Source organism: Parasphingorhabdus sp., from assembly GCF_048267785.1.
In the GTDB taxonomy this organism is placed as follows: Bacteria; Pseudomonadota; Alphaproteobacteria; order Sphingomonadales; family Sphingomonadaceae; genus Parasphingorhabdus.
This window is the reverse complement of the sequence record NZ_JBLWWU010000007.1, coordinates 57,672-115,342: the sequence shown is the minus strand read 5'-3', so window position 1 is coordinate 115,342 and position 57,671 is coordinate 57,672. Positions and strand designations below refer to the sequence as shown.

The window sequence follows — 57,671 nt, the reverse complement described above, 5'->3', positions numbered from 1 at the left end:
AATCGATCGGAGTCGACGCCGAAAATGTCGCCTGACTCATGCCAGGGCGGAACTGCGGATTAATGCGGTGCGCGATGCCAACCAGGCAAAACTCCAGCTCCACTACTGTTTTGGAACGCTCCTCGGAAAGAAGCTTCCCCAATACACCGGACTTCTGCGTCGCCTTTGGCGCCTTGCGCTCGCGACGCACCTTTTTCCCGTAATAGGTAGATTTGATTTGCGCCGGAGTATGCTTGCGGTCGGTTCGATTTCCGAATGTCGAATGCACATAGGTAATATGAGCCGTATCCAGCGAATTTTCTTCAAATTTCTGCCAATTGGCGTCAACTTCAAACCACATCCGTGTCGTGCGCCAATTGTCAGTATCGTGATATTCTGGCAATAAATTGGGAATAGGCGGGCGATCTTCTTCTTCCAAATCTCCCAGGAATACCCAGATCCAGCCATAGACTTCCTCGGTTGGATAGCTATCAACCTTTGCCCGCCGCGTCGTAAAATCCTCGCCCATCGAAGGGATTTTTGCGCAATTCCCGTCCGGAGCAAACTCCCAGCCGTGGAATGGGCAGGCAACGTTTTCATCGACACAATTACCCCGTGAGAGCGAAGCGCCCCTATGGACACAGACATCGGACAGGCACACTACGGCACCGCTTTCCAGCCGATACAGGACAAAATCGAATCCGAGCATTTTAACACTGGTTGGCTCACCGACTTTTATATCCGCCGAATCTGCTGCAACGTACCAATTATTAATAAGCATTAATCACTCTCGCATTGTTTGGTAGTTATAATAATATGACAACTTAATCGGTTTTCATGATGTGGTCAAATGCAAAGTCTCAAGAACGTCTCATACTTGCCCCAATGCTGGCAACCGGGGTTGGTCGACAGGAATTGTAACGGTCTTTTCGCTCGTATAAAAGCGGGCGCACGCGTTGCCGCCTTCTGCTCCTATTCCAGAATCACGGACACCACCGAATGGCGCGCGCAGTTCACGTACCATTGACGTATTGATCCAGACAACGCCCGCCTTTATAGCATTTTGCGCACGCATGGCCTGCGTCACGTCCTGGGTCCAGACATAGGATACCAAACCGAAGCGACTGTCATTGGCGATGGCATAAGCTTCAGCCTCAGTATCAAACGCAATAATCGCGGCAAACGGACCGAAAATTTCCTCCTGACAAATCCGATCGCGATTGCTCTTTACCAATACAGCCGTCGGTTTCACATAATAGCCGCGAACATCGGCGACCGCTTCCCCGCCCGTCACCAATGCGCCGCCATCAGCCTCTGCTTCGCTGACAAAGCGCAAAAACCGATCGCGCTGGCCCGACGATACCAGCGGCCCCAATTCGGTGGCCGTGTCACCGGGGTCGCCGATCCGAATTGCCTCTGCCCGATTACGAAAGGCCGCAATAAATTTATCAAGAATGCTTCGCTGAACAAGAATGCGCGACCCGGCCAGACATTGCTGGCCATTGTTCATAAATATGGATGCAAGCGCGCCACTGACGGCTCTGTCAAAATCACATTTTTCGAAAATGATATTGGCTGATTTCCCACCCAGTTCCATTGTCGATGCGACGAGCCGCTTTCCCGCATCCTGCATGATCCGACGTCCGGTCTCGGTTCCGCCGGTAAAGGAAATCAAGTCGACCGAGGGGTGGTTGACCAGAGCCTCACCTGTCGGGTCTCCTGGCCCGTTTACAAGATTAACGACCCCTTTTGGGATGTCCGTCTCGTGGAGAAGTTCGATCATTCGTATAACCCCGAGCGGAGCAATTTCAGAAGGTTTCACAACACAACAATTGCCAAAAGCTGTAGCCGCAGCAATTTTCATGGTCGCCAAAGCCAGCGGCGCATTCCAAGGCGCGATAAGGGCCGCAACACCAATGGGTTCCCGGCGAACCATGGTTAGATAATCGGGGTTTTGTTCATAGATCTGGCCAGATTGCTGGCCGATATATTCCGCAAAAAAGCGAAAATTATAAGCCGCGCGCTCAACTTGGCGAGGCAATTGGGCAATGGGAATACCGGTATTGCGAGATTCCAGACGAACGAGTTCGTCCCGGTTTTTATCAATTATATCCGCGCAGGACCGCAAGATAGTCTGGCGATAGGCGACGCTGGATTCGGCCCAACCACCAGCACCAAAAGCATTGACTGCCGCAACGACAGCGCGATCAACACTGTCGGCATCGGCTATTCCAACAGCGTTTATGACTTCGTCCAAGGACGGGTCGTAAATCTCAAAATTCTGGCCGGAATATTCCGGCTTTCCATTGACAATAGCTGAAGGTTGTTGGTTTTTGGACATTATGACTCGACGCTATATATTATGTGGTTATAACAACATAATGAAATAATCGGGTAGGGCAAGTGAATATCAAACCAATCATCGTCGGGATAACGGGAGCATCGGGAGTCGTATACGGCATAAGATTGCTTGAAACTTTGCGCAATCTTGGGGTGGAGACTCATTTGGTTATGTCAAAGTCAGCACATCTGGCGATTGAGCAGGAACTGGAACTGGACTTGCAAACAGTTCGCGAAAAAGCCGGACGCTACTACCCCATTTCGGATGTTGGCGCCGCTATCGCTAGCGGTTCATTTAGAACCATGGGCATGGTGATTGCGCCTTGCACGGTAAAATCGATGTCGGAAATATCCTGCGGGACAACCGGGAATCTCCTTACCCGGGCCGCCGATGTTACATTGAAAGAGAGACGCAAACTTGTGCTCATGGTGCGCGAGACGCCCCTGCATCTGGGACATTTACGCTCCATGACACAATTGGCCGAGATGGGCGCAATCATCATGCCCCCAGTTCCCGCTTTCTACATGCATCCCCAAACCATCAGTGACATGGTCGACCATACGATCGGCAGAGTACTTGATCTATTTGAAATTGAGCATGATGCGAAGCGTTGGAACGGGCTCTACAAACCCCTCAAAAAACTCGACACGGATTCCCAATAAGCCGCTATTCGGGCTTTTCAGCGATAAAGGCATACCAATGTCCCGGCCCTGAAGTCCGGGCGATCCGCGCTTCACGAACATGTTTTTCGTCGAAACCGCTGCTTCGCAATTCCTGCCCGAAATCGCTGTTGGCATAGGTCAGCCAAAATGGCTCGTTGTTATAATGAAGATCATAGGACGCGACAGCTTCCTCCCATGGAGATTTGTCACGGAACAAGAGGTCGACATCCTGATGAATGCAGATTCCGCCAGGCTTCAATAGTCTTAAGCTTTCATGTGCAATTTCCATACGCTTTTTGGTTGAAATCTCATGGAAGAGATTATGCGAAATAATGAGATCAAAACTCTCATCTTCAAAAGGCGAATGAGCAGCATCGCACTGATAGAAATGCACGGGAACACCGGAGGATTCAGCTCGGGCATGCGCATAGCGCAGCATTGACGCCCCCAAATCACAAGCAGACACCCGCGCATCCGGAAATTTTTCTGCGTACACGGTCGATGCGCCACCAGCAGAACATCCCATGTCGAAAATTGTCTGCGGAACCCATCCCGGACGATTTTCTTCCAACCAGCGCAAAACCGCTCCGGCCTTGGAATCATCCTTTTGCATACCGCGGCCCATCGAGTATAATCGCCCGCCACTTTCATATAATGCGCCAACGGTTACCGACGAACCGTCGTCATCTGGACAATAACCCTCTGGCTGGAGATGGATGTGTACGTCACGATAAACCCGATCCGGTTGAAACAATGGATCTAGGTTGAGTGAACCACCAGCCGCGTTGTCCGACGCCAAACGCACCGCAGCCGCCGTTATGCGATCTGCTTCCCGATAGACCGTTTCGCCTACCGACTGCCACATCATCTCCTGGCTCGTCCGGTTGATCGATTTGGTAAAACGATAGGGCAAGGTCATATCGAGCGCCTGCTCCGCTTCGCTCGCATTTTCAGGTTTGCGGCCGAACTTGTCAACGAAAGCAGGCTCTGCTTCCTTGGCATAGATTTCGCCCGCCTGTCCATACAAGCGTCCCATGACATGCCGCTTCAAAGACAGAACAAAACTCTGCCTCGCGAGCTCATCTGCATTTTGCCGGGGGAGCATTTCATGTGTTGCAGTATATATCATGTGCCTTATCCTTTGATCCAAACCCCAATGTTATTCTTATCAAACAATCATGGAGAAACTGGTTGCGAAACGCGAATGTTGCGTTAATATCATAACATTATAACCTTTTCTACGATTTTCGTTGCTTGCGGGATGGATGATTGAGCAATAGCACTGACAGACACGGTGTATCTTCCGGAATATTGGAGTAAAAATTGGGAAACTACATCTTAAGGCGGCTGCTCATTGCGCTTCCGACAATTTTTATCGTTATTACTCTCTCCTTCTTTCTGATGCGACTCGCACCAGGGGGGCCATTTGATGCTGAACTTGACCTAAATCCGGTCGTTCGGGCAAATCTGGAAGCCAATTACGGACTTAATGACCCCATCATGACGCAATATTTGCGCTTTTGGGAAGGGATTTCCAGAGGAGAATTGGGGCCTTCTACGACCTACCCCGACCGCACGGTTAGCGAACTCATTGCCGATGGCTTGCCGGTCACCTTGAAAATTGGCCTCATTTCCACCTTTTTTGCCGCGATAATTGGTGTGGTCGCGGGCATCTATGCTGCCCAGCGGCGCAACAGCTGGGCTGACTATACGATTATGGGCGTCAGTTCTTTGGGTCTTGCCCTGCCGAATTTTGTTATCGCCCCTTTCCTGACATTTCTGTTTGGAATTGCGCTGGGCGTTTTACCCGTTGCGGGTTGGGGTGATGGTTCGATTCAATATTGGATTTTGCCAGTGACGGCGCTTGCCCTGCCCCAGATTACCGCAATTGCCCGAATCATGCGCGGATCAATGCTGGAAACATTGAGTGCCGATTATGTCCGGACCGCACGCGCCAAGGGGCTGAGCGAAAGCAGGATCGTTTGGCGCCATGTTTTCCGTGCCGCATTGCTGCCGGTGGTCAGCTATCTGGGCCCTGCTCTTGCCGGCGTCATGACCGGTTCGGTCATTATCGAACAGCTATTCAGCCTGCCCGGCGTTGGACGATTTTTCGTTCAAGGTGCCGTCGCCAGAGACTATCAACTCGTACTGGGGGTCGTTATTCTCTATTCCACCACACTGATCATTCTCAATCTTCTGGTAGACCTGATTTATGGCTGGCTCGACCCGCGGGTTAGGGTACGCTGATGATGACCAAAGATCCAAGGACAGAACATGACGCAGAGCCAGAGAGCTTTGGTGGCGCATCAAATATAATGAAAGCCGAGAGCAAGCGGACCGTTTCGATGAGTCCATGGGCTCAGGCGAGACGAAGGTTTTTACGTAATACAGCTGCGATTGTCAGCCTTGCTATTCTTGTCACAATCCTGCTGCTCGCCATCATCATCCCGATTATATGGCCACATAAAATCGAAGATGCATCACTCGATACCATCCTGTTGGCACCGTCTTTTAGTGATTTTCACTGGTTCGGTACAGATGCCAATGGTCGCGACCTTTTTGTTCGCACATTTTATGCAGCGCGCATCTCGCTTGCCGTTGGCCTGACGGCAACCAGCGTGGCCTTGGTTATAGGCACAATATATGGTGCCGTTGCCGGCTATGTTGGCGGCAAAACCGACCAGATCATGATGAGGATCGTAGATGTCCTCTACGCGCTTCCCTTGTTATTCGTGGTCATCATTCTTGTGACGATCCTCGGCAACAATATCATCCTGATATTTTTCGCCATTGGTTGCGTCGAATGGTTGACGACCGCGCGGATTATTCGCGGCCAGACGCTATCGGTAAAATCCCGGGAATATGTCGAATCGGCAAGAGCCATTGCATTACCTTCCCGCCAGATCGTCCAACGTTACATCATACCCAACGCGATAGGCCCTGTAATTGTATATGTGACGCTGCTCATTCCAATCAATATCATCGTGGAAAGCTCGCTAAGCTTTCTGGGACTTGGTGTTCAGGAACCTCTGACGAGCTGGGGCCTGATGATTAGCCAAGGCGTTGATTTGCTGGATGGGGCACCTTGGGTGCTGGGCTTTCCGGCGCTGCTGTTCGCCGTCACCCTCTACTGCTTCAATTTCGTTGGCGATGGCCTGCGTGATGCACTTGACCCCAAGGAACGTTGATTGATGGCATTGCTTGATGTTCATAACCTGGAAGTTGAATTCAAGACCCCTTCGGGTACGGTCAAGGCTGTCAACAATATCAACTTTTCGCTTAATCGAGGACAGTGTCTTGGCATCGTCGGGGAATCAGGCTCAGGCAAGAGCCAGACCTTTCTCGGTATTTTAGGATTGTTGGCGACCAATGGCAAAGCGAGCGGATCTGCCATTTTTGACGGGATGGAATTGATCGGCGCCAGTCGCAATCAACTTAACGCCATTCGCGGCCAGGGAATCGCCCTGATTTTTCAGGACTCCATTACCGGTCTCACGCCCCATATACGCATTGGCGCCCAATTGTCCGAGATGTTGATGGTGCATAAGGGCATGCCCAAGCAACAGGCGAACGAAGAGGTTCTGAAAACCCTGGAAATCGTTCAGATTTCGGATCCGGAAAGTCGCATGCGTTCTTATCCGCATGAATTGTCAGGTGGTATGCGTCAGCGCATCATGATCGCCATGTCACTATTGTGCAAACCGGCCTTGATCGTCGCGGACGAACCCACGACAGCACTAGATGTTACTGTTCAAGCCAGTGTTTTGCGAGCCTTGCGGAAACTCAAAAGACATACCGATACCGCCCTTGTCATGATTACGCATGATTTGGGGGTCGTTGCCGGCATCGCCGACGATATTGCAGTCATGTACGCGGGACGGATAATTGAATATGGACCCACGCGCGCGATTTTTGCCAATCCGCAGCATCCATACACCCAAGGTCTGATCGCCTGTATTCCCAATCCGATGGAAGATGCGAATGACGATGAGGAATTGCAAACGATCTCCGGTCGGCCACCCGATTTGACAGATCTGCCGCCTGGTTGCGCATTTGCGCCACGCTGCGCTTATGCTGAAACGGCATGTAAAGAACAACGGCCGCCCCTCGATATCGGTCAGAATGGAGTCCATGTCGCATGTTTGAGAGCTGGCAAGATATGAATGAAATGCTTTTGAGTGCCGACGGCTTGACGGTTTCGTTCAAAATTGACAGCGGCTTTTTGAAAAAGTCCAGGAAACTACAAGCGGTCAGGCATGTTTCCTTTGAATTGAAGACCGGTGAATGTATCGGAATCGTCGGCGAATCCGGCTGCGGAAAGTCTACGCTCGCGCGCGCTGTTTTGGGCTTCGCCCCCCTCGAAGAAGGGCATCTCATCTGGAAGGGCAGAGATATTGCTGGTTACACAGAACAGCAAATGGCGCCGCTACGCCAGGAAATCCAAATCATCTTCCAAAATCCCTTGTCCAGCCTCAATCCAAGAATGACCGTCGGCGATATCGTCATGGAACCACTGGACGTATTTAGGCCCGAACTGTCAAAAAAGGAAAAGGCACAGCTGGCGATCGAGTGGTTTGAAAAAGTCGGCCTCAATCCCGAAATGATGTCACGTTTTCCAAACGAATTTTCCGGCGGTCAGGCACAAAGAATTGCCATTGCCAGGGCGATGATCAGCAAACCGGAGTTGCTGATTTGTGATGAAGCGGTCGCAGCGCTTGATGTCTCCGTCAAAGCCCAGATCATCAATCTGCTGAAAAAACTACAGCGTGAAACCGGCATCTCACTGATTTTCATTAGCCACGATCTTGCAACAGTTCGCCGCGTATCGGACCGGATATTGGTCATGTATCTGGGTTCAGTGATGGAAATTGCCACAGCTTCCGAGATATTCAGTGACCCTTTGCACCCCTATACCCAAGCCTTGATTTCGGCGCTGCCGGTGCCGGACCCGGAGATCGAGCTGACCCGGGAATCGATCGTCCTCGGGACGGAACTTCCGTCCCCGATGAACCCGCCGTCAGGCTGCGTTTTCAGAACCCGCTGTCCGATTGCAAAGCCCAATTGCATCACGACAAAACCAACGTTGGAAACAAAATCGAGTGAGCGTTCGGTAGCCTGCCATTACAGCGGAAAAAAGATCTCTTCAATCCAGAACCAGACCGCCTGATTGATTGATAACGGTACCGGTCATGGAACGGGCATGTTTTGATAACAGGAAACAAGCCATAGCTGCAATTTCATCGGCATCAGGAATATTGTCCGTCAATAACGCGCTACCCAAAGCATCCATCGTTTTCTGATCGAGCCGATCCAGCATAGGCGTATCGACCGGGCCAGGCGCGATACAATTCACCCTGATCCCGCTGCCTGCCCATTCTTTTGCAAGATAGCGGTTCAAACCGATAATAGCGGCTTTCGAACAGGCATAGGCGGCACCCGACAAGGCTGATCCGCCGTTGCGGCCATTTGTGGAGGAAAACAGAATAAGGTTACCGCGTGCTTCCGCCAGCATCGGAAAAACGGACTTTGCTAGCAGAAAAGCAGAGGTCAGGTTGACATCCATCACCTTTTCCCAAGCTTCAACGGCTGTATCAGCCAGCGTCCCGCTACCAACAATTCCCGCACAATGGACGACGTCATCGATGCGCCCCGAAGGTGCGCGGGCGGATGCTACCAGATGCGCAATATCTGCCGCAGAAGAGACATCACATTTCACCCGCACGATGCGCGAATCATCAGGGATGGCATCAATATTGAGGTCGGCGGCAACGATAGTACCGCCGGCCCGATGATAAGCGTTTAATATGTTGGAGCCGATGCCACCGGCCGCTCCTGTCAGGAGTAAAGTCCGACCGGTGGCATCAAGCAGCTCCGTCATTATGCAGCGTTCTTGACGACGATCGAATTGAGAATATCGGTCAGCATATTGTAACGGATCGCTGCCGACCCACGCACGGCTTCAATTGCCATGATTTGTTTTTCCTCGGTGTCAGCATAACGATAGCAGAGATCAAGCCCGACAGCGGCATGTTCGGTGTCCGCCTCTACATGCACATGGAAGAATTCAAGTTCCTCATCAGTGAAGCCCATTTTTTCCATCGCATTGATATACATTGGATATAATGTTGGCAATTGGCCCTCCAGAGCGACCATAATGCCCGAGCTCGCTTCGGAAATGGGCCGGACTTTTGCCAGTTCCCAAATCCATGCCCGCATCGCTTTCGTACCGGGCAAGATTTCGCCTTTTGCTTCTGCATTCAATACATCGTCGCGAGAGATCCCACAGGCTTCTGAGAAATTGAGCATAAGGTTCGGGTGTGATTTCTCGGGTGTTTCGGGCATGTCTTCGCCGACGAGATTGTCCATAAGCAACAGTCGGCCTTCGGCGTCCGGCATGCGCGAGTATAACGCGGCAAATTGCTGCGGGATGGTTGAAATATAATAATAATGCTGGATCGACCAACGGCCCAGTTGCTGCTTTGACAACTGGCCATCAGCCCAAAGGCGGGTAAATTCATGCTTGCTCGAACCCATAGGTGTCCGGGCAGCTTCCAATGCTTGATAAAAATCTTCGCGGTCAAGTTTTGCCATTATAAATCTCCTGTGTTGATGGCGTTGTCTGTTCGTTGGCTCTTGAAAAATTCGTGGCTGCAGTCGGGGCAATGCATGGTCACCTGATCCTGATTGTAGATTTCCGGGGAAACCGGAAACTGCTCCGAACATTTGGGACATGAAACCCAAATGCAATTTCCGTGCTTCATCAGCGACGGTTCAGCGGCATTGTGGAATTGACTCATGCGACTGGCCATTCGTAACTGTCTAATGAAGCCAGCAGAATATTTGCTCGTTCCATCGCCTCGCTATCACAGGTTGCGACCGGTGAGACCGGGCGAGGCATTTTGTTCGATTGAGGTCTGGGCAAAGTTGCATCTATTCCCAATTTGGATCCCGTCAGCTCACCAGCAGCCAAGGAAGGATCCAGAGTACTGGTCGAGAGACCATCCAGCCGCAGCGTGCCGCGATGCCACTGCACGCGCGTTGCAATCGCCCACAGCACGGCACGTTCGTCAAAAATATCAATGTCATTGTCAAAAACAGCAGCGGTCTTGACGCGGCGATAGGACATAGCGGCCGCAAGCGCATCCCGGGCTTCGCCCGGACCGGGATTATCCAGTTGCAACCATGCATGAAAGCGCCGTCCAGAGCTTGGGACATGCACATTACGCAAGGATGGGGCTACAGACTTGATGATAGAATAGAGCTTGCCTTCCATCGACATATTGTCGGGGATCAGCATATCCGTCAGGCCAGAACCATAATCGTGGTAAATTGCATTTTTGCGGTGTGTAATGGCCACGACATCGACCAGGGGTGCAATAATTTGCGGCCCGGAATATCCTGTATATTCTCCAAACGGACCATCCGCGGTGACATTGCCAGGACGAGCCAAGCCTTCAATAACAATTTCGGCATTAGCCGGGACCTTGATTTCTGATCCGAGGCACAATGACGTCGTCAATGGAATCGAAACGCCAGCCAGTCCGCCTGCCGCTCCCCAATGGCTTTGTGGATATTTAAGCTTCGCCTGAGTTCCGATCACAATCGAAGGATGGTGACCAATCCAGAATGCCACCGGACATGGCTCCCCCCTGTCCCACCATTTGCGAAGATTGGCGGCATTGTGGGAAGACGGATAGGGATACCAACTCATTTGCCGCGGCCCCTTGATCCAGCAACGCTGGATCGCGGTGTTGTCAATCCGCGTTGACGGTTCGTATGTCGTCGCATGAGCCGCGGTAAGATAGGGTCCGGGATCCTTGATATGCTGCGTAGTTGCCGGCAAACGGGTTAAATCAATATCGTCGCCGGTCAGTTCAACCTCGGCGATTGCCGCTTCGGATCGCTTCAACAAGGTAGGCGCGATCCCCTCAGTATTGGCAGCGGCCAACGAAATGGCCGCCTCCCGGTGGTCCGCCAACGACAATACTTTACTCACCAACTCCCGACTTGCGGTCAAATTGCACACCAGCGGAAATGCGCTGATCGTGCCGTCAGGCAGGACCGGCTTCTTGATCAAAATAACCGGATATTTCTCCGACTTGTCCATCTGATGCTGAAACGCCGTAATGTCCTGCTTCGTCGAAACCGGTTGATCAATTTCAAGCAGGGCCGACCCGGATTCCTGGAGAAAGCCCTTTAAATCGAGACCAGATGATTGATGATCGTCAGCAAAATCGACCATCGCTCAAACTGCTATCTTTGGAAGATCGCGATGCGATTCAATCGCATCAGCCTGAGCTTCGAGAAAAGCAGAAATAGGCGTGGGTTGACCCAGTTGACTTATTATAGCTTTCTTGCGCAAAAAACGCCAAATGGAGGCGGGCCCCATCCGTGAACCGCCCATTCCGGAAAATCCGAAAGCGTTTTTTTCGGGCTCATAGGTCATGATAGTCAGACCGCAATCGTTCAGTGAAATGCCGCCTGCGTTGATCTGCTCTGCGATCGATCGCGCCTCGTCTACCGAACCGGCGATCACCGAACCGGACAATCCAAATTTGCTGTCATTCGCAAGTTCGATAGCCTGCTCGATCTTGTCGAAAGACATCACCGGCATGATTGGGCCGAATGTTTCTTCGTGCATCACAAGCATGTCGTGCGTGACATTCGTTAAAATTGTCGGCTGACAATATAGCCCGCCACCCAAATTCTCGATCTTCCCGCCAGCAACCAATTGCGCGCCTTTATCGACAGCATCGGCAATATGCCTGCGAATAACATCAGCTTGACCAGCGAAAATAAGCGGACCGACATGGCCATCTTCGATATCTGGCCAGTTGAGCTTGGCAGCGCACGTCTTCTCCCGAAGCCTCTCGACAAACGCGTCGTGGATCGACGAATCTACATAAACCCGCTCAATGGAAAGGCAAACTTGCCCGCTGTTCAGTACCGAACCGCGCAAAACGGCGTCGGTCGCCCGCTCTATATCGGCAGTCGCCGTCACGATGACGGGGTCCTTGCCTCCCAGTTCGAGAAAAGCGGGAATGAATCGCTGGGCCGCGGCTACGGCAATTTTTTGTCCTGTGGGAACGGACCCCGTGAAACAAATCGCATCCACATTATCAACCAGGGCAGCACCAGTTTCGCCTGCCCCCAATACGAACTGCATCACATTTTGCAATTCCGGGACATCGGCTAATGCCGTTAGAAAAGGCGCGACAAATCGTGATGTCACCTCGGACGGCTTTATAATCACGCTGCATCCCGCCATTAAGGCTGGAACAGCATCGATAAAGGATAATGTAACCGGAAAATTCCAAGGCGATATGAAGCCCACCAACTGGTAAGGCACATATTGATTGGCGTAAGTCAGGCTATCGATAATTTGCGACTTTTGCGTCGGAGTCGCCATTGATTCGCCTAACAACTCGGGGGCGAGATTCGCCCATCGCCGCATATTTGACGCTGCTCCACTGACTTCGCGTTCCGACATTAGCAATCGTCCCGTGTCCTGAAAAAGCGCTTCGGCAATTTTTGGCGCACACCGGTCAACGGCATCGGCAAGCGCCAAGACGGCCTGCTGTCGTTTCGCTATGGAAAGGGACTGCCATTGCTGCTGCGCAGCGCGCGCACGCGCGGCAACTTGGGCGACTTCATCTGCGCTTACCGCAGGAAACTCAAAATCTACTTCACCACTGCGCGGATTGATAGCGCTTATGACATCATTCATGGAATCGACTCTCTATTCATATTATCTTTATAACGTTATAATGATTTGTGCAAGCATCGTGATGAGAATAGAATCAGGAACCTATTATCGGCCCTCGCCGTCACCATCATAATCGACATTCAGTTTTCTCAAAATACGCTCCAGGAATGCGCTATTCCAGTCGGAAAAAGCCGCCAAAGATTGAGTGTCGTGAGCCTTTGCCTCGAGCTCGCATTCCTCCAATAATCCCTTGTCTTTCAGTACTTCAGTCAAAACATGATTGCGCTGGTGCTCGACCGCGACCTCCCCACACAAGCCGAGAATGATGGAAAGCAACATGTCGGTATGTACATCTTCAAAAAACTGTGGTCCCTGGCCAGAGAATTCCTCCAAGGAACGGTGGACGGCTGATAATTTATCCAAAGCGCTGACTCCCTAAATGTTATGACCTTATAACATTATTTATTTTGTGTTCCAACAGTGTATGTAGAGGTCCAAAAAATGGCGGGAGTAGATGTGAAAAAAGAACCATTCAAACTCAACAATGATTCGAGCGACAAGCAATTGTCTCCTCGATATGTTCAAGTTTACGCAGCAGTGAATGACTGGATTTCACGAGGCGTCTATCCGATCGGCGAAAAACTGCCTTCAGAAACAGAATTGTGCCGGCTGTTCGATGTATCCCGAATTACGGTGCGGGCAGCGATTGAAATGCTGGAACGTCAAAATGTTGTGGAACGCATTCAAGGTCGAGGAACATTCGTATTACAATCAGGTGTGAAAAAATCGCCTGATCGTGGAAACTTTGGCGAGCTGATGCAAAATCTGGAACGACTCGCAAAACGGACAACTCTGGAAGATCTCGAGATCGGATCACGTCAGGCGGCGGAACTGGCCAAAGATCTGGATATTGATGCCGAGGATGAAATCATCCATATTTCATACAAGCGCATTCGCGATAGCGAAGCCATTGGCTTTGCGGAAATTTTTATTCCCAAATATCTCGGATTTGATGTTTCATGTGATGATATTAAAGGCACTGCGCTGCCCAGCCTGCTCATTTCCAAAGGCATTCAGTTGCAGGGGGCGCACCAGCTCATTGGTGCAACATTAGCCGACGCACGGATGGCCCAGCTATTGGGTGTAACTGCCGGTGCACCGCTCATTTATCTTCGGCTGCAAATAATCGGCAAAGATTCTCGGCCAGTTGAGTTGCTATCAGCATATTATCGCGGTGACCGTTACGCGCATCACGCCTATCTTGATATGGAAAGCTCACCTAATCTCGAAAGCATCTCATAAGGTCTGCATAGATCCGGTCGGCGATCCCACATTCACCCAATTCACGGTAGGGTGGGTATTCCGCCGACTGGTTCAAAATTCGCATTGCTGGGATCTCGAGATTCAAAGCATTGCAGAACAGCGCCTATTTTAACGAGAGGAAACGAGATTGCACATTCCCGCCGGGAAAGTCAGACCAGCCGACCACTTTGCTCGATACCAAGCGTCTGGCCGTCGAAAAATATATCGGCAGGACGGGATATTCTTTCATCGCGGCATGCTCAGCGCGCGCCAATTGCTCCATTCTTGTTTCAACTTCGACAATGTCATCAGCACTGGCAAGCAGCGCATCATAGGCAGACGAGTTATAGCCGGACAAATTTGTCGCAGAACGCCCTGACAAGAGGCTCAAGAATGTCGAAGGATCATCATAGGGAGCAAACCACTGATAGCGAATGACATCAAAATTACCACTGCGGGAATCGCTGGTAATTCCCCTGAAGTCAGACGCTGAAAGTTCGGCTTCAACTCCGATGGCCTTCCACATTGATGCTATCGCGATGGCAATTTGACGACTTTCTTCCTTGGTATCATAGCGGATATCTACCTGCAGAGGGTTGGTCGCATTGAAGCCGGCTTCCGCTAGGAGCGCTTTTGCTTCTCTTTCCCTGTCCGCCTGGCTCCGTGAAGCGTCGGGCGAGACAATGCGCTTATAATCCGAAATATCGCTGGGCACCATTGTCCAGGCAGGCTCTGCCTCTCCGGACAATATTTTGTCGACAATCCCTTTTCGATCCACAGCAATGGACAAGGCCTTGCGAACCCGGACATCATCAAATGGAGGTTTTTTGTTGTTGAACAGATAATAGTTCAGTCCATAGTTCGTCGTGCTGTGGACTTCTTCACCAAATGACCGTTTCAACAATTCTAGCTGTTCGGGTGGAAAATTGAGGACAATATCGAGTTCACCGGCACGATAGCGCTTCACCAAAGTACCGGTATTGTCTGTCGGAAAATATTCGACACCGGCCAGCTTTACGTTTTCCGCATCATAAAAAAGATCATTTTTTGTCATCAGAATTCGCGTGTTCGGAACCCATTCCTTTAACACAAAGGCACCATTCGACACGATATTACCCGGCTTTGTCCAGTCCCGGCCATATTTGGAAACGACATGCTGCGGCAAGGGCGCAGTGGCATTGCTCAGCAGTATCCGGGGGAAATAAGGTACACGACGCTCCAGTTCGAAGACAACCGTTTGCGGGTCCGGCGCTGTAACACCAAGTGATTCGACTGGCATTTTACCGGTATTGACCAGACGACCGTTCTTCAGGACATAAAGATTGGATGCGTAGCGGGCTCCCGTTTCCGGACTCATCAATCGCTGGAAGGACCAGACGATATCGGATGATGTCAAAGGCTCCCCGTCAGACCATTTAAGGTCTGGATGTAGTTTAAATATATATGATCTCCCATCTTCGGAAATCGAATAGCTTTTTGCGATGCCGCTAACCGTCTTACCGTTGGCATCAGAGGCCATTAAACCGACAAATAGATCGTTGATGATGGCCGATGCCGACTGCCCGTTAGCAATTTGCGGATCCAGAGAGGCAGGCTCGCTGGCAGTACCACGGCGCAGAATATTATCGTCCGCGCCTCCGGAATTGGAACCGCCACATGCCGCAAGGCAAGCGATTAGGGCGGCCGCAAAGATAGACTTAATTCGAAATTGCATGGGTCAGCACCTTACCTTGAAGATCAGATTTTCTTTTGCTTCTTCTGACCAAGCGCAATCGAAATCCGGCTTACTCAGAACATCATATTATCATAATGTTATTGCAAATAATGCAGCAATGCAATAGTCACATTAGAGGCACCGGAAATATGAGACAATCCCAAGCAATAATCTAGAGTGATGGAGAATAATAAATTGTCTAGTGAACCCAGCATCCCGCAGATGGTACGCAACGATGGAACCTATGAAACCGCTGAGTTACGGAGCGACCAGATCTCCGTAGGGATCGTCCAGACGCCCGTTAGAGGCGTTGATGGGGACAATCCCGAACCTGGAATCGCCGCCAATCTGGCCTATTTGCTCAACGCAATCGACAAGGCTCAGAATACCGGGGGACGCTGCGATTTGTTGTGCTTCCATGAATTCCCTCTTCACGGATTTGCGCCTTGGAATTTGCAGCAATATCTGCGTGTTTCCCGACATCCCGACGGACCGGAAATCGAAGCGATCGGCAAAAAGGCAAAGCAATATAATTGTTTTATCGCGTTGGGCTGCCAAATGCTGGATGATGATTGGCCTGGCCACACCATGAACACGCAACTCTTGATTGGCCCGGACGGGAAGCTGATCGCTCGCCATTGGAAACAGCGAAACATGCGCGGCATGTTTCCCGGTGTCGAGCAGTTCACGACTACTATTTACGATGTCTATGATCGCTATGTGGAAATGTATGGCATCGATGCTGTGGTTCCGGTGGAACGGACCAGTATCGGCAATATTTCAATGTCATCGGTGCAATTCGAGCCGGAGCTCTTCCGGTGCATGGCATTGAAGGGGGCCGAACTGATCTTACGGACGGCAACAGGCGGGTGCGAATGGCATGACATGCGCCTTACCGCTTATCATAATGACGTTTTTGTAACGATAGTGAACAATTGCGTCGATGTAATGCAACCAAATGAACATTATTTTGTGGAGCAGGCAGCCAAAAATGACTGGGTTGGCCGGTCGGCAATTTTTGGCCCCCGCGGCGTCGTTATGGCGGAGGCAGGACATCTGGAAACCAAAAGGCGCGCCGTCCTGGATTTGGCTAAACACCGCAAAGGCCATCGGACACCGGACTTCCATCTTCGTCTGTATCAGCCAGTGTTCGATCAATATGTTGAACGCTATGATCCGAATTTATGGCTGGAACACGTTCCCGAAACCAAAGTCGAGGCCGCGAAATATCTGAAAGACAAGATGCGCTGGACCAGCTTCTGGTAAACGGGGACAATTGATTGATTACCGGTTTTCGTAAAACGGGCCTTCGCTTTTCAAAGCCGAGCCTTGTCCTTGCTGCCAAAACGAAAGCTCGGTTCATCGTCATTAAAGCTGGAGTCTATTTTGAGCACCCTTCTAGCCAAATTGTGGGATATGCACATTGTCGCGCCATTAGCGGATGGCGGGGCTTTGCTGGCGATTGACCGGATATTTCTGCATGAACGCACCGGCGCTGCAGCGCTCAACGCCTTATCTCAGGCAGGCCGTTCCGTGAATGACCCTGCACGGATATTTGCGGTAACAGATCATATAGTCGATACGCGACCCGGGCGAACCGATCAGACATTGATGCCCGGTGGCCAGGCTTTTATCACAGAGACTCGCGCGGTCGCCCGCTCGGCGGGGATAAGGTTGTTCGATGTGAATGATCCCGATCAGGGGATTGCACATGTTATCTCGCCTGAACTTGGCATTGTGCTGCCCGGCACCACCCTGATTGCGCCCGATAGCCACACCTGCACTCAGGGCGCCTTTGGTTCGCTCGCCTGGGGAATCGGATCATCCGAGGCAGAACATGCGATGGCAACCGGGACCCTTCGGATGCAAAGACCCAAAGCGATGCGGGTGACCTTTAGCGGATTGGTTGCCCAAGGAGTAACGCCGAAAGACATGATCCTGCATTTGATCGCGCAAAATAGTGCGGCCGGTGGCAAGGGCCATGCGATTGAATTTGCCGGCGATGCCGTCACCGCGCTCGACATGGAAGGGCGCATGACATTGTGCAACATGGCAACCGAATTTTCCGCAATGGCGGGCTTTATCGCACCCGATGACGAGACATTCGCCTATCTGGAAGGACGGCGATATGCCCCCCAGGGGCCCCAATGGGACAGGGCCGTTGCTCATTGGCGGACGCTGCGCAGCGACGATGATGCCCTGTTTGACAGCGAAATCGAAATTGATGCAACCGCCATCGAACCGATGGTCACTTGGGGAACCAGCCCCGAGGCCGCGATAGCTGTCGGCGGGAATATTCCCGATGATGCGGCCGTTGCCCCGCTGACTTACATGGATTTACAGGCTGGAAAATCCATCAAGGGAATAAAAATTGATGCCGCCTTTATCGGCAGCTGCACCAACGCGCGATTATCGGATCTGCGCCGATCCGCAGCATTGCTAAAGGGGCGCCATATCGCAAATCATGTCAAAGCAATCTGCGTGCCCGGCTCATCGGCGGTAAAACGCGCGGCCGAGGCCGAAGGATTGCATCAGATTTTTCTGGATGCCGGCTTTGAGTGGCGGGAATCTGGCTGTTCCATGTGTTTCTTTGCAGGCGGCGAGAGTTTCGAAGCAGGGTCACGGGTCATTTCATCAACCAACCGCAATTTTGAAAGCCGCCAGGGGCCCAATGTCAAAACCCACATTGCCAGTCCCGAGACCGTCGCGGCCAGCGCGCTTGCAGGCGCAATCGCTGATGTGCGGGAGCTGGCATGATGGCTGAACCATTTGTCATATTGACCTCAAAAGCGGTGCCGCTGATCCGCGACAATATTGATACCGATGCGATCATTCCATCCCGCGAGATGAAGAGCACTGGCAAGACCGGTTTTGCCGAAGGTCTGTTTGCGGGCTGGCGCTATACCCAAATTGGCGGGCGCGTGCCGAACCCCGACTTTGTGTTGAACGATCCCGCTTATGATGGTGCATCAATCCTGCTGGGCGGCCGCAATTTCGGTTGCGGGTCCAGCCGCGAACATGCCGTATGGGCGATGGCGGAATATGGCTTCCGCTGCATCATCGCACCAAGCTTTGCTCCTATATTCGCCGGCAATTGCATTCGCAGCGGCATATTGCCCGCAGTCATCGGCGAACAATCGATCGAGGAAATCTGCCAAGCCGATGCGCCGGTTCGGGTCGATCTGCCCAACCAGACAATCAGCGTCGCGGGCAAGCCACCCTGGCACTTCGATCTGGGCGAAGAGTCCAAGACGATGCTTTTGGAAGGGCTTGATTCCATCGACCTGAGTTTGAAATCGGCCGATGCGATCGCGAAATGGCAGGCGAATGACAAGTCGCAACGCCCCTGGATCTATTTAGAAACAATTGAGCGGAGATAGCGCATGAGCAAACGCGTCCAGATTAGCGAAGTCGGCCCGCGCGATGGATTACAAAGTGTCGATCGCATTATGCCCTTGGAAGCAAAGAAGGCATGGATCAGGGCCGAAGCCGAAGCTGGTGTTACCGAGATTGAAGTGGGTAGTTTTGTCCCACCCGGCCTGTTGCCGCAGATGGCCGATACTGCCGAGCTTGTCGAATTTGCAAAAGCCTTGCCGGGATTACGCGTTGTGGCACTCGTCCCAAATTTTAAGGGTGCTGAACGGGCGCTTGCCGCCGGTGTCGATGCAATGTCGATGCCCTTCTCCATGTCGGAAACTCACAGCATCAAGAATGTGCGAAAGGATCATCCAGCCGTGCTGGCAGAAATTCGCAATGTCGTGGCGATGCTGGCCGATATTCCGTTCGAGACCCGTCCAGTCTTTGAAATTGGTCTTGCAACGGCTTTTGGCTGCACCATCGAAGGGCCGGTGAGTGAGAATGTGGTTGTCCGGTCGGCGGTCGCTTGCATGGAGGCCGGTGTCGATGCGGTCGGACTTTCCGACACCACGGGCTATGCCAATCCGGCACAAGTCCGACGGTTGGTTCGCAAGGTCAAGGCTGCGGTTGGAGAAGACACGCTCGATACGCTGCACTTGCACAATACCCGCGGACTCGGGCTCGCCAATGTCGTGGCCGGGCTGGAGGAGGGCATCGGAACGTTTGACGCGTCCCTTGGGGGACTGGGCGGTTGTCCGTTCGCACCCGGCGCTTCGGGCAATATCGTCACCGAAGATCTGGTGTTCATGCTGGAGGCGATGGGCATTGATACGGGCATTGATCTGGCCAAATTGCTGCTCGTCCGGGACAACATAGCGCAGGCGCTCCCCGGAGAACCGCTTTACGGATTTACCCCCGATGCCGGACTGCCATTGGGATTTCAGAGGGCTGCAGCATGACCGATACACAAAATACCGATACCGGTGCCCCGCAACCGTTGGCAGGCCTGAAGGTCGTTGAATTTACGCATATGGTGATGGGCCCTGCGGTGGGAGCGATCCTCGCTTCACTCGGCGCAGAAGTTATTCGCGTTGAACCGATCGGGGGCGATAGAACGCGGCGGTTGATCGGCTCGGGCGCTGGGTATTTCCCGATGTATAACCGGCACAAACAAAGCATCTGTCTGAACCTGAAAGATGAAGACGGGCTTCAAATAGCGAAAAAGCTGGTCGATCAGGCCGATATACTGGTCGAAAATTATCGCCCCGGAGCAATGGATAGATTGGGACTGGACTATGAGACATTATCCGCGACCAATGCCCGCCTGATCTACGCTTCTGAAAAGGGATTCCTGCCGGGACCTTATGAAAATCGTACGGCGCTGGATGAGGTCGCACAAATGATGGGCGGTCTTGCCTATATGACCGGACCACCGGGACAACCGTTGCGTGCGGGCTCGAGCGTCATCGATGTCACCGGCGGGATGTTTGGCGTGATCGCTATCATGGCAGCAGTCGAGGAACGCCATCGCACCGGACGTGGGCAAAAGGTACAGTCATCCTTGTTCGAAACCACCATCTATCTGATTGGCCAGCACATGGCTCAAATGGCGGTCACGGGTCAGGCCGCAGCGCCGATGCCCGCGCGGATATCGGCATGGGCCATCTATGATGTGTTCCAGACCAAAGATGACCCTGTGTTCATCGGTGTGGTCACCGACGCCTTGTGGGAGAAATTTTGTAAGCTGTTTGAGCTTGATGACCTTTGGGCTGACGAAACGTTGCGGGCAAACAATGTCCGGGTGCAGTCGCGCGATCGGATAATGCCGGTTATCCGGGATCTGATATCCAGTTACACGCGCGATGAACTGATCGAAAAACTGGAAGGTACCGGCCTTCCGTTCGCACCCATTTCGCGGCCCGAAGACATGTTTGATGATCCTCATCTCCTGGCCAGCGGCGGCCTGGAACAAGTGGAAATGCTCAACAAGCAAACTGCAATGCTTCCTGTCCTGCCAATCGAAATGGATGGAAAACGGCCTGGCAGTCCATCAAAAATGCCCGAAATCGGAGCACATAGCGATGCGGTGCTGACAAGTTTGGGTTTTGACCAAAGCGAAATCAACAAGCTGAAAGCGGATGGAGCGGTCGCCTGAAATCGCAAGAAGCAGAGTCCAGAAATCATACGGTCCATATTGAATTAAGGAGTACGCAAAAATGACATCAGTCGGCACACACATGGTATCAGATGGACGCACAGCGCGAGAAATATTTGAAGAAGTCATGGCCAATCCGGCACGCAAGAAATTCGGATTTGGCGAGAAGCTGGCCATCGTCAACGTCGATTTCCAGCAGGCCTATACCCGAATTGATCGGTTCAAAACCGCCTATCAAACCGATCCGAAACAGATTGAATATGCCAACATTATCTCACGACTTGCCCGGGAAAAAGGGATGCCGGTGATCTGGAGCCGGGTCGGTTATAAGAATGATGCGGGAGATGCCGGCGTTTGGGGAACACGGACGGACACCGAAGATTCATTGCAGAACATCAAATATGGTAGCGAGCGCCATCAATATGATCCGCGCTGTGAAATTGATGCCGATGATTTGCAATATACCAAAAGAATGCCGTCCGCCTTTTTTGAAACACCGCTCGCCAGCTATTTGAACTTTCACCGGGTCGACACGGTTGTTGTTACCGGCGGCTCTACCTCGGGTTGTGTTCGCGCTACAGCGGTTGATGCGTTGTCTTATGGTTATCGCGCGATCGTGCCAATTGAAACCTGCGCCGACAAACATGAAAGCTACCACTTTGCCAATCTCACCGATTTGCAATTAAAATATGCCGACGTAGAGCCGGTGCAAACCGTCATAGACTGGTTGGAGGCACGATAATGGCTGAGCTACAGAAAGCCGATCCGGACCTTTATGATTATGCTCCCTATCGCAGCCTGGCGCATCCGCGGCCCCGGATAGAATGGCCAGAGGGTAAAAGCTGCGCAGTATGGGTCGCGCCCAATCTGGAATTTTACGAACTCGATCCGCCCGCCAATCCGCACCGCAAAAGCTGGCCCAAGCCACATCCCGACGTCACCGGATATAGCCATCGCGATCATGCAAATCGCGTGTCGCACTGGCGAATGGCAGAAGTTATGAGCAAATATGGCTTCCCCGGATCGGTGAGCCTGTCGGTCGCCTTGTGCGATCACATTCCAGAAGTGGTCGAGGATGCCAACCAGCGCGGATGGGAATTTTTCAGTCACGGGATTTACAATACCCGATATTCTTACGGTATGGATGAAGCACAGGAACGTGCGATTATCGAAGATTCCATCGCAACGGTGGAGCGCGCAACCGGTCAGCGGATCAGGGGTTGGCTGGCTCCCGCCCTGACCCACACTCCGCGCACGTTCGACCTGCTTGCCGAATATGGCCTGGACTATACCTGCGATCTTTATCATGACGACCAGCCAACCGACATCAGGGTCAACAACGGCCAACTTACCGCCATTCCCTACAGTCTGGAGGTCAATGACCATTACGGCTTTTTCATCTATAACATGAGTCCGCGCGAATATGCCGACACGCTCATCCGACAATATGACCGTTTGGCGGCCGAGGGCGAATCCGCCGCTGGAGCAGGCGGGACAGTTATGTGCATTCCGCTGCACAGCTATCTGATCGGCCAGCCCCATCGCATTGGTGCGTTTGAAAATGTCCTCGAACATATTGCTGGTGACGGCCGCGCATGGATCACCAAGGCCGGTGACATCGTCGACAGCTTTCGCGCACAAATGAAGGGAGATGTAGCATGACGCTTGCGCCAGAATATATCCAGTACCCCAAACGCCGTCGCGGCATGGATCATGACTATTACCCTTATAGCAACATTTTTACCCGCAAGCCGATCGCTTGGCCCGATGGAGCGCAGGTAGCAATCTGGCCGGTGATCAGTCTGGAATATTTCCCGATGATACCGACTGACACTCCGTTTCGTGCACTCGGCCATATGCAGACTCCCTATCCCGACTATCGCCACTACACAGCACGCGAATATGGCACGCGGATCGGGATTTACCGACTGATTGACGCCTTTGCCGGCGTCGGAGCAAAAATATCGGTAGCGACCAACAGCGTCATTGCAGAACGCTATCCCGAGCTGATCACGGATATCTTGTCAGCCGGTCACGAGATCATCGCTCATACCACGGATATGAACGGCACGATTTCCAGTGACCTGGCTGAAAATGATGAGCGCGCCTTGATCGCAAATTCCCTCGATACGCTCGAACGTATCACCGGTACCCGTCCGCGCGGATGGTATTCCATTGCCCGCTCGCAAAGTTTTCACACCCCGCGCCTTTTGGCGGAGGCCGGCGCTGAATATATGTGCGATTGGGCCAATGATGAATTGCCCTATCGGTTCCGCTCTGGAGATCAGGAGATTGTCAACATTCCGCTGAACCATGAATTATCCGACCGAGAGATCATCAATGTCCAGCAACAATCGGTGGACAGCTATGCCCAGCAAATCCGCGACGCCTATCAATGGCTCGCAACGGAAGCGCAAAGCTCTGGCGGACGGATGTTACCACTGCATTTAACCCCCTATATCATGGGTCTGCCGTACCGGATCGATGCGTTCGAGGAACTGGTGCAATGGCTGGCCGACCAACCCGGCGCATGGCTCGCACGCGGCGACCAGATTCTCGACAGCTGGAAGACGCAAGAATGAGCCCATTCTTCGTGGACAGGGCTGCCGACAGTTTATCAGGTAAAATGGAGACGGCGGTATTTTCCGCGAAAATATAACAACGGATCTCGACGGGGCTCAAACTTGACGCGCACCACCTCGCCAACCAGGATTATATGATCACCGCCGTCATATTCCGCATATTTTTTGCATTCAAAATTGGCCAGTGCATTTTCTATGATGGGGACGCCAAGGCCCCAGACTTCCCAACCGGTTTCGGAAAACCGGTCCCCACTTTTTGATGCGAACAGATTGGACACCTGTTGCTGACCAATGTGCAGCACATTGACAGCAAAGCTGTCCGATTCCTGAAACACAGGCAAACAATTGAGATTCTTGGCCAGACAAACCAGAAGCAACGGAGGATCAAGCGAAACCGATGTAAAGCTATTCGCGGTCATCCCGACATTGACTCCATCGATGCCAGAAGTTGTGACAACGGTTACTCCCGTTGCAAAACAACCAAGAGCATTACGCAATGTATAGGGATCGGAACCCGCCACAAATTCGGGAGCTTCGCGCGGACTGCGCCGCTCTAGAAAGTCAACGAGCACAGCGTTGAATGTATCGGCCTGATCAACCGCTATGAGATGCCCGGATTCCTTGATTTCAACAGTTTCGGAGCCCTTGATCAGAGCCGCAAGAGTGGCAATCGAATCCGCAGTACTGACCTTGCTGTCGGCACCGCGCACCAACAAACTGGGTTGATTGAGATTGGCCGCCGCGCGCAGGACCCGGCGTTCAACCTCTTGTAGATCGAGACCGTTTACAAATTTGGGATCAAATGGATGCCGCCCGGTATCTTCATTTGCATGGGCTCTCAGTTCATCGCCAACAAGCATTGCATGATCGAGGTCAATTTTTGCCGGTGAATCAACCAGAATAAGCCCGGCAGCCAATTCGGTATTGCTTTCTCCCAAAACAATGGTCGCGATCCAGCCACCCAGCGAGGCTCCAATGATGACGGGCCGCGAAGACAATTGTCTCAATATCTCCTGCAAGTCTCCCACGAAAGCGTCCAGATCATAGCGGCCATCGCTCGCCCATTCACTTTCGCCATGGCCACGTAAATCCAGCGCGATAACATAGCGCCCTGCCTGTGACAGGCTTTTTGCAGTCGCCGTCCAGCTATTGCGGGACTGCCCACCACCATGAAGCATGAGCACCGTTGGCGCTTCCTCTGGACCAAATACATCGGCATGAAGTGTAATTCCGCCAAAACCCTTGAACTTTTTACTAGCCATGACTTTCCCCAATCGAGAAAAAGCGGCGCGACAAATCAGATTTACCCGTCCGCATCTCCTTTTAACTTTGTTTCCTACACTCTACCGAAACAAGTAAACCGGAAGGTGTTACGATGATTAACCGATTGCGCAAAAGCATCGACGAAGAGTCGATAGCGTCCCGTAGGGATGTATCTCCAAAATTTTCTAACTCTTCTGCAGCAATAAGATCGAGCATCAGGGGGCGATAGCGTATAAATATTCTGGATTTCTAACGACCGAACAGAGACTGCAAATCCTCCGAGCTTCCGAGCTTTCAACAAACTTCCATATGCTTCTATACCGTTATCAACACAGCTCACCGCCAACCGACCCTTATATATCATAATGTTATTATATTATGATAACATTATGATATATGTCAAGATAGGTATTGGAGTCCCAGCTTTCTTGGAAAAGAGAGGCGCCAATTTCCCCAATCAGCAAGGTCCCTCCAACTGGCGTTACAGCGCGTAGCCACCGTGGTGCGCCATCTGCCTCGGGAGCGCTTATTTAATGCATTTTCCCTGTAGAATCCCTGTTATACAGGGAATGTGCTATGTGAGACCCGTTCGCTACAGACTGCGTCGCGCGCCACCGAGTTTTCTCTTTAAAAGCATCTCTGCACATATTTCGATATGACGCGATTAATCCGATCTGTCCGTAGCTTACGCGAAGGTTGCTTACCTCCTTGAGTTCCGAGACACTTTGTCGGTGGCAGAATGGAGCCAATATATCCCGCCCGTCTCACAGGCCGATTTTGTGGTTGTCAGACGCAGATTGAGATTTGGGTCGAGCTTTCAGGCGAACCCGAACATTTTCATCTGCCTCGTCCAATCAAGCGGGATAGCATTGGCGCGGTTGAGCTTGCGACCAACGAAACTACCCTTGGGGATCACCAATTTTATGATACCTTCTTTGTGAGGCAACAATTGACAGAAAACCGCTGTAGAGAAACGCATGAAAATGCCATTGATCGGTCGTTAATAGACGGTATAACCACCATCAATAACGATCGAATCCCCGAGATGAAACCCGGAATGATCGCTGGCAAGATATACGGCAATTGCAGAATAATCGTCCGCTTCAGCCCATCGTCCGGCCGGGGCACGACTGATAACATCTGAATTGAATTTACTCCATCCCTGCAATGGTTCGGTAAGATCGGAACGGGTCCAGCCCGGGAGAATGCAATTTGCGCGAACACCGTGCGGGCCCAACTCGACCGCAAGTGCGCGCGTGAGGGATACCACCGCTCCTTTGCTCGCACCATAATGCTCATTCCTGGCGGCCCCATGTATCGCAGAGGTCGACGCTATAGAAACCAGTGAGCCGCCCGTGTTTTCTTTTTCGTTTCGCTTCAGCATGTGGCGAGCGGCTTCTCGCAATGTGAAGAATACGCCGTGGACGTTGACACTTTCTATGCGCTGAAAATCTTCAAGGGTAATTTCAAACATATCTTTGCGGGTTATGCCTATCCCAGCATTTGCGATCGCCTGATCAATGTGGCCAAATTCTTCGATGATCGCAGCGATGCCTGCTTCTATTGCCGACACATCGGCAACATCTACCTGAGCACACCGAACTTCGCCGCCGAACGCTTCCAACTCAGCGACAGCTCGTTCGTTTTTCTCAGGCTTGTTTCCCCATATTATTACTGTCGCGCCATGTTGGGCGAGGCCTTTAGCCATGCCCAAGCCAATACCACCATTGCCCCCGGTAACAAGAGCGACTTTGCCAGAAAGATCAAAAAGTCCTTTATTCATACTATCTCCCAATTTTGCCGATGATATCTCCATTTCCTCCCAGAACCGGAAGAGAAATACCCATCAGTTATGAACCCCTTGAAGGAACAGGCCAGCACCATCACGTCGTCTCGATAAAGTCATGACGATCGCTGATAGGTAACCGACTCTGGTCAAAGACCGGATGGGCATTCTCAAAATTTTGAATCGGATTTCCGCAAATGGTTCGCCCCGACGGTCCGCATTCGTGACGATAATTTCATCGCTCATGCGGCGCGTACCATATCAGCGTCTACGAGCTTGGAGGCCTTGAGAATCATAAATCCGGCAACAAGCACCGGCACACAGCTGAAACTAAGAGCAACTTTCAAGGCATTTTCTCCATATACTGGCGCAAATAAATCGCTGAGCAATCCCGCGCCAACCGGACCCAAAGATCCGCCAATCAGACCGATCCCGGCAATAATGAGGCTGGTCGCCATAGCCTTTCTACCTGCAGGAGCAAGAGCCTGAACAGTTCCAAAAGTCGTTGGCATATGAAGAGTTGCAGTGAAATTGAACATTGAGAGCAATACGAGCGCCAACATATATTCTGTGGTTGCACAGGCTAGCCATATAAGCGGCGCAGACGCCAGAAAGCCGATTGCTGCCCAAAAAAGCGCACGCTGATTGTTTACGCTTGCCAACCACCCGCCGACGATGAGACCAAATATCCCCGAAACACCATTGGCGATCCCCAGACCCAGCCCCGCTTCGCTCATGCTAATGCCATATGAACGCATAAGGAAGGCGGCGGCAAATGAATAAACAGCATATAGCGCAACGCCTTGCATCGACACACCACCAACAATCCAGCCCATCGTTCGCAAACGAAATATTTCGCCGAACATCGCAAAAGTCAGGCGGGAACGTTCGCGATCCTGATCATTCCTTGAGCGAGGGACTATTGCAAATACGCCGAAGGCCAAAAGCAATCCCGGTAACCCTATAATCACCATTGTCATGCGCCAACCAAATGCATCACCCAACCATCCTCCGGCGATCAAGCCCAGCATCCCGCCTATTGGAACGCCAAGTGAGAAAACAGCGATTGCCATTGCGCGCCTGGATGGTGGTACGAAGGACGAAATAAGCGAATGGCTCGTGGGAGTGCATCCAGCCTCACCCGCGGCAACGCCAATCCTCGTGGCTCCGAACTGCCATAGCGAGCGGGTTAGCCCAGATAGAGCCGTTAAACCGCACCAGGTCACGATTGAGATCATCAATACACCCCTTGGTGACCAGCGGTCAGACAGATTTGCAAGAGGAACAGAAGCAATAGAATATACAATCGTGAATGTGAGTCCGCTCACTATTCCAATTTCCGCGTCGCTAAGGAGCAGATCTTGTTTTATTTGCTCAATCAATATGAACGGAATCTGCCGGTCAACATAATTCAACACATTTATAAAGAAGAGAAGGATAACAAGTCTTCTCCACCCTCCGATCATCGTAGTATTGTAGTTTTCCTTGGCAGTACGATTCAAGCTCCGCATCATTTATTCCCTCCGCCCTTTTGAAGGTATTTTACTTTTATATATTTCCAATACCGGGTGAATATGAGGCAATTTTCCTATATTCTCCTTTGAAGAATATCAGAGGACTTGAATCGCGATTTAAGTTTAAAGATAATACTCTACCCAATACCATTAAGTGGTCTCCGGTAATGATTTGATCGTGTATTTTGCACTCTATATAGGCAATGACATCGTCCAATATCGGCAATCCGAAATCACTTATTTGGTGAGCGACCCCTTTTAACTTGTCATTGCTTTTTTGAGCAAAGCGTTTGCAAATTTCCAATTGATCATGAGCCAGGACATTTACGCAAAACGCTCCGCCTTTGCTGATATTTTCCCAACTGGACGATGTCCTGCTGGGAAAGAAAGCGACAAGTGGCGGGGAAAGGGACACTGAAGTAAAACTGCCGATCGCCAAGCCTGAAGGGCGACCGGTCTTGTCGCAACCGGTCACGACGCAAACACCGGTGGGATAGCTCCCCAATGTACGGCGAAAATCGCGCGGATCGATCTCTATGACGCTCGTTTGTTCATTCTGCATAAGAATCACTCAATCCATTTTTAGAACCTATCTTATATTCCTAAACTGTATAATATAATAAAGATAGATTATTCGTTACATATCATATATGATTCGTGTGGTTCAGCAGATCTGGCTGTGGATGCGGGCATTCTCCAGCAGCTTTCCCAAATTCGAAACACGATCAAAGCTCGAATAATTGGCATCGGGGATTGCTCCCGCTGTTGTGCTGGCGGCCAAAACTAATCGTGGCAAAGTAGGAGATATAATCGTGGCTCAAGTAAAAAAAATTCTAGTGGTCGGTGGGAGCGGACCTACCGGGCCGATCATCGTGAACGGCCTGTTGGCCAGGGGCCACAAGGTGGCTGTCATGAATACCGGCCGGCACCCGGTCGAATTTGATCAGCCGGTCGAACAAATTACAGCAGACCCGAATTTCTTGGAACCTGTTCAGGAAGCAGTCGCCGGTCGGTATTTCGATACCGTGGTCGCCTCATACGGGCGTCTGCGTTTGGTCGCTGAAGCCATGACAGGCCATACCGAACATCTTATCGGCGTGTCTTCAACCTTCTATCCCAACTGGATTGACCCACCCGCCACGGTGCGTCCAACTTCTGAAAGCGGTGTTGAACGAGATTGGGCCGTCACATATCTTGATGAAGGAAGGGCAATGCCTCCGAATGTTCCTCTCGACCCGGTCGGAAAGTTCGGAGCTCGGGTGGTTGAAACCGATGCTGCGCTGCAATGGGCGGACCGGCACGGGGACTTCGATGCAACGATTTTGCGCTATCCCCGCGTCTATGGGCCGCGTCAGCCTGGCGCCACAGAATGGAGCATCATTCGCCGGCTGCTCGACGGCAGGACAAAGATTATCGTTCCCGAAGGCGGCTTTTTCCTCAACAGCTCGCTCTACGCAGAAAATGCGGCACGCATAGTGCTTGCTGCGGTTGATGATCGCGAAACATCTGCTGGAAAAATATATAATTGCGCGGACGCGGAACCCCTCACCCATCGAAAATGGATCAGGCTCATCTGCGAGGCGATGGGGAAAACTGTCGAATTCGTATCGGTCCCTGCTGAGCTTTCCCGACCGGCTTGGCCCTATTCCCGCTGGCCGCTTACGGTTGGGCACCACATCCTCGACACTTCTAATCTGGGCGAGCTTGATTACACACCCGTCCCAGTCAGCACAGCGGTTCAACGCACGGTAGACTGGTATATTGAGGATCCAGAAGGCAGAGGCACGGTCGTTGAGCCCCAGTTGCGGGATTCGTTCCGCTACGATCTGGAGGATCTTATTATCGAAGAAATTGATCGCGCGCGCGTCAGGATCGAAGCTCTGAAATTTCCCGACTTCGATATGTCGCATTATTACGCGCATCCAAAAAAGGAGAAATCGAAAAAAGACGATTAGCTTGTTTGAACAGGCGGATAATTGTCTTTTGCGAAACCGGCGATCGATCTCGCGGCATCGCGCGATAAGTCTGGGCAACAGGCTGGAAAGACCTCAATAGCATGCACAGTACCCATGATCTGCTGGCAGGTCGCTTGCACGCCGTTCGCGGCCAGCAAGCGGTAAAAAGCTATGCCTTCGTCACGCAATGGATCGCATTCGTGGACTCGGATCATAGTCTTCGGGAAATTCTCAACATCCTCGCCGGTTGCAAACCTTGGCCAAGCCAAAGGATTGCAGTCACGAAACGCCTCGATGCCATATGCCATCGAGTCCCGGTTATTGTTGAGATTCAACATAATTCCGTCATTCTCTGTCTGGGACGGATATTCCTCCAACGGTCCCTCGCCCGAAATATAGGGGCACATCGCATAGAGCCCGGCAATCTTGTCCACATCATCCTCACGGCACAGTTGCAACGTCGAGGATATGGCAAGATTGCCCCCGCCGCTTTCTCCGGCCACAATCAAGCGTTTCGAATCTATGCGCAGCAATGCAGCATTTTCATGAACCCAGCGAAGGCCCGATATGCAATCGTTGAGACTGGCGGGAAACGCTGCCACATCAACCGATGAAGAGGGACTGAGAGAATTGCGGAAATCAACCATGGCGACCGCAACATTCTGCGCGGCAAGCATCCTTCCCCAGACTCTGTAATTGCCATCGAAACACGAAAATATAGCCATGCCACCCCCGTGAATATAATAAACGCAGGGGAGGACTGCCGAGCCCTCAGGACGGATGAACTGGATAAGTATTTTGTTTTTGTCCGGTGCCGACACGACTTCAAAATTCTGGATAGTCAAACCCGTCGATGGTGCAATATCTTCGGTATCCATGGAATTGAGAAAGGCCCTCATCGCTGCAATCTCAGCGACTCGATCTGGGCTTTCGAACTCGGCGAGCAGCTCGGCCCGGCTTTCGACATTTGGAGCGGGCGGTAACTCGAAACCAGCCAGAGTTCGCTTAATCCGCGGATCGATGCGGAAATCGGTCATCGGCTTGCTGGTCACACACTCTCTCCCGCTTGTCATCCTCACATATTAATCGGCGACCTAGGCAATTGGCGTTTCGCAATCCGTGCCCGCGCACCGGGTTACCGAGATGGGCTCTTATTTCGTACCCATTCCCGCGACCGCCCCATCGGCTTGCAGAGCGGAGATTTCGTCTGCTGTAAAACCGTAATGAGCTAATATCTGTTCCGTATCAGCACCCGGCGGCGATGGACGGTCGCATTCGCCCGTGTCGGTGCGACTGAAGCGCGGGGCTGGGGCGGGCTGGACAAATCCCTCCACGTCAACAAAAGTGCCGCGTTCCATATTGTGAGGGTGTGATGATGCTTCCGTCATTCGAAGAACGGGTGCGAAGCATACATCTGTGTCCTGCAAGGCGTCTGCCCATTCATCTCTGGTTTTGCTCGCAAATTTGTCGGCAAGCATCTCCCGCTGAGCTTGCCACTGATCGCGGTCGTTGCGGTTTCCATAGGTCTGCGGATCAATATCGAGACGACTGAGCAGTTCGTCAAAAAAATGCGGTTCGAGAGCGCCGATCGTCACAAACTCGCCATCTGAACATTCGTAGACGGCATAGAAAGGCGCGCCCCCGTTGAGGATCGTCTCGCCCCTCTTCTCCTGGAACATACCTTGCGCTAGCATGCCGTGGATCCCCGCGGTCAGGAGCGCAGCGCCTTCAACCATGGCCGCATCAACAACCTGGCCCTTCCCTGAATTTTTCGCTTCAAGCAGCGCGCATAGAATCCCGAAAGCTAGCAGCAACCCTCCGCCACCAAAGTCTCCCACGAGATTGAGAGGGGGGACGGGGGGGCGGTCTTTCTCGCCGATGCTGAAAAGCGCTCCGGCCAAGGCGATGTAGTTGATATCATGGCCCGACCGCTGGGCTAATGGGCCATCTTGTCCCCAACCTGTCATTCTGCCGATAACCAGCTTCGGGTTCTGCGACAGAAGCTCGTCAGGGCAAAAACCCAGACGCTCGAGCACTCCTGGCCTGAAGCCTTCAATCATGGCGTCAGCATTTTCCAACAGGCGCATAAGCACCTTTTTTCCTTCGGGATGTTTTAGATCGAGCTGAACATTTTTGCGGTTACGTGCCAATACGTCAAACGAAGGCTTCACCCCAATGCCTGAACCTCCCTCTATTCGGTCGACACGGATAACTGTCGCTCCCATGTCAGCGAGCAACATGGCACCGAAAGGAGCCGGACCCAGTCCTGCCAATTCAATGATCGTGAAACCCGAAAGCGGGCCTTTGCGTAGCTTCATAGCTCGTCCTTCACCGGCGGCGCGCTTTCGCTGGCATCCCACACTTCCTTATCGGAAAGCGCAATCAATTTTTCGTATATCCCCGGTGGATAATTGGTCATATGCGGACCTGGTGCATCTGGCCCCGGTTGATCGACCGGGTGGACGGGCGGCACAAATCGCGGAGGATTGCGATAGCGTACCAACTCGTCTGCGCTGATGCCTGCGCGACCCACGACGTCGGGATCAATCCATTTTTCAGGCTCGATAGGCTTTTCAGAGCAGGAAAGCTCCAACGCCAATCCCTCAGGACCGGCAAAATAGATCGACTGGCAAAAACCGTGGTCAACAGGGCCGAGCACCGGCACACCCTTTGACCGCAGCCTCTGCTGCATCACGGCCAATACATCCATATCCTTGACCTTGAGCGCGATATGCTGGGTGGTACCACCCGCACTGGGCGCTGTGGGGTTACCCGCGTGGGTAGCCCCCATGCTGGCAGGAATCGATGCGATTTTAGGGCTCTGGACAAAGGCGACCGAGCTTTCGTCATTCATCCTCAGGAAGCCGTGCCAAGTCTCCTTGGCGCCGTGCATCCAGTACAGAGCGATCAGTTCCATACCCAGCTTATCGGTAAAAAATTCGATCTGTTTTTTGATGTCTGTTGTGCTGATTGCTAGATGATGAAGCCCTTCCACCCGGTTTTCCATCGCACATCTCCTTCTCAGAATTTCAATTTGACAATTGGGGTTAACGGCCTTGGAAATTTGGACGTCTTTTCTCGAGGAAAGCCTTCGGCCCCTCCTTCGCATCTGCTGTATCATGCACTTTGAGCGAATATTCCGTTTCGATATCAAGTGCTTCACTTTCAGGTCGGCCTTGACAAGCGCGAACCGAATTTCTCACCGCTTGTACCGCGAGCGGGGCGTTAGCTGCAATCTTGCTGGCGATGTCCATCGCCTTATCCATCAGATCTGAAGGCTCAACGATATAGTTGATGAGTCCGAAATCCAGGGCTTGTTGAGCAGTAATTGGATCGCCCGTGAGAAGAATATTCATGGCTTGGGCGAACGAAATCTGCTCTCTGAGGCGTACCGTCGATCCGCCGCCAGGGAAAAGACCGACTTTGACTTCCGGGATGCCGTAGGTTGCGCCGGGAACGGAAACACGAATGTCCGTGTTGAGCACCAGTTCCATGCCACCGGCTACCGCGTGTCCGTTCACGGCAGCGATCATCGGCTTGCCAATATCCGTCTTGAACGGCCCTCCGTCGCCCCTGATCTTTAACCACCGGGTTTCTAACGGATCTGTTGCGGGACGCTCTCCCGTCAGCAAGGGGATGGCTGCGCCAAGGTCGCCACCAGCGCAAAATGCGTTTGTCCCCGCACCTGTGAGTATTGCGACCCGAATATCTGACGATTCTCGAATCTGTTCGAAGCTATCAATAAGACGAACCGCCATTTCAGTATCCATGGCGTTCAGCTTTTCCGGACGGTTTAGCGTGACAACAGCAATGGAATCACGGATTTCCAATTCGACTACGGCCAAGCTTTATCTCCTTCCAATGAGGCAAAATTCTGCAAAAAACCTCACACCAAAATTCCTGGAATTTCTTGACCGAGCAGCTGGGTACCGTGAAGCTCCAAGCGAGCATCAAGATCAAAGACGATATGGGAACCAACTGTATTTATGTCTCGCACAGCACGGCCCATTCGATTTTTTTCGAAGTGACTGGATGCACCGGCAGCTTCACATAAATCACCAATAACCCTTTTGGATTGATCCACTGCATATGCTAGCTGAACTGCCCAGCGGGTCCGATCAGTGCGCGTGGATTTTTCGCGTATTTCCATCACTTCCTTCACCAGATTGCTCAACATACTATATGTCTGTTCAACGCGAACTTCTGCATGCGCGAGCCGCATATAGCTGGCTGACCCGACCCGGCGTGTACCACCATTTTCAAGCCGCTCCTCCAACTTCTCCTTATACATGCGCAGAGCAGCTCTTGCTTGACCAAGAGCAGGCATTGCGGCAGCGAGAGCCAGCATTGGGAGCATTGGGGTTTTGTACAGCGGACCAGGATGCTGTTTGACTCCCGGGGCCTTTCCTTCGACCATATCTTGAAACGGGACAAGCCGCCCATCTGGTACGAACACATCTTCAATGATAACGTCATTGCTACCGGTGCCCCGCATGCCATCGATAAACCAGACATCTTCCACTTCTACCTCAGACCTGGGCAGGGCGAACATCATCGGGATTTTTTTGCCGTCTTCCTGCACGACGATTGCAGAGGGCAAAATCCACTCTGCATGCATGATTCCGGTGCTCCAGGACCACCGACCGTTCAACCGATAGCCGCCGTCTACTCTCGTCACCTTTCCGTTTGGGGACAACATGGACGGCGCCAGGGCATAGCTTCGGTCAGCAAATACCTCGTCCTGGAGTTCCTTCGGGAACAGCGAGAAAATCCAGACATGCTCTATGTAGAAATTCGAAACCCAAGCGAGTGAGGCGTCTCCTTCACTCAAGGCAAGGCCCACTTCGAAAAACGTGTCGAAATCACATTCAAACCCGCCATATACGCGTGGTACGAGTATTTTTAAGAGCTCTGAACTGCAGAGTGCCTCGACAGCGCGATCAGTTGGCCGACGAATATTTTCAGCCTCGTCTGCTTCCTGGGCAAACAGCTTTGCAAGCTCTCGCGCACGCTCAACCAAATCTGATTTGGTGGGGACCGGGGAGATCATATCCCGTTGTTTTGTCATAACGTCGTGTCCTATAATTTTATTCTTGGTTTACAAATGTGTAGCTTGTCGGCTGCCCCCTCGACGTTACCGGAACCGATAACTAACCTGGAGTGCGAATGTCCGAGGAGGATCAACATATTGTTGGTAGTTATTTCCAAGAATATTCGACAGTGGAATATCATCGCCAAAATGTGCCGTGACTTTATCGGTCAGGTTTCGCGCGATGAAGGCAAGAGACCAGTCTTCGTCCGGAGACAGGAAAGTCAGAGTGGCGTTGATTTTCGTGAATGCGCCTTGAGCCACGGCGGGATCGAGATCACCTGCAGTGAAGAAAGACGAGCTGTGAAATAGTTGTCCGTCAAGAATATATGTCCAACCATTTGCGAACTGATCTTCCCAGCGAGCTGACAATGCGCCTGACAAATCGGGCGCATATGGGAGGTTTTTCCCGCTCAGATCACATGTAACGCCCAGGCCAAAAGAACATGGCCCCGCAGTGTAGGAAGAATATTCCGAATCAAGAAAACTTGCTGTAAAGCCAACCGTAAGATTGTTCGTTGCAGCAAACTCTGCCTGGGCCTCAATTCCCATTGATCTTGCGGAGGCGGCGTTGCCGACAATCAAAGAGGCAACTCCATCAAATATGCTGACCTGAAGATTATCATACTCGCTGTAAAACGCAGTCAATTGCGTGCGGAGGCGCCTGTTCAACAATTCCGCCCTCATGCCGACTTCGTAACTGTCTACATTTTCATCATCGAAAATGATTCTGTCCAAATCACCACTGGTATCGCCTTCGTCAAAGCCGCCGGCTTTGAAGCCCTGGGTATAGGAAGCGTAGAACATCATATCGCCTGGCGTGTAGCGGGCGGTAAGCGCTAAAGAATGGTTGTCGGTACTGCGCTCAAGACCGTTGATTGCGTGCGGGATACCCAGCCCGATTGCGGAAAACACTGGATTGCCAGCGTTCGGAACGGTTGAACCCAGATCCGCAAAATTGAAAGTTTTGTCTAATGTTTTGGTCTCGTCAGTATATCGGTACCCAACGATGAAACTCAAATCTTCTGCAATATTGAAGGTGCCTTCGGCAAACACGGACCAGGTTTCAGTCTCCTGCTCATATGTATGGAGCCTGTTTCCACTTCCCAAGAAGGGGGCTGGCGTGGGTGAAAAGTCAATAAAAGCAGTTTTGTAACTATCGAGTTGCTCGTTAGAGAAATACACCCCTGCCTGGTATTCGAAGAAGCCGGGGTTGGTCGAAGCGAAACGAATCTCTTGAGACCATGTTTCATGCTCCTGACGCCAAACCTGATGCAGAAAATCGAGGGGCGTGAAATCGGAATCAAACGCGTAATCGGTGCTGTATCCGGTGAAACCTGTGAGGCTCGAAATCAGCACCGGGCCTGTGTCCCATTCGGCTGAGAGACTGGCATTGTAGGTTCTGCTGTTGTCGAATTCACGATTGAAATTCGGCGAGACGCCGGGACCGGATTTTGTATAGTTGAGCTCGAACTCTGCATTGGGATCAATCGGAGCGATGAGCGCCTGAAGAGTGGGAGACGCTCTGGTTATCTGCGCCCGGCCGCCTTCCATGTCAGACTCGCCATATTCACCTTTCAGCAAAAAGGTTAAATTGTCTGCAGCGTCCCATTCCAAAGTTGCGCGTCCGACCCATTCGTCGCGGGCAGGTTCATCGGTATCGAGAAAGGCATTTCGGATATAGCCGTCCGAAGTATAATGACGGAAAACCACTCTGCCTCTTAGAGTGTCGCTCAACGGGCCGGAGAGAATTCCGGTCGTTCGGAACGTCGAAAATTCAGGCTCTATATATTCCTCTACCGAGGCTTCAAAGGTGTCGGTAGGCCGCCGCGTCGTGATATTCAATGCGCCGCCAATCGTATTCTTCCCGAAAAATACTGGCTGTGGGCCCCTGAGCACTTCAATGCGGTCGACGTCCAGAAATGCATGGCGGGATGAACGCCCTCGGCCAAAGTGAAGGCCGTCCACAAAAGTTCCGACCGACATCTCAAACCCTTGGTTTTCGCCAGAACCAATGCCGCGAATGAAGAGCAAATCGCCAACAGGAGTCGGCGTAACCGAAACACCCGGGATGGTCTGCACAGCTTCACCAAGCTGCTGGATACCGACCCTTTCCAAGCTCTCGCCTGACACGACCGAAATTGAAATGGGGACCTCAAGAAGGTTCTCTTCCGTCCTCCGAGCGGTCACCACAATCTCGTCGAGTGCCACACTCCCTTGAGTCTGATTATCACCTGATTCTTGTACCTCTCCTTCCTTAACATCTTCAGCAAGAGCCGTCGTTGAATAACCGAAGACTAGGAATGACGAAGATGCAAGCATTACTCCTCTAATAATATGTAATTTACTGTTATTCATAATATCTCTCCCACTTAACATTCTTATTTATTTCAAAAATTTCTCGTACAAAATTTATATTTCTATTTATCTTTAATATACTTAGAGTTATGCTGCCCGATAGCTGGAGCAGCACTTCTGATACTGGTCGGAGTCCTCGAAAATTTAACGGCGGGTCCGGTTAAAGGAGCGTCGACGCCATCAGACAGACGGACGGATTGGAGCATGTCGCGCGACGCGATATGCTCTTCCCGAGCGACCTCAGCGAAGCTATTCACTCGCGTGACGGCAAGGCCTTTTGATGCAAATGCCTCAACCACGAAATCCACCGGCTGGCGTATGCACCAGTCCGCGAGAATTTTGTTGAGCTCCACCCGGCGTTCTAGTCGTTGAGCAAGTTTCAGACCTTCGAGATCTGGCCGGCCAATCAGCGCTGCCATTGAATCCCAGTGAGAATCCAGGAGGGTCGCAATATAGGCGGATCCATCTTTGCATTCGAATACGTTTGAAGGCATGGCCGATTGATGCTCGTTACCCGTCTTGGGAATCTTGATGCCATATGCCCCTGCGGTCAGATTGCCGTTGCTGGCGGAAAGCAGAGAATCAATTAGCGAAACGTCGACATGCTGCCCTTCGCCGGTTCGTTCCCGATGACGCAGCGCAGCCAATGCACCGAGCGCACCGTGAAGCCCGGCAAGGTCATCGCCGAGAAACGTCGGAGCCTTCATCGGAGGCTGGTCCGGGCCTCCTGCTATAGAGGTCCAGCCACAATAATTTTGCGCAATAGGATCATAACAAGCCCGGTCGGAAAGCTCTCCGAACTGACCAAACCCACTGATCGAAACATAGATGATATCTGGTTTTATTTCCGCGATATCTTTGTAGCCCATGCCCCATGATTCCAAAGTACCTGGGCGGAAATTTTCGATTACAATGTCGGCAGAAGCACACAGTTTCAAAAATTCTTCTCGATCGCCGGCGTCGTGCAAATCGAGCGAGACGCTGTGCTTGTTGCGGTTCACCGTTTCATGCAGGATCATCAAGTCGGATCCGGGAATGCCAATCGGCTGTCGCCGCATGACTTCTCCTCCAGGATGCTCGACCTTGATAACCTGCGCCCCGAAATCAGCCAGGATGCAACCGGCCATGGGACCCGCCCAAGAAGTTGTCATTTCGATCACAACGAGCCCTTCGCAAGGTCCGGCACAATCTGCTCGCACGTCCTTATAAAAATCCGCCTTTTCCATCCTCACACCTCTACTCTGTCGCTGCTGAGCAGCTGTTTTTATATGCTGAAAGAATATCCGCCATTGACCGGATAGGTTTGCCCCGTGATCCATTCTGCAGCATCGGAAGCGAGAAAAAGAGCCATTCCCGCAATATCCTCAGGTTCGCCAAACCGCCGGATCACGTAATTGCTCAACATACGTTTGGCTCGCTCGGGATTTTCGGTGACGTCGGCCACACCGGGCGTCCGGGTCGTACCGATCGATATATTGTTTACGGTTACGCCGTGGCGACCCAGCGACTTGGCCGCGGCGCGCGCAAAGCCGGCTGCTCCGGCCTTCGCGGCAGAATATATTTCCAATCCCGGCTCGCCAACTCGCCCCGCATCAGAGACGATGGTGATGACCCTGCCGGACTTTTGCTCGATCATTTCGGGAATAACCGCGCTCGTGCAGTTGAGGACCCCATAAAGATTGACCGCCAGATAGGCGTCCCAAGTTTCCGTCGACGTTTCCCAAAAGGGTGCCATCTCGACCTTTTCGGGCTCGGCACCCAAATTACCGGCGTTGTTTACAAGCACGCCAATCGAGCCCACTTCCTTCGAGGCGGTCGCAATCATTTCCTGAACCGCCGCCCGATCAGTAACGTCGGCTGCAATCGCATATGCGCCGCAACCATGTTCTCTAACTTCTTGTGCCACGCTTTCGGCTCGGTCTGAGTAGAAGTCGTTGACGACAACCGCTTCCGCCCCGGATTGCGCGAAGTGAAGGGCCACTTGCCGCCCTATACCTTGGCCTGCGCCAGTGACGAGACAGACACGCCCCCCAAGATCTAAAAACTGTTTGGTCATTTCCATCCTCTCAATTCGAATCGCCATTATTATTGGAAAAAATTCCGGCATAAACTTGATTTTCTGCAGCCGATTTCTCGCGGAACGCACGGCGTTCTGCCTCCGAACCCATGCCATTTACGAGACGTCGTTCGAGCGCAAGCCCCTCATCCAAACTCAAGTCCAGAGATTGATTAAGCAGATTTTTTGCTGCTGCGAGTGCATATGGCGCTTTGTCGACAAGTTGGCTGGCCAGTTTGCGGGCGACGTTCTGAAGCTCATTTCTCGAAGCAATAGCGGTCACCAATCCGATACGCTGGGCCTCATCGGCCGACAGCGGTTGGCCCACAAAAATCATTTCTTTCGCTTTCGCCAGGCCGATGAGACGGGGAAGGCGCTGCGTTCCGCCCGCTCCAGGAAGGGCGCCGAAGCGTATTTCCGGCAGGCCGATTTTTGCGTCATCGACAATAATACGATAATCGCATGCAAGTGCGATCTCGCACCCTCCACCCATCGCAGCACCGTTTATAACCGCGATGACAGGTTTTGATACTTCTTCAATATGCCTGATGAAATTTCGACGCGGGTCCCCCGTCACGCCTTCATCGGTTATCATTTCCTCGATTTTCCGAAGATCCGCTCCCCCGCAAAAGTGCTTTTCCCCTGCACCTGTAATCAGGATGCAGCCAATGTCCTCATCATTATCCAATGATTCGAGCGCGTCGTTCATGTCGACAGTCAACTGCAAAGTAATCGTATTTGCCTGACCGGGTCGATTGAGAATGATTGTCCCAATCGGTCCGTCTCGGACGATCTGTATCGGCCCGTCTTGCTCCAAAAGCCCCTCCATTAATTTCCTTGACTGTGGAATTTATATGAAACATATTATTCAAGTCAACACATATTTATATTCGATTGGAAGGCTCCATGAATGAGACTGTTTAATACCAATACCCACCCACCCTCGTTGAATGGACAAATTTGCCTGGACTGCGGACGTGTGTCATTTCCGCCGAATCAATATGGATGCGAGGGCTGCGGAGCCGCCGCGGATCAGCTAGACGCAATGCCTCTGACGGGGCGTGGTCGATTGACTGCTTTTGTTACCACCCATCACGCCAATCAGCGCGATATTGCAGTGCCTTATACGGTAGCATCAATCGCGCTTGATGACGGCCCTGTTATTCGGGCTCTCATGAAAGAGCCAACGGACGAAGGCCTGGAGATTGGAGCACGCGTGGAGGCTGTCGAGGTGGTTTCTCCTGACGGCTCCGAAAGCAAAGCAAGTGAACTTCGCTTCGAGCTGGGAGAGGCCGCATGACCCGCAAGACGCTTGGCGATTTCCGACCTGTTTATGTCGTCGGTATCGGCCTCCATCGATATCAGCGCGCGAGTGAAAAGACATATGTCGAGCTCGGACTGACAGCGATCCGCAACGCTTTGAGTGATGCGGGAATTTCATTCTCTTCGGTGGAATCCACTTATACAGGAACTACATTTTTGGGCATGGCACCCAGTCGCGCCATGTTGCGGCATCTCGGGGCGACGGGAGAACCCATTGCACAGGTGGAAAATGCCTCTTCCTCGGGTTCGACTGCGGTAAGGCAAGCGGTTTTGGAGGTGGCGAGCGGGGTTTGCGATGTTGCGCTCGCGGTCGGGATCGACAAGCCCGGAAAAGTAAGGCTGGCACATGAAAAGGCCGGCGTACCCGACCTGGTCAATGAATATATCTCACCGTTCACACATTTCGCACTGCTCGCGCACGAGTATATGAATCTGCATAATGTGACAGCCGAGCAGGTCGCTAATGTGGCGGTCAAAAACTATCGCAATGGTGCCAAAAATCCATACGCACACCGACAAAACGGGTTTTCGCTGGAAGAAATTATGGCCGGGTCCCCGATCGCGGGAACGCTGACTCAACTGCAATGCTGCCCAATCGGCGAAGGAGCCGCCGCCGTAATCATAGCGTCTGAGGATTCCATTGACGAACTCGGAATCGATCGGTCGCGATGCGTCAAATTTCTATCGTCCACTTCACGCTCCGAGAAACCTTATGGGGCTGGAGCCGACCCTGATACAGAATTGACGCGCGAAACGCTGGCTATGAGTTGCAAAGAAGCGGGTATCCTACCGAATGATCTGGACGTCGTCGAATTTCACGACGGTTTTTCGATCGAAGAATTATTGTATGTTGAGGCGCTCGGAGTCTGTCCGGTCGGCAAGGGCGCCGAGCAGCTTGCCAACGGCGAATTTGACATCGGCGGCAGGCTAGCGGTGAATCCTTCCGGCGGCCTGCTCGCAATGGGTCATCCAATCGGCCCCACCGGCGTCGGCCAAATCTGTGAAATAACACAGCAATTACGCGGCGAAGCGGGTGAAAGGCAGCAACCCGATGCCAATCTTGGCCTGGCCCACATGGTCGGGATCGGATCGGTATGTTTCGTCAATATTCTCGCTGGACCAAACCGAGAATAGCCGATTTTCCGACGTTGAATTCATCTCAAATTTTTCGAGGACTTTATGAAGCGAATTGGCCAAATCGTACCAAGCTCCAATACGACAATGGAGACGGAGATTCCAAAAATACTCCGGGCACGCGAAAAAACGCACCCCGATGAACGTTTCACTTTTCACTCCAGTCGAATGCGCATGAAGAAAGTAACCAAGGAAGAGCTTGAAGCGATGGACGGCGACAGTCTGCGCTGTGCCTCAGAACTGGCTGACGCAGCCGTCGATGTTGTAGGATATGCTTGCCTCGTTGCGATCATGAGCATGGGTCGCGGCTATCATGCAACGAGTAAAAATACGCTTGAATCTCGAATGAAGGAAGAAGGTCACGCGGCACCGGTTGTAACTTCGGCAGGCGCGCTGGTAGAGGAACTTCAACTTGCCGGAATCCGCTCCGTTTCCATCGTGACACCATACATGCCGCCACTGACTGCGTTGGTCGTCGATTATATCAAGGATCAAGGCATCAATGTCATTGATTCAATCGCATTGTCGATTAGCGATAATTTGGAGGTGGGACAACGCGATCCGATGGCGCTGATAAATGATGTTGACCGGCTTAACACAGAGGGAGCCGATCTAGTCGTATTGTCCGCCTGCGTTCAAATGCCCTCGCTGGAGGCAATTCAGGTGGTCGAAGACAAGATCGGTATGCCGGTAACCTCAGCGGCAGCCTGCACTACGAAATCGATGCTACGGGCGCTTGATCTGGACCCGGTCGCGCCGGACGCCGGTTTCATTCTGAGCAAGGCATCAGGGGGGGCATGAACGCGGGTTGACGATGCGAATGCGCCAATCGAACAAAATTTAACTGCAAGGATAATGATCCATGACTGACAACAAAAAGAAATTCACGACCAGCCCTATTCTTATCGCGTTCAAAGAAGAGAACCAATCACGCGATACGTATGGAGGCGGAGTTGCCAATATCGTTCTTCAGGGCATGCACATGCGTCGGCCTGATGCCACCAACGACACTATTCTGGTATTCATGCATCCGACTGCCACGCTCGACACCCTGCCCTTGCCGCGCGAACTGGCGAGGATCGGCGTACCAGTCCTCTGCTGCGGCAGCCGATACCCGCACAATGACAGCGCGCTGATCATGGAAAAGGTCCTTGTCGATCTCGGCCATTATATCAAATATGCCCGCGAGCGACTGGGTTACAAGAACGTCGTTCTTGCAGGCTGGAGCGGGGGTGCATCGCTATCGGTTTACTATCAGGCCCAGGCAGAGAACCCCACGGTCATAGCCACACCTTCCGGCGAGCCTGTTGACTTGTCGGGGCTTCAGCCCGCCGATGCAATCATGCAAATGGCGGCCCATTCGGCCCGTGCCCGGATCATGACGGAATCAATGGATGCATCGATCAGAAACGAACTGAACCCTGATGACAAGGATCCCAAGTTTGACATTTATGACGAGAAAAATGGGCCCAGGGCACCCTATGAAGCGGGTTTCGTTGAAGAATACAGGAATGAACAAGTTGCGCGAAACCGCAGGATAACGACATGGGCTTTCGAGACCCTGGAACGTCTCAAAAAAAATGGCGGGCCGGATCAGGAGCGCTGCTTTGTCACCCATGGCACCATGGCTGACCCGCGCTGGCTTGATCCTTCGATTGATCCCAATGAAAGGATAGCTGGCCAATGCTATCTAGGCGTACCGGCTGTCGTAAATAACGGTCCCATTGGTCTTGCGCGTTTCGCAACGTTGCGAAGCTGGTTGTCCCAATGGAGTATCGACGAATCCAAGGCCAATACAGCATTGCAGGGGCCGGGAGTCACCGTTCCGGCTATCGTGATTGCCAATGCTGCCGATGACTGTTGCCCTCCGTCCCATACCGATACCATTTTTCAAAGCCTCGGTGGACCAAAGGAAAAGCACATAATTTCCGGAGCAAATCATTACTATATTGGCCAAAGAGATCAGTTGAACTTTACAATAGAAACAATAATCACCTGGCTTAAAAATACTAGAATGCTCAAGGGAATCCCGGATTAAATCGCCAATGTCTTTAGGAAAAGTTCTGAGATTATGTGCATGGTCCACTATTGTTCAAAAGCTGCTGCCTTGCCTTCGCACGGCTGTTTGCACTATGACGGTGTCTGCTTATATTTTACATCCTCGCGAGTTCGATGAATACGCATGAAAACTGTAAATACCACAAATCAAGACTCCGAAGCTTTGGAGCAAGCAAAGGGCACCAAACGTAGGAAGCGTAAAGAACAAAGCCGTGCGATTGAAACAAAGAACGCGATTCTCAATGCCGCATTGATAGAATTTTCAAACAAGGGGTTTGATGGAGCCAGTACACGCGAGATCGCAGAAAGAGCGGATGTAAACCACCGGCTCATCGGTCATCATTTTGGTAACAAGGAACTGCTTTGGCAGGCTACTGCCAAACAGGTTTTTGGTGATTACGTTAGTCAACAGCGCGAACGATATCGCGGGTTGGATGGAGTTGATGAGCCAACCGTGCTTCGGCTGATGTTGCGAGAGTTCATCTTGTTCAGTGCGAAAACGCCTCAGCTTCATCGCTTCATGGTGCAGGCCAACGAAAGTGGAAAAAAGCGGCTGGAATGGCTCATAAAAAACCATCTTTCTCCAGGGATTTCTCTTGACCTAATGCTTCTGGAGAAGGCCCAAAAGTCCGGAATGCTCCGTTCTGGAAACCTCATGCATTTGCGATATTTATTCATTGGAGCGGCAACCTCGGTCTTTACCTTGGCAGAGGAATATGAGTTCATGGCCAAGGAAAACCCGTTCGACGAAGACTTTGTTGAAAAGCACGTAGAAATGGTTTTATCCCTTTTCCTGACCCCTAAACAATAATATTGAAGACACTGTCACATGAACGCGGTTTTCGCACGACATCCAGTGACGAAATGACCGCACCGGTTTTCCAGCCGGTGCAGCCATGTATCAAACGTCTTCCGGACAGCGCTGCCGCAAACATATTCCTGCAAACACCACCCCGATACCGAGACGCAGGAGATTGGCCTGGCGGCGGGCTAGTCTGCATCACGTAAAATGAAGGCTAGGTCCATTCAGCAATTCAACCAGCCCCACCTCTGGAGAGACAACTGTCCAGTTGGTCTAGTAGCGATAGCCGAATGAGATGCCATAGGTCGCTGGCTTGCCAGCAAGGCGCGCGACATAATCCGTTAGATGGGTCACGTTGGTCCAATAATGTTCGTTGGTGACGTTGCGGCCCCAGATCTGGGCGGTCCAGTGGCCGTCTGCACTCTCCAAGCCGGCTCTGAGATCGACAAGCGTAGAGGACGGGATAACGAAGACCGGATCATAACCGAACGCCGCCGGGCTGCTGCTGCGATAGGTGAGCGATCCTCCCAGGAATCCGCGCAGTCCTCCGGACCCGACCGGAAATTCATATTCCGCATCGCTTACGATCTGCCAGTCTGGCGTGTTGGGAAAGGATTCATCGACATAGCTGGTGAGCCCGCCGAACGGATCACGGGGAATGGCAGGGGCTTCCGGATCGGCCAGAACTTTCGATGCCACATAGGTGATACCGGTGCTTACGCGCAGTCCTTCGAACGGTCGGGTGACCAGAGTAGCCTCAAAACCATAGACTTCGGATTTCGGAATATTGACCAACTGGGGCAGCGGACCGAACACTGGTGTAAGGACGATACCTTTTAGCTGCTTGTCCCGATAATCATTGTAGAAGGCCGCAAATTCGACGCTGAACTTATTGTCGATAGTCGAAAGACGGGTGCCCGCTTCGAAGGCAAGCACCGATTCCTGAGTCACCGGCGTGAACTGGCTCGACAGGATTGCAGGGACCAGTGCATAGCTACCGGATTTATAGCCGCGCGTAATATTTGCATAGATCATCGCATTCGCATTGAAGCGATAGTCCGCGCCAAGCCGCCAGGAGACATTATCTTCATCAAGGCTTGAATAAGCAAGTCCGGGTATCAAGGTCGTCGCGTCAAGCGTTACACAGCCTCCGGCCGGAATCGTTGTCGGATTTCCGGAAAGTATCGTTGCGAGGAAACTGAACGCATCCGCTGCACTGACTCCCGTCTGTCCGACGCCTGCATCGGCGATACATCCGTTAAAGTCGCGATTCTGCGCCGCATAGCGTACAGACCCCTGTAAGGTCAGTTCGTCCGTTATATGAAAATCAATACCGCCAAATACCGAACTGGTATCGATCGTCTGATTGGCTATCTGGGCGAGTGGAGCGAACAAGAACGGGCCAATCTGGCTGTTCGTGCCTTGTGCACTCGTCCTTGTAGATTCATTGGCAACTTCATCTTGATAATTGCCGCCGATCATCCATTCGATAGGGCCGGACTCGCCCGCAAGACGCAGTTCCTGCGAGAAGGATGTGAGCTTTGTTTCATGCTCTGATACGCGGAACGCGTTAAACGCCGTTCCATCGACATCGATCGGCGAATCTCCGCGGAAGTCGGAATAAGCCGTAATGGAAGTCAGCGTGATATCGTCGGCCAGTTCCCAATCAGCACGCAGGGAAATCTGACGAAAATCATCACCGCGAGCAAATGAAAAATTGGGGTCCCAATCGGCTTCCCGGGGATTGTTGCCCGCAGGAGGGGACGCGCTCATCGCGTCGGCAATATATTGTGTGACAGGTGTAACCGGCACGGCTGGCGAGAACTGGACAAACTGGGCCGCCTGGTTTTCGGATCCGTCGTGCCAGGCACTGAGGCCGAGTTGGAAAGTCAATCGGTCGCTTGGCTGCCAATCGAGCAGCAGTCGTCCATTGATAAAATATTTGTCGCCGAGCCGGTCATCGGGGCGGGTCGTGCTATATTGCCAACCACTCGAGCGCTCGACCTGGAATGCCGCGCGAGCGTTCAGGGTATCGGTGAGCGGACCGCTGACGAAGCCTGACAGATCGACTTCATTGAAACGGCCAATGCTCAGATCAATCCCAGCGTCGAAATTGCTGGTTGGCCGTGCGGCAACAAAATTGATGGCACCGCCGGTAGAGTTCATTCCGAACAGCGTGCCTTGCGGCCCCTTCAACACCTCGACCCGTTCAAGATCCATGATCGCGCCACGCGCCATGACAGAATAGGGCAACGCAACCTGATCGACATAGGTGGTCACTGTAGAGCCGGCGGTGACCGAATTATCATTATAGCCGATACCGCGTATCGAGAGGATTGGTGTACCATAGGCACTTTGTTGCGCGCTGAAACCGGGGACAGCCTGCCCGAGTTGCGAGGCTTCGCTGATGCCACTGCGCAGCAGATCGTCACCGCTGATCGCAGTGACCGACATAGGAACATCTGTAAGCCTTTCCGATCGTTTCTGAGCGGTGACAACGATAACGCCGTCGGCAACGGGACTTTCTTCTGCAGCCGCATCTGGGCTGTTCTGGCTATGGGCTGCCGTGAACGGCAAAAAACCGAGTGCGGTGCCTGCCAGACAGTTGGTCAATATCTTCCTACGCATATTCTAATTCTCCTACAGATATTATGGCAATTGTCTCCTGATTGATATGACCAGCGGCACACCTAACGTCGCCCGACGACGGAGGGATAACGCCCGGAAATAAGGAGCCAATATTTGAGTGGGCGATTTGAACGAAAAGGGTGTCGCCCTGCTGCGGCGCTGCGTGCCCAATGATCATGCGGATCAGTATCCTCTCCCCCTGGCGGACGGTCGATCTTTGGCGATCGGATCCTGTGCGCCGTCATCCCTAGGGGACCTCGGAGCCCCTCTTTGTGGGATTGGGAATAAGTGAGGCTTTGCTCACATCATACTCGCCTTGGTTCCGGTAACGTTATAACTATGCTCGGATGGAAAATCGCCGGGCGATCCAGCATACCGGATTTTATGCAGAAAAGGCTTCAAGCAAAGCTTTAGACCGCTTCGCCACCGCGTCTCCCCATTCGGGATGAGTCGGTACATGGAGCCGTTTTGCAAGCATGTTATCCACTATGATCCGCGCCGCCTCATCGGCTGCGATGACCCGGGACATTTCGGGCGGAAAGGAAGGTTGAGGTACATCGGGATCGGTCGGCTGGATGGATGTCGCAACCCAACCAGGGCAAGCGACCGTCACACTGACTCCGGAGGGAGCCAATTCTGCCGCGAGCACTTCGGACAAACCCACGACCGCAAATTTGGTCGCGACGTATATTCCGAAGCCTTCCAACGGAACAAGGCCAGCCATCGAGGCGATATTGACGATATGGCCACCGTTTTCAGCCTGGATCATCGTCGGTGCAAAAGCTGCTATGCCGTGGGACACCCCGAGCAGATTGACGCTGATCAGGCTATTCCAATCCTCTTCGGTGGTATCGACCAGTGGTTTATGGATCGCGAGTCCGGCATTGTTAAACAAATAGTCGCACACGCCAAAACGGGCGTGACAGATCTTTGCCAATTCCTCAACCGAATCTCGATTGGAGACATCGGTATGGACCGCAAGCGCAGAACCACCGCCGGCCGCGTTGATACTACCGGCAACCCGGTCCCCCCGATCAATATCAACGTCCGCGATGACGACATTGCACCCTGATGCCGCACATAGACGAGCCAAAGCATCGCCCAGTCCGGAACCACCTCCTGTGATAACGGCGACCCTTCCGGTCATGCTGGTCAATGTCATATTAGCGACCTACGAAAACAGGTTTGGAGCGGTTTTTAAATGCGTCGACGGCGATTTTGTGATCTTCCATTAGCATCGTCAAATTTTCATACCCCGCGGCCCTGTCGATCACAGCGTTGGCGGTCACCTTCAGACCGGCATTGATCGACGCCTTTGTCCACTTGATGGCATGGGTCGCACCCTTGGCCATCCGGTTTGCCATAGCCGCCACTACCTCATCGATTTCTTCGACAGGTACAGCCGCTGTGATCAGGCCGATTTCAGCGGCCTCCGTGCCAAAAATTGGATCACCAGTGAGCAGATATTTGCGCGCCCGAGCATAACCGATGAGCTGAGGCCAGATAACGGCACCGCCATCGCCAGCCACCAGACCGATGGCAACATGCGGATCGGCAAATCGCGCGTCGGGCGTTGCATAGACAAAGTCACAGAACAGCGCGAGCGAACAGCCAAGGCCTACCGCTGGACCGACAACGCGAGCGATGATCGGTTTTTCAAGATCAAGCAGCGAGTTTTGAATACGGCGATCATTTTCGATGCTGGCCGAGGTTGCGACGGCATCACCCTGAAGCGAAACCAACCAGTCGATATCCCCGCCAGCACTAAAGGCATCGCCGGATCCGGTGAGGACCACCACCGAGACTTCAGGATCACGATCAATATCATAAAATATCCGGGAAAATTCATCGTGGAGTTGCGGATTGACCGCATTCTTGACCTCGGGACGGTCAATAGTGAGGGTCAGGATTGATCCGCTTTTCTCGACCTTAAGCGTTGTATAATTATCATAGTTCATCATCAGTCTCCATTTGCTTTGCGTTCTAGGGAAGGCCCAAAAAGAGCCTGCATCTGCGGGATCAGTTCGTGTTTCTTGATCTTGCCAGAGGGTGTCGCGGGCAAACTATCGACAAAGGCGATGTATCGCGGCACTTTCCAGCGCGACACGCGGTTTCGGCACCATGCACGGATCGTATCTGCATCGGCATGCTCGGGATGCGAAGGACGCAGCACGGCACATATTTCTTCACCATATTTTTCGTCCGGCAGTCCGACAACCGCCGCATCGGCAATATCGGGATGCTCTATCAAATAGGCTTCAATCTCAGCAGGATATAGATTCTCACCGCCACGTATGATCATATCTTTAAGCCGTCCGACGATAGTGACATAACCGTCTGAATCCATTGTCGCGATGTCGCCAGTTCGCAGCCAGCCATCATCATCGAAGACCTGTCGCGTGGCTTCTGCATCACCATAGCGCAGCATTCTGCCCGGACCATTCGCACATAATTCCCCCGGAATGCCGCAGGGCTGAACCCGGCCATCACCATCAACAACTTTCAGACTGACCCCGGGCAAGGCAAGGCCGCTGGTTGAGATTTTCTTGTCAGCATCGTCGCCAGGTCGCACACTGGCACTGACGCCACAGCTTTCGGTTTGACCATAGCCGTTTAGCATTTCGACCCCGAACATATCTTCGCATCGCCGTAAAAAGGCGGAGGGAACGGAAGCGCCGCCAACGATAATGCGCTTGAGGGCGGATAGATCACGTGATGCTAGCGATCCTTCCTCCATGATCGCGGTGAGCATCGACGGCACGCCTATAAACCCAGTGCAGCGTTCCTGCTCCAAAATGTCGAGCGCTTCGCCCGCGCGGAAAATATGGATCGGCAGTGTTGTCGCGCCGACGATAAGCGAGCCCGGTGTCGAATTACCGGAACCGCCAACATGAAACATCGGGAATCCGTGGCATACGCGGTCGCCGGCCCCGAACCCCCAGCGCTCATAGGTCCGGGCCGAAATCGTCGAAATGGAACCATGCGGCAGCCACGCGGCCTTGGGTACACCTGTCGTGCCCGATGTATATTGGATCATGAACAGATCTTTGGGATCCGGATCGGGCAGTGAGCCGCTGTTTGGCGATATTGCTAGCAACTGGTCAATATCCGTGATCAGGGAATAAACGCCGCGCAGACTGGGTATATTTGCCCGCACGGCATCAACAGTCTTGCGCATTGATGCCCCGCCGACAGTGCCCGCATGAAAGATGGCGGCCACGTCTGATGTGTTGAGCGCGAATTTCAGTTCGGCAGCCTTATAGAGGGGGTTGATGGCGACGATCACCATACCGGCCTTTGCAATCGCATATTCGAGCAATATCCAGTTGGGGTGATTGGGCGCCCAAATCGCTATGCGGTCGCCCCCCCTATATCCGGAAGCTATAAGGGACGCCGCAAGCCGCGAGGATAGCTCATCGAGTTCGCGAAAGGTCCAGCGCACATTTTCAATTTCGGACTGGCACGAGAAAACGACGGCTTCGGCGTCTGGCCATGCGGACGCAGACCGGGAAACAGCGGCACCAATCGCAATGTTATCGCGATTTGGATCATCCACACTACCGATCCACAAAGACTGCGCCAGGTCCAATTATCCCTCCCTTTCTGCTTCTGTTTGCAACTGGGAACTAGCCGTAAAATATGGACGTTCGCTGCTCGCATATCGCTCGCAGTCCGGTCGCGTTGGGGGTTAGACGATTGCGGCAGACCAGTATCCGGTCCTAGATGGCGGACAGGAAATACGCGCCCAAGATGCGCGTAGGGAGAAATCGAGATGAATGATCTGCCGCAAAAAGTGAAAGATTGGCTCGGCAAACCGGTGATCATTGTCGATCATGTGGTAACCGTTGAGCAGGGATTGTGGACAAACTTCTGTGTGGCAGTGGAAGATGGGAACCCGCTATATTGGGACTATCCACTTTCACGCGATGAAACCGAATCGGTTATCGCCCCGCCTATGATGTTGCCCAGCTGGGCAATCGAGCATGACTGGGCACCGGACCGATCCGGACCCAGTTTGCGGACGCTGGAGCTGCATTTCATGGTCAAGGATGCCCTCGGCATCAAGAACGGCCTCGTCACCGAGGTTGAACTCGAGCTGCATGAGCCGTTGCGGCATGGCGATTCGGTGCGCGCCGAACAGATCCTCCGCAGGGTGGAAGAAGAGCGCGAGACGAAACTCGGTATCGGCCGCAATTGGGATATCGATGTGGTCTATCGCAAGCCGGACGGTAGTTTGGCAGGCATACAGTCGCTTCATTTTCTGGGCTATGGAAAGGCAGAGGCATGACAAAATTACCACAACCGCGCATCGGTATGCGTTTGCCGGAGCTTGCCCTTCCCCTTACGCGGAAGTTGATCATCATGGGTGCCGCTGCGACCCGCGACTGGCAGCCCCAGCACCATGACCCCGATTGGGCCAGAGAAGCCGGGCTGCCCGATATCATCATGAACAATTATACCCAAGCCGGTCTGATCAGCCGTTTTGTGACGGACTGGAGCGGTCCGATGGGGCGGATTGGGCGGCTGCGCTTCGCCATGCGGCGACCCATCTGCCCGGGAGGCGTTGCGACGTTCAACGGCATGGTCGTCGATGTGACGGCTGAGCAGGACGGAATGATCTGGGTGGAAATAGATATCGAAGTGCTGGTCGCGGAAAAAACGGTAACGACCGCAACCGTGAAACTGGCCCTGCCAGCAACCGCCCGTGCGCCTTCTCCCTGGCATTGCCCCGCCGTTAAATGGCACCCCTGATTGCCTTTACAGAATGTGAGCGCAAACAAAGTTGAGATGGAGGGACGGAGCCGCGCACAACCCTGACCGTAGCAACGGTACAGGGCGGCGCACATCATGGAATTGGGACTATCTGAAGAACAAACACTGCTCCAGGACGTGTTGCGGCAGCTGTGCGAAGATCGTTTCCCGCTTGAAACATTACGGCAGATTGAAGCGGACCCCGACGGTTTCCCGCGCGCCTTCTGGCAGGACTTATGCGAACTTGGCGTGCCCGGAATTGCGATTGCCGAACGATTTGGCGGCCTTGCGATGGGCCTGTTAGAATCTGCTCTGGTCCATGAGCAACTGGGTCGGCATCTGGTTCCAACGCCACATTTCACCAGCTCGATTCTGGCCGCGCAAATTCTTGCGGAGTCTGGAGATGAGGCCGCCTGCAGTCGCCTGCTGCCAGGGATCGCCGATGCCAGCCTGATCGTCTCCGTGGCTTCGGCAGAGCCCGGCATCAGCACTGGTATTGAGCACGTATCAACTGTGTTCGAACGAAGCGCTGGTGGTGTCCGGATTTGCGGCACCAAATATTTCGTCCCTTTCGCCACGATTGCTGACCAACTTCTCGTGATTGGTCGCGATCGCGAGACCGGTACGGTCGTGGCAGCTATCGTGCCGCGCGAGGCGCAGGGCGTAGCAATTCGTGTCCAGAAAAATCTGGCGACAGAACCCTATTTTCAAGTTTCTTTCAAAGATGTTACCATCCCTGATGAGGGGCTGATCCAAAGCGGCGCGAATATTGTAGACGCATGGCACGCCGCCATGTTTCGCGGGCTTGTCGTCCTTGCCGCCCAGGCGGTCGGCGCGGCGCGGAGAGTTCATGAAATTAGCACGGCCTATGCCAAAGAGCGCGAAGCCTTTGGCCGTCCGATTGGGGGGTTTCAATCCATTGCCCATTATCTCGCCGACGCGCTCGTCGAGATTGAAGGGTGTCAGACCCTTGTCTATCAGGCAGGCTGGCTACACGATAATCGCCGCGCCTTCGAAGCAGCAGCAGCCATAGCCAAGCTCCAGTCCTGCGCCATGTTCCGCCAGGTTTCCGCTCTGGGCATACAGGTTCACGGTGGCTTGGGATATACGACCGAAGCCGACCCACAGCTGTTTTTCCGCCGCGCCAAGCAGTGGCAATTGCTCAACTGGGACGACACCTATCTCGAAGATCAGATCGCGCGACTGACGATAGATAGCGACGTGGCCGATGTTTGACACGCTCGCCTATGCGGTTGAAGATGGCATCGCGACCATCTGTCTTGACCGGCCGGATCGCCACAATGCGATCAACCAGCAGATGCATCTCGAATTGCCCCAAGCATGGGAAGCATTCAACCGCGATCCGGAAGCGGTTGTCGCAATCATCACAGGGTCGGGCCAGAAGGCCTTTTGCACGGGTGCCGATGTTGCGGATCTGCCGCAGCTCGACAGGGACAATGCCCCCAGCCACAACGCCATCCGCTGGACCGGGCTGCAAAACCGGACCTGGAAGCCCGTAATCTGCGCGATCAATGGACTGACAGTGGGTGGTGGACTACATTTTATCGCCGATTCCGACATCGTGCTTGCCAGCGAAACGGCCAGTTTCTGCGATACCCATGTCAGTGTCGGCCTTGTAGCGGGTTTGGAACCGATCTCTTTGGCGCGGCGGATGCCATTAGAGGCCGTATTACGGCTTGCATTGCTGGGACGTGGCGAGCGAATGCCTGTCGAACGGGCACTGGCGCTCGGAATGGTCGGAGAGATTGTTGCGCCGGACCAACTGATACCCCGCGCGCGGGAAATGGCGGGCGCAATTGCGAAGAATTCGCCATCAGCGATGGCGCGGACCAAAAAAGCCATCTGGCAGTCGCTCGAGTTGCCGCTTCAAGCCGCATTGGAGAGGGCTTGGCAGGAAATATTGATCCACAATGAAGGACCGGACCTGGCCGAAGGCGTGGCCGCGTTTCTTGAGCAGCGCGCGCCGCAATGGCAGCCATTCGATTCGGAGCTATTCGATGACGATTGAGCGTGACGTGCAGATCGAACGAGACGGCCGGGTTGGCGTCATCACGCTGAATCGTCCGGAAAAGCTGAACGCATACACGCCCGACATGGGCGATGAATTGGTGGAGGTCTTTCGTTCGTTCGCCGCCGACCCGGATATCGGAGCGATTCTGTTCACTGCAAACGGTCGGGCTTTCTGCGCCGGTGCGGACAGGGCCTTTCTGCACGGTGAGCGCGGTCGCAATGGACTACGGATCGGAGAAGAATATTTCATTGATGGTTTTGTAAGCGAGCTTTTTTCCATCGACACCCCGATTATCGCTGCCGTGAACGGACCAGCGGTTGGGATTGGCGCGACAATGCTACTGGCACTCGATATCCGGATCGCGTCGACCAGTGCTCTTTTCAGCTTTCCCTTTGCGAAGCTCGGTTTGATGCCGGGCATGGGTTCGACCGTTTTGCTTCCCGCCATCGTTGGCTTGTCACGCGCCAAGGACATCCTGCTCAGCGGCGCGACCCTTACCTGCGCCGAGGCACTTGATGCGGGCCTGATCAGCCAAGTGTATAGCGAGGCAAAACTGAACCAGGCCGCGCGCGAGCGTGCACATATGATAGCCAGTAATGACGGACCGGCGACGGCGGCCAGCAAACGCGCACTGGCCGGTTCTCTTGCTGCCTCCTTACCAAACGCGATCAAAGGCGAGCAGCGCGAGGCTCGGGAACTGGCGCATATTCGCGCAGCACAAACCACTTCTCAAATGAAATGACGGATATGATGAACGAGATACGATTTGATGACATAGCCGCGCTCACCGCACACAAATCGGAAGAGTTCGGTCCCTGGAGCGCGCCGCTGGAAGTGCCTCAGGAGATGATCACCGCCTTTGCCGAAATGACAGGTGATCGCCAATGGATTCACATTGATCCCGAACGGGCAGCCCAGAGTGCTTTCGGCAAGACTATTGCACATGGATTTCTGGTCCTTGCCCTGTCGACAATCATCAAGAATAATGCAGATTACCTGATCATCGGTCATGGAAATGCACTGAACTATGGTTTGGAACGGGTGCGTTTCGTGACCCCGGTTCCCGCTGGCTCTACCATTCATGGCCGCACACGCATCGTCGATGTTGCCGAAGAAAAAGGCGGGACGATGCTAACAGTTGGCGTTGCCATCCATCTCGTCGGATCCGAGAAGCCTTCGGTCTGTTTCGACTGGAAGCTTCTCTATCGTGGGTGAGCGGATATGATCGAGACCATTCCTCTTCCAACCACTCATGATCCGGTCGATCGTGCATTCTGGCAAGGATGCAAGGACGGGAAATTGCTTATCCAGAGCTGCCGTGATTGTGGCCATGTCCAGCATCCGCCGCGTGCTATGTGTCCGGTTTGCCAGTCGATGGAACTCGGCTGGGAACTCGTTTCGGGCAAGGGAACGATCTGGTCCTACACGATCCCGCATCCCCCGTTGCTTCCCGCCTTTGCCGCAATCGCGCCCTACATCGTTGCGGTCATTGTGCCCGACGATTTTCCGGCGATCCGGATCGTTGGTGCGCTGGCCGATCCAGCTGGCGGAACTATTGGCGGAATTACGCCCGATACCGTTGCGATTGGAGCGCCTGTCAATCTCACATTTATTCAACTCGTCGATGATGTCGCGCTGCCATGCTGGTTTCCAGCAGGCAATGACGGTCTCCCGGAAAAGGAAAAGCAGCAATGAAGATAAAATCGCTCGGATATATCGGCCTTGGCAGTAGCAATCCCGATAGCTGGCTGACGTTTGGAACCGAGGTTCTGGGTATGATGCCGGCGCGCGCTATTCCAGGAGAAGGCTGGGACGGCGCAGGAGAGACTGGGGAGACGAGTGGCAAACCCGGCACGGGGCCCGATGGGACGGTCTATCTCAAGATGGACGAGCGCCAGTGGCGGATTGCGATTCACCCGACCGATGGGTCCCGGGATCTGCTCTATATGGGGCTTGAACTCGCTGGGCCGGCTGAGCTCGAAGCGGGGATCGCCGAGTTGCGAGAAGCTGGAATTACCGTTCGCGACGGTAGTTCCGATGAAGCTTTCGGGCGCGCGGTGACGGAAATTGCCTATTGCGAAGATCCGACGGGCAATTCGATCGAACTTTATTATGGGCCAACAACCGACTATAAATTCGCTTCACCATTCCCGGGTCTTGAATTTGTCGCCGGGCATCTTGGGATAGGTCACTTCAACCTGTTCGTGAACAACCAACCCGAATGCTTCGATTTCTATACACGGCTTCTCGGGTTTAAACTGTCAGACTATATCCGTTACGGTCCCGACTCGTCGTTGCAGTTCCTGCGCTGCAACGAACGGCATCACAGCCTGGCGATGGTCGATTTGGGCGGCGGTAGCGCTATCCAACATTTGTTGTTCGAGATGGCAACGATTGATGATGTCGGCATGGCGCTGGACCGGGCCAAGCAATCGGGTGCTGCTGTTGTCAGCTCGCTTGGCCGCCATCGCAATGACGGTATGCTCTCATTCTATATGCGCTCGCCCGGCAATTTCGACATTGAAATCGGCTGCGGTGGTAAACTGCTCGACGACACATGGTCGCCGAACGAGTTTTGCGAAGGCGATGTCTGGGGTCATGACGGGCTGATAGAGGCGGTTATTGAGGCCGGTGAAGTTGCTCGCCAACGGAACGCGGACAGATCGTCCTAATCCGATGCATAGTACTAAAGCCCTCACTATCGATACCGAATATAGGTTAGAAGATCGCTATACCCGCACAAAAGGACGGGTTTTCCTCTCGGGATCACAGGCACTTGTCCGTCTGCCCATGATGCAGCGGCAGCGCGATCTCGCGGCTGGGCTGAACACGGCGGGTTTCATCTCAGGCTATACCGGATCACCGCTCGGCGGCTATGATATTGCACTCAATCAGGTACCGGATCTGCTTGCGGAAAATCATATTCATTTCGAACCAGGCATCAACGAAGATCTCGGCGCAACAGCGGTCTGGGGTTCCCAGCAAGTCGCGCTGTTCGGCAATGCGCGTTATGATGGCGTTTTCGGTATCTGGTATGGCAAGGGACCGGGCGTAGACCGGTCAGGCGATGCGCTGAAGCATGGTAGCTATTCGGGTTCATCGCCCAATGGCGGCGTTTTGGTC

The 57,671-nt window shown here is 52.9% G+C and carries 55 protein-coding genes (2 of these 55 cut by a window edge); 29 read left to right on the top strand and 26 right to left on the bottom strand.

Annotation, left to right across the window (positions count from 1 at the left end; all coding sequences use genetic code 11):
- Positions 1 to 760, bottom strand: partial view of a Rieske 2Fe-2S domain-containing protein gene (locus ACN0VD_RS07665; RefSeq protein ID WP_417593306.1) — the 5' portion only. It extends 476 nt beyond the left edge of the window; only the first 760 of its 1,236 coding nucleotides appear in the window; the start codon lies at positions 758 to 760; its stop codon lies off the left edge, out of view.
- Between the two features lie 90 nt (positions 761 to 850).
- Positions 851 to 2,320, bottom strand: a complete 1,470-nt coding sequence (locus ACN0VD_RS07660) for an aldehyde dehydrogenase (RefSeq protein ID WP_417593304.1) — start codon at positions 2,318 to 2,320, stop codon at positions 851 to 853.
- A gap of 62 nt (positions 2,321 to 2,382) precedes the next feature.
- Here ACN0VD_RS07660 and ACN0VD_RS07655 point away from each other — a divergent pair, with 62 nt between their 5' ends.
- On the top strand, positions 2,383 to 2,982 hold the full coding sequence (locus ACN0VD_RS07655) for a UbiX family flavin prenyltransferase (protein WP_417593302.1): 600 nt from the start codon (positions 2,383 to 2,385) through the stop codon (positions 2,980 to 2,982).
- A gap of 4 nt (positions 2,983 to 2,986) precedes the next feature.
- Here the strand turns inward: ACN0VD_RS07655 and ACN0VD_RS07650 are convergent, their stop codons facing one another.
- Positions 2,987 to 4,018 (bottom strand): class I SAM-dependent methyltransferase, encoded by a 1,032-nt coding sequence (locus ACN0VD_RS07650; protein ID WP_417593300.1) that lies wholly within the window; start codon positions 4,016 to 4,018, stop codon positions 2,987 to 2,989.
- 464 nt (positions 4,019 to 4,482) lie between these two features.
- Between ACN0VD_RS07650 and ACN0VD_RS07645 the strand changes: the two genes are divergently transcribed.
- Genes ACN0VD_RS07645 through ACN0VD_RS07630 form a run of 4 tightly spaced genes read left to right on the top strand, consistent with a single transcriptional unit; the run spans position 4,483 to position 8,149 of the window.
- A complete protein-coding gene (locus tag ACN0VD_RS07645; protein WP_417593298.1) occupies positions 4,483 to 5,229 on the top strand; it encodes an ABC transporter permease in 747 nt (248 codons plus the stop codon).
- Complete coding sequence (locus ACN0VD_RS07640) at positions 5,229 to 6,170, top strand: ABC transporter permease (protein WP_417593296.1); 942 nt, start codon at positions 5,229 to 5,231, stop codon at positions 6,168 to 6,170. The genes ACN0VD_RS07645 and ACN0VD_RS07640 overlap by 1 nt, the downstream gene beginning before the upstream one ends.
- Before the next feature lie 3 nt (positions 6,171 to 6,173).
- A complete protein-coding gene (locus tag ACN0VD_RS07635; protein WP_417593294.1) occupies positions 6,174 to 7,145 on the top strand; it encodes an ABC transporter ATP-binding protein in 972 nt (323 codons plus the stop codon).
- A complete protein-coding gene (locus ACN0VD_RS07630) occupies positions 7,142 to 8,149 on the top strand; it encodes an ABC transporter ATP-binding protein (RefSeq protein ID WP_417593291.1) in 1,008 nt (335 codons plus the stop codon). The genes ACN0VD_RS07635 and ACN0VD_RS07630 overlap by 4 nt, the downstream gene beginning before the upstream one ends.
- Here the strand turns inward: ACN0VD_RS07630 and ACN0VD_RS07625 are convergent.
- The 5 genes from ACN0VD_RS07625 to ACN0VD_RS07605 form a co-directional block, all read right to left on the bottom strand.
- On the bottom strand, positions 8,126 to 8,860 hold the full coding sequence (locus ACN0VD_RS07625; RefSeq protein WP_417593289.1) for an SDR family NAD(P)-dependent oxidoreductase: 735 nt from the start codon (positions 8,858 to 8,860) through the stop codon (positions 8,126 to 8,128). The two genes, ACN0VD_RS07630 and ACN0VD_RS07625, sit on opposite strands and share 24 nt — an antisense overlap.
- Positions 8,860 to 9,573 carry a TenA family transcriptional regulator gene (locus tag ACN0VD_RS07620; protein WP_417593287.1) on the bottom strand — a complete coding sequence of 238 codons (714 nt, stop codon included), beginning with the start codon at positions 9,571 to 9,573 and terminating at the stop codon, positions 8,860 to 8,862. Before ACN0VD_RS07620 ends, ACN0VD_RS07625 begins: the two co-directional genes overlap by 1 nt.
- A gap of 202 nt (positions 9,574 to 9,775) precedes the next feature.
- Entirely contained in the window at positions 9,776 to 11,224 is a 1,449-nt protein-coding gene (locus ACN0VD_RS07615; RefSeq protein ID WP_417593285.1) for a UbiD family decarboxylase domain-containing protein, read from the bottom strand.
- Positions 11,225 to 11,227: 3 nt separating this feature from the next.
- Positions 11,228 to 12,709, bottom strand: coding sequence for an aldehyde dehydrogenase family protein (locus ACN0VD_RS07610; RefSeq protein ID WP_417593283.1), 1,482 nt, complete (start codon positions 12,707 to 12,709; stop codon positions 11,228 to 11,230).
- A gap of 84 nt (positions 12,710 to 12,793) precedes the next feature.
- A complete protein-coding gene (locus tag ACN0VD_RS07605; RefSeq protein ID WP_417593281.1) occupies positions 12,794 to 13,111 on the bottom strand; it encodes a hypothetical protein in 318 nt (105 codons plus the stop codon).
- Positions 13,112 to 13,204: 93 nt separating this feature from the next.
- Between ACN0VD_RS07605 and ACN0VD_RS07600 the strand changes: the two genes are divergently transcribed.
- Positions 13,205 to 13,990 (top strand): GntR family transcriptional regulator, encoded by a 786-nt coding sequence (locus ACN0VD_RS07600; RefSeq protein WP_417593279.1) that lies wholly within the window; start codon positions 13,205 to 13,207, stop codon positions 13,988 to 13,990.
- Between the two features lie 124 nt (positions 13,991 to 14,114).
- On the opposite strand, the gene ACN0VD_RS07595 is transcribed toward ACN0VD_RS07600, so the two are convergent.
- A complete protein-coding gene (locus tag ACN0VD_RS07595; RefSeq protein ID WP_417593404.1) occupies positions 14,115 to 15,509 on the bottom strand; it encodes a peptide ABC transporter substrate-binding protein in 1,395 nt (464 codons plus the stop codon).
- A gap of 390 nt (positions 15,510 to 15,899) precedes the next feature.
- Between ACN0VD_RS07595 and ACN0VD_RS07590 the strand changes: the two genes are divergently transcribed.
- From ACN0VD_RS07590 to ACN0VD_RS07555, 8 genes are all read left to right on the top strand, one after another.
- On the top strand, positions 15,900 to 16,970 hold the full coding sequence (locus ACN0VD_RS07590; protein WP_417593277.1) for a nitrilase-related carbon-nitrogen hydrolase: 1,071 nt from the start codon (positions 15,900 to 15,902) through the stop codon (positions 16,968 to 16,970).
- Between the two features lie 117 nt (positions 16,971 to 17,087).
- Positions 17,088 to 18,461 (top strand): 3-isopropylmalate dehydratase large subunit, encoded by a 1,374-nt coding sequence (locus ACN0VD_RS07585; protein ID WP_417593403.1) that lies wholly within the window; start codon positions 17,088 to 17,090, stop codon positions 18,459 to 18,461.
- A complete protein-coding gene (leuD, locus tag ACN0VD_RS07580) occupies positions 18,458 to 19,084 on the top strand; it encodes a 3-isopropylmalate dehydratase small subunit (RefSeq protein ID WP_417593275.1) in 627 nt (208 codons plus the stop codon). The genes ACN0VD_RS07585 and leuD overlap by 4 nt, the downstream gene beginning before the upstream one ends.
- Positions 19,085 to 19,087: 3 nt before the next feature.
- A complete protein-coding gene (locus tag ACN0VD_RS07575; RefSeq protein ID WP_417593273.1) occupies positions 19,088 to 20,020 on the top strand; it encodes a hydroxymethylglutaryl-CoA lyase in 933 nt (310 codons plus the stop codon).
- Positions 20,017 to 21,216, top strand: coding sequence for a CaiB/BaiF CoA transferase family protein (locus ACN0VD_RS07570; RefSeq protein WP_417593271.1), 1,200 nt, complete (start codon positions 20,017 to 20,019; stop codon positions 21,214 to 21,216). The genes ACN0VD_RS07575 and ACN0VD_RS07570 overlap by 4 nt, the downstream gene beginning before the upstream one ends.
- A gap of 61 nt (positions 21,217 to 21,277) precedes the next feature.
- The gene (locus ACN0VD_RS07565) at positions 21,278 to 21,958 is read left to right on the top strand and encodes an isochorismatase family protein (protein ID WP_417593269.1); all 681 of its coding nucleotides are present in this window, start codon (positions 21,278 to 21,280) and stop codon (positions 21,956 to 21,958) included.
- Positions 21,958 to 22,878, top strand: coding sequence for a polysaccharide deacetylase family protein (locus ACN0VD_RS07560; RefSeq protein ID WP_417593267.1), 921 nt, complete (start codon positions 21,958 to 21,960; stop codon positions 22,876 to 22,878). The genes ACN0VD_RS07565 and ACN0VD_RS07560 overlap by 1 nt, the downstream gene beginning before the upstream one ends.
- Positions 22,875 to 23,798 carry a polysaccharide deacetylase family protein gene (locus tag ACN0VD_RS07555; protein WP_417593265.1) on the top strand — a complete coding sequence of 308 codons (924 nt, stop codon included), beginning with the start codon at positions 22,875 to 22,877 and terminating at the stop codon, positions 23,796 to 23,798. The genes ACN0VD_RS07560 and ACN0VD_RS07555 overlap by 4 nt, the downstream gene beginning before the upstream one ends.
- 35 nt (positions 23,799 to 23,833) lie before the next feature.
- Here the strand turns inward: ACN0VD_RS07555 and ACN0VD_RS07550 are convergent, their stop codons facing one another.
- The 4 genes from ACN0VD_RS07550 to ACN0VD_RS07535 all read right to left on the bottom strand — a co-directional run bounded on the left by ACN0VD_RS07550 (position 23,834) and on the right by ACN0VD_RS07535 (position 28,923).
- On the bottom strand, positions 23,834 to 25,060 hold the full coding sequence (locus ACN0VD_RS07550) for an alpha/beta fold hydrolase (RefSeq protein WP_417593263.1): 1,227 nt from the start codon (positions 25,058 to 25,060) through the stop codon (positions 23,834 to 23,836).
- 1,001 nt (positions 25,061 to 26,061) lie between these two features.
- The gene (locus ACN0VD_RS07545; RefSeq protein ID WP_417593261.1) at positions 26,062 to 26,844 is read right to left on the bottom strand and encodes an SDR family NAD(P)-dependent oxidoreductase; all 783 of its coding nucleotides are present in this window, start codon (positions 26,842 to 26,844) and stop codon (positions 26,062 to 26,064) included.
- A gap of 245 nt (positions 26,845 to 27,089) precedes the next feature.
- Complete coding sequence (locus ACN0VD_RS07540; protein ID WP_417593259.1) at positions 27,090 to 28,349, bottom strand: spinster family MFS transporter; 1,260 nt, start codon at positions 28,347 to 28,349, stop codon at positions 27,090 to 27,092.
- Positions 28,350 to 28,395: 46 nt separating this feature from the next.
- The gene (locus ACN0VD_RS07535) at positions 28,396 to 28,923 is read right to left on the bottom strand and encodes a flavin reductase family protein (RefSeq protein ID WP_417593257.1); all 528 of its coding nucleotides are present in this window, start codon (positions 28,921 to 28,923) and stop codon (positions 28,396 to 28,398) included.
- Between the two features lie 250 nt (positions 28,924 to 29,173).
- Between ACN0VD_RS07535 and ACN0VD_RS07530 the strand changes: the two genes are divergently transcribed.
- Entirely contained in the window at positions 29,174 to 30,316 is a 1,143-nt protein-coding gene (locus ACN0VD_RS07530) for an NAD-dependent epimerase/dehydratase family protein (protein ID WP_417593255.1), read from the top strand.
- Here ACN0VD_RS07530 and ACN0VD_RS07525 read toward each other — a convergent pair.
- The 9 genes from ACN0VD_RS07525 to ACN0VD_RS07485 form a co-directional block, all read right to left on the bottom strand.
- A complete protein-coding gene (locus ACN0VD_RS07525; protein ID WP_417593253.1) occupies positions 30,313 to 31,368 on the bottom strand; it encodes an alpha/beta hydrolase fold domain-containing protein in 1,056 nt (351 codons plus the stop codon). The genes ACN0VD_RS07530 and ACN0VD_RS07525 overlap by 4 nt on opposite strands.
- A gap of 99 nt (positions 31,369 to 31,467) precedes the next feature.
- The gene (locus ACN0VD_RS07520) at positions 31,468 to 32,634 is read right to left on the bottom strand and encodes a CaiB/BaiF CoA transferase family protein (protein ID WP_417593251.1); all 1,167 of its coding nucleotides are present in this window, start codon (positions 32,632 to 32,634) and stop codon (positions 31,468 to 31,470) included.
- Positions 32,631 to 33,323, bottom strand: coding sequence for a VOC family protein (locus ACN0VD_RS07515; protein ID WP_417593249.1), 693 nt, complete (start codon positions 33,321 to 33,323; stop codon positions 32,631 to 32,633). The genes ACN0VD_RS07520 and ACN0VD_RS07515 overlap by 4 nt, the downstream gene beginning before the upstream one ends.
- A 40-nt stretch (positions 33,324 to 33,363) precedes the next feature.
- Positions 33,364 to 34,161 (bottom strand): enoyl-CoA hydratase-related protein, encoded by a 798-nt coding sequence (locus ACN0VD_RS07510; protein ID WP_417593247.1) that lies wholly within the window; start codon positions 34,159 to 34,161, stop codon positions 33,364 to 33,366.
- A 41-nt stretch (positions 34,162 to 34,202) separates the two neighbouring features.
- Positions 34,203 to 35,384 carry a hypothetical protein gene (locus ACN0VD_RS07505; protein ID WP_417593245.1) on the bottom strand — a complete coding sequence of 394 codons (1,182 nt, stop codon included), beginning with the start codon at positions 35,382 to 35,384 and terminating at the stop codon, positions 34,203 to 34,205.
- Positions 35,385 to 35,450: 66 nt separating this feature from the next.
- Positions 35,451 to 37,763, bottom strand: a complete 2,313-nt coding sequence (locus tag ACN0VD_RS07500; RefSeq protein WP_417593243.1) for a TonB-dependent receptor — start codon at positions 37,761 to 37,763, stop codon at positions 35,451 to 35,453.
- A 62-nt stretch (positions 37,764 to 37,825) separates the two neighbouring features.
- Entirely contained in the window at positions 37,826 to 38,989 is a 1,164-nt protein-coding gene (locus ACN0VD_RS07495) for a CaiB/BaiF CoA transferase family protein (protein ID WP_417593241.1), read from the bottom strand.
- 38 nt (positions 38,990 to 39,027) lie between these two features.
- Positions 39,028 to 39,819, bottom strand: coding sequence for an SDR family NAD(P)-dependent oxidoreductase (locus ACN0VD_RS07490; RefSeq protein ID WP_417593239.1), 792 nt, complete (start codon positions 39,817 to 39,819; stop codon positions 39,028 to 39,030).
- A 10-nt stretch (positions 39,820 to 39,829) separates the two neighbouring features.
- Positions 39,830 to 40,648 (bottom strand): enoyl-CoA hydratase/isomerase family protein, encoded by an 819-nt coding sequence (locus ACN0VD_RS07485; RefSeq protein ID WP_417593237.1) that lies wholly within the window; start codon positions 40,646 to 40,648, stop codon positions 39,830 to 39,832.
- Positions 40,649 to 40,729: 81 nt separating this feature from the next.
- Between ACN0VD_RS07485 and ACN0VD_RS07480 the strand changes: the two genes are divergently transcribed.
- The 5 genes from ACN0VD_RS07480 to ACN0VD_RS07460 all read left to right on the top strand — a co-directional run bounded on the left by ACN0VD_RS07480 (position 40,730) and on the right by ACN0VD_RS07460 (position 45,145).
- A complete protein-coding gene (locus tag ACN0VD_RS07480) occupies positions 40,730 to 41,119 on the top strand; it encodes a Zn-ribbon domain-containing OB-fold protein (protein WP_417593235.1) in 390 nt (129 codons plus the stop codon).
- Complete coding sequence (locus ACN0VD_RS07475) at positions 41,116 to 42,276, top strand: thiolase family protein (RefSeq protein ID WP_417593233.1); 1,161 nt, start codon at positions 41,116 to 41,118, stop codon at positions 42,274 to 42,276. Before ACN0VD_RS07480 ends, ACN0VD_RS07475 begins: the two co-directional genes overlap by 4 nt.
- Before the next feature lie 45 nt (positions 42,277 to 42,321).
- The gene (locus ACN0VD_RS07470) at positions 42,322 to 43,077 is read left to right on the top strand and encodes an Asp/Glu racemase (RefSeq protein WP_417593231.1); all 756 of its coding nucleotides are present in this window, start codon (positions 42,322 to 42,324) and stop codon (positions 43,075 to 43,077) included.
- Between the two features lie 61 nt (positions 43,078 to 43,138).
- The gene (locus ACN0VD_RS07465; RefSeq protein WP_417593229.1) at positions 43,139 to 44,314 is read left to right on the top strand and encodes an alpha/beta hydrolase; all 1,176 of its coding nucleotides are present in this window, start codon (positions 43,139 to 43,141) and stop codon (positions 44,312 to 44,314) included.
- A gap of 144 nt (positions 44,315 to 44,458) precedes the next feature.
- Complete coding sequence (locus ACN0VD_RS07460; RefSeq protein WP_417593227.1) at positions 44,459 to 45,145, top strand: TetR/AcrR family transcriptional regulator; 687 nt, start codon at positions 44,459 to 44,461, stop codon at positions 45,143 to 45,145.
- 264 nt (positions 45,146 to 45,409) lie between these two features.
- On the opposite strand, the gene ACN0VD_RS07455 is transcribed toward ACN0VD_RS07460, so the two are convergent.
- The 4 genes from ACN0VD_RS07455 to ACN0VD_RS07440 all read right to left on the bottom strand — a co-directional run bounded on the left by ACN0VD_RS07455 (position 45,410) and on the right by ACN0VD_RS07440 (position 51,353).
- Positions 45,410 to 47,764: a TonB-dependent receptor gene (locus ACN0VD_RS07455; RefSeq protein WP_417593225.1), complete on the bottom strand. Its 2,355-nt coding sequence runs from the start codon at positions 47,762 to 47,764 to the stop codon at positions 45,410 to 45,412.
- A 382-nt stretch (positions 47,765 to 48,146) separates the two neighbouring features.
- Complete coding sequence (locus ACN0VD_RS07450; protein WP_417593223.1) at positions 48,147 to 48,926, bottom strand: SDR family oxidoreductase; 780 nt, start codon at positions 48,924 to 48,926, stop codon at positions 48,147 to 48,149.
- Position 48,927: 1 nt separating this feature from the next.
- On the bottom strand, positions 48,928 to 49,725 hold the full coding sequence (locus ACN0VD_RS07445) for an enoyl-CoA hydratase/isomerase family protein (protein WP_417593221.1): 798 nt from the start codon (positions 49,723 to 49,725) through the stop codon (positions 48,928 to 48,930).
- A complete protein-coding gene (locus ACN0VD_RS07440; RefSeq protein ID WP_417593219.1) occupies positions 49,725 to 51,353 on the bottom strand; it encodes a class I adenylate-forming enzyme family protein in 1,629 nt (542 codons plus the stop codon). Before ACN0VD_RS07440 ends, ACN0VD_RS07445 begins: the two co-directional genes overlap by 1 nt.
- Positions 51,354 to 51,536: 183 nt before the next feature.
- Between ACN0VD_RS07440 and ACN0VD_RS07435 the strand changes: the two genes are divergently transcribed.
- From ACN0VD_RS07435 to ACN0VD_RS07395, 9 genes are all read left to right on the top strand, one after another.
- Positions 51,537 to 52,052 (top strand): FAS1-like dehydratase domain-containing protein, encoded by a 516-nt coding sequence (locus ACN0VD_RS07435; RefSeq protein WP_417593217.1) that lies wholly within the window; start codon positions 51,537 to 51,539, stop codon positions 52,050 to 52,052.
- Complete coding sequence (locus ACN0VD_RS07430) at positions 52,049 to 52,516, top strand: MaoC/PaaZ C-terminal domain-containing protein (protein ID WP_417593215.1); 468 nt, start codon at positions 52,049 to 52,051, stop codon at positions 52,514 to 52,516. Before ACN0VD_RS07435 ends, ACN0VD_RS07430 begins: the two co-directional genes overlap by 4 nt.
- A 96-nt stretch (positions 52,517 to 52,612) precedes the next feature.
- Positions 52,613 to 53,752 (top strand): acyl-CoA dehydrogenase family protein, encoded by a 1,140-nt coding sequence (locus ACN0VD_RS07425; protein ID WP_417593213.1) that lies wholly within the window; start codon positions 52,613 to 52,615, stop codon positions 53,750 to 53,752.
- Positions 53,745 to 54,545: an enoyl-CoA hydratase/isomerase family protein gene (locus ACN0VD_RS07420; RefSeq protein ID WP_417593211.1), complete on the top strand. Its 801-nt coding sequence runs from the start codon at positions 53,745 to 53,747 to the stop codon at positions 54,543 to 54,545. Before ACN0VD_RS07425 ends, ACN0VD_RS07420 begins: the two co-directional genes overlap by 8 nt.
- Entirely contained in the window at positions 54,535 to 55,290 is a 756-nt protein-coding gene (locus tag ACN0VD_RS07415) for an enoyl-CoA hydratase/isomerase family protein (RefSeq protein ID WP_417593209.1), read from the top strand. Before ACN0VD_RS07420 ends, ACN0VD_RS07415 begins: the two co-directional genes overlap by 11 nt.
- A 5-nt stretch (positions 55,291 to 55,295) precedes the next feature.
- Positions 55,296 to 55,763, top strand: a complete 468-nt coding sequence (locus ACN0VD_RS07410) for a MaoC family dehydratase (protein WP_417593207.1) — start codon at positions 55,296 to 55,298, stop codon at positions 55,761 to 55,763.
- Between the two features lie 6 nt (positions 55,764 to 55,769).
- Positions 55,770 to 56,243 carry a Zn-ribbon domain-containing OB-fold protein gene (locus ACN0VD_RS07405; RefSeq protein ID WP_417593205.1) on the top strand — a complete coding sequence of 158 codons (474 nt, stop codon included), beginning with the start codon at positions 55,770 to 55,772 and terminating at the stop codon, positions 56,241 to 56,243.
- Positions 56,240 to 57,220, top strand: a complete 981-nt coding sequence (locus tag ACN0VD_RS07400) for a VOC family protein (RefSeq protein WP_417593203.1) — start codon at positions 56,240 to 56,242, stop codon at positions 57,218 to 57,220. The genes ACN0VD_RS07405 and ACN0VD_RS07400 overlap by 4 nt, the downstream gene beginning before the upstream one ends.
- Positions 57,221 to 57,224: 4 nt before the next feature.
- Positions 57,225 to 57,671 carry the beginning of an indolepyruvate ferredoxin oxidoreductase family protein gene (locus tag ACN0VD_RS07395; RefSeq protein WP_417593201.1) on the top strand. It continues 3,027 nt past the right edge of the window, so 447 of the gene's 3,474 nt are visible here — the first part of the coding sequence; its start codon is at positions 57,225 to 57,227; the stop codon falls past the right edge of the window.

Coding starts and splice junctions, on each gene's coding strand:
- ACN0VD_RS07495 (WP_417593241.1), bottom strand. CDS start 38,989: ATGGAAAAGGCGGATTTTTATAAGGACGTGCGAGCAGATTGTGCCGGA.
- ACN0VD_RS07640 (WP_417593296.1), top strand. CDS start 5,229: ATGATGACCAAAGATCCAAGGACAGAACATGACGCAGAGCCAGAGAGC.
- ACN0VD_RS07455 (WP_417593225.1), bottom strand. CDS start 47,764: ATGCGTAGGAAGATATTGACCAACTGTCTGGCAGGCACCGCACTCGGT.
- ACN0VD_RS07515 (WP_417593249.1), bottom strand. CDS start 33,323: ATGGAAAACCGGGTGGAAGGGCTTCATCATCTAGCAATCAGCACAACA.
- ACN0VD_RS07470 (WP_417593231.1), top strand. CDS start 42,322: ATGAAGCGAATTGGCCAAATCGTACCAAGCTCCAATACGACAATGGAG.
- ACN0VD_RS07630 (WP_417593291.1), top strand. CDS start 7,142: ATGAATGAAATGCTTTTGAGTGCCGACGGCTTGACGGTTTCGTTCAAA.
- ACN0VD_RS07435 (WP_417593217.1), top strand. CDS start 51,537: ATGAATGATCTGCCGCAAAAAGTGAAAGATTGGCTCGGCAAACCGGTG.
- ACN0VD_RS07560 (WP_417593267.1), top strand. CDS start 21,958: ATGGCTGAGCTACAGAAAGCCGATCCGGACCTTTATGATTATGCTCCC.
- ACN0VD_RS07420 (WP_417593211.1), top strand. CDS start 53,745: ATGTTTGACACGCTCGCCTATGCGGTTGAAGATGGCATCGCGACCATC.
- ACN0VD_RS07550 (WP_417593263.1), bottom strand. CDS start 25,060: ATGGCTAGTAAAAAGTTCAAGGGTTTTGGCGGAATTACACTTCATGCC.
- ACN0VD_RS07415 (WP_417593209.1), top strand. CDS start 54,535: ATGACGATTGAGCGTGACGTGCAGATCGAACGAGACGGCCGGGTTGGC.
- ACN0VD_RS07555 (WP_417593265.1), top strand. CDS start 22,875: ATGACGCTTGCGCCAGAATATATCCAGTACCCCAAACGCCGTCGCGGC.
- ACN0VD_RS07460 (WP_417593227.1), top strand. CDS start 44,459: ATGAAAACTGTAAATACCACAAATCAAGACTCCGAAGCTTTGGAGCAA.
- ACN0VD_RS07635 (WP_417593294.1), top strand. CDS start 6,174: ATGGCATTGCTTGATGTTCATAACCTGGAAGTTGAATTCAAGACCCCT.
- ACN0VD_RS07480 (WP_417593235.1), top strand. CDS start 40,730: ATGAGACTGTTTAATACCAATACCCACCCACCCTCGTTGAATGGACAA.
- ACN0VD_RS07475 (WP_417593233.1), top strand. CDS start 41,116: ATGACCCGCAAGACGCTTGGCGATTTCCGACCTGTTTATGTCGTCGGT.
- ACN0VD_RS07450 (WP_417593223.1), bottom strand. CDS start 48,926: ATGACATTGACCAGCATGACCGGAAGGGTCGCCGTTATCACAGGAGGT.
- ACN0VD_RS07595 (WP_417593404.1), bottom strand. CDS start 15,509: ATGGCCTCTGATGCCAACGGTAAGACGGTTAGCGGCATCGCAAAAAGC.
- ACN0VD_RS07400 (WP_417593203.1), top strand. CDS start 56,240: ATGAAGATAAAATCGCTCGGATATATCGGCCTTGGCAGTAGCAATCCC.
- ACN0VD_RS07535 (WP_417593257.1), bottom strand. CDS start 28,923: ATGCAGAATGAACAAACGAGCGTCATAGAGATCGATCCGCGCGATTTT.
- ACN0VD_RS07650 (WP_417593300.1), bottom strand. CDS start 4,018: ATGGGACGCTTGTATGGACAGGCGGGCGAAATCTATGCCAAGGAAGCA.
- ACN0VD_RS07545 (WP_417593261.1), bottom strand. CDS start 26,844: ATGAATAAAGGACTTTTTGATCTTTCTGGCAAAGTCGCTCTTGTTACC.
- ACN0VD_RS07465 (WP_417593229.1), top strand. CDS start 43,139: ATGACTGACAACAAAAAGAAATTCACGACCAGCCCTATTCTTATCGCG.
- ACN0VD_RS07570 (WP_417593271.1), top strand. CDS start 20,017: ATGACCGATACACAAAATACCGATACCGGTGCCCCGCAACCGTTGGCA.
- ACN0VD_RS07410 (WP_417593207.1), top strand. CDS start 55,296: ATGATGAACGAGATACGATTTGATGACATAGCCGCGCTCACCGCACAC.
- ACN0VD_RS07500 (WP_417593243.1), bottom strand. CDS start 37,763: ATGAATAACAGTAAATTACATATTATTAGAGGAGTAATGCTTGCATCT.
- ACN0VD_RS07485 (WP_417593237.1), bottom strand. CDS start 40,648: ATGGAGGGGCTTTTGGAGCAAGACGGGCCGATACAGATCGTCCGAGAC.
- ACN0VD_RS07520 (WP_417593251.1), bottom strand. CDS start 32,634: ATGAAGCTACGCAAAGGCCCGCTTTCGGGTTTCACGATCATTGAATTG.
- ACN0VD_RS07490 (WP_417593239.1), bottom strand. CDS start 39,819: ATGACCAAACAGTTTTTAGATCTTGGGGGGCGTGTCTGTCTCGTCACT.
- ACN0VD_RS07625 (WP_417593289.1), bottom strand. CDS start 8,860: ATGACGGAGCTGCTTGATGCCACCGGTCGGACTTTACTCCTGACAGGA.
- ACN0VD_RS07620 (WP_417593287.1), bottom strand. CDS start 9,573: ATGGCAAAACTTGACCGCGAAGATTTTTATCAAGCATTGGAAGCTGCC.
- ACN0VD_RS07660 (WP_417593304.1), bottom strand. CDS start 2,320: ATGTCCAAAAACCAACAACCTTCAGCTATTGTCAATGGAAAGCCGGAA.
- ACN0VD_RS07565 (WP_417593269.1), top strand. CDS start 21,278: ATGACATCAGTCGGCACACACATGGTATCAGATGGACGCACAGCGCGA.
- ACN0VD_RS07405 (WP_417593205.1), top strand. CDS start 55,770: ATGATCGAGACCATTCCTCTTCCAACCACTCATGATCCGGTCGATCGT.
- ACN0VD_RS07610 (WP_417593283.1), bottom strand. CDS start 12,709: ATGAATGATGTCATAAGCGCTATCAATCCGCGCAGTGGTGAAGTAGAT.
- ACN0VD_RS07425 (WP_417593213.1), top strand. CDS start 52,613: ATGGAATTGGGACTATCTGAAGAACAAACACTGCTCCAGGACGTGTTG.
- leuD (WP_417593275.1), top strand. CDS start 18,458: ATGATGGCTGAACCATTTGTCATATTGACCTCAAAAGCGGTGCCGCTG.
- ACN0VD_RS07430 (WP_417593215.1), top strand. CDS start 52,049: ATGACAAAATTACCACAACCGCGCATCGGTATGCGTTTGCCGGAGCTT.
- ACN0VD_RS07575 (WP_417593273.1), top strand. CDS start 19,088: ATGAGCAAACGCGTCCAGATTAGCGAAGTCGGCCCGCGCGATGGATTA.
- ACN0VD_RS07505 (WP_417593245.1), bottom strand. CDS start 35,384: ATGACAAAACAACGGGATATGATCTCCCCGGTCCCCACCAAATCAGAT.
- ACN0VD_RS07645 (WP_417593298.1), top strand. CDS start 4,483: ATGACGCAATATTTGCGCTTTTGGGAAGGGATTTCCAGAGGAGAATTG.
- ACN0VD_RS07615 (WP_417593285.1), bottom strand. CDS start 11,224: ATGGTCGATTTTGCTGACGATCATCAATCATCTGGTCTCGATTTAAAG.
- ACN0VD_RS07445 (WP_417593221.1), bottom strand. CDS start 49,725: ATGATGAACTATGATAATTATACAACGCTTAAGGTCGAGAAAAGCGGA.